At 68.5% G+C, this 57671-nt stretch carries 55 protein-coding genes (1 of these 55 cut by a window edge); 10 read left to right on the top strand and 45 right to left on the bottom strand.

From position 1 onward, the window contains the following. From HMPREF9062_RS03575 to gdhA, 6 genes are all read right to left on the bottom strand, one after another. A protein-coding gene (locus HMPREF9062_RS03575; protein ID WP_009748668.1) for a PTS fructose transporter subunit IIABC crosses the window boundary here: on the bottom strand, positions 1–1452 show its 5' portion. Its footprint begins 663 nt before the window's first position; the window shows 1452 of its 2115 coding nt (coding positions 1–1452); it begins with the start codon at positions 1450–1452; its stop codon lies off the left edge, out of view. A 141-nt stretch (positions 1453–1593) separates the two neighbouring features. Beyond that, on the bottom strand, positions 1594–2604 hold the full coding sequence (locus HMPREF9062_RS03570) for a 1-phosphofructokinase family hexose kinase (RefSeq protein ID WP_009748667.1): 1011 nt from the start codon (positions 2602–2604) through the stop codon (positions 1594–1596). Continuing rightward, positions 2601–3371 carry a DeoR/GlpR family DNA-binding transcription regulator gene (locus HMPREF9062_RS03565; protein WP_009748666.1) on the bottom strand — a complete coding sequence of 257 codons (771 nt, stop codon included), beginning with the start codon at positions 3369–3371 and terminating at the stop codon, positions 2601–2603. Before HMPREF9062_RS03565 ends, HMPREF9062_RS03570 begins: the two co-directional genes overlap by 4 nt. Before the next feature lie 177 nt (positions 3372–3548). Next, entirely contained in the window at positions 3549–3917 is a 369-nt protein-coding gene (locus HMPREF9062_RS03560) for a sterol carrier family protein (RefSeq protein ID WP_034254648.1), read from the bottom strand. An 81-nt stretch (positions 3918–3998) separates the two neighbouring features. Further along, entirely contained in the window at positions 3999–6392 is a 2394-nt protein-coding gene (locus HMPREF9062_RS03555; protein ID WP_009748664.1) for a bifunctional metallophosphatase/5'-nucleotidase, read from the bottom strand. A 209-nt stretch (positions 6393–6601) separates the two neighbouring features. Then, entirely contained in the window at positions 6602–7939 is a 1338-nt protein-coding gene (gene gdhA, locus HMPREF9062_RS03550) for an NADP-specific glutamate dehydrogenase (protein WP_009748663.1), read from the bottom strand. 247 nt (positions 7940–8186) lie between these two features. Here gdhA and HMPREF9062_RS03545 point away from each other — a divergent pair, with 247 nt between their 5' ends. Continuing rightward, the gene (locus HMPREF9062_RS03545) at positions 8187–9011 is read left to right on the top strand and encodes a class I SAM-dependent methyltransferase (RefSeq protein WP_009748662.1); all 825 of its coding nucleotides are present in this window, start codon (positions 8187–8189) and stop codon (positions 9009–9011) included. Positions 9012–9066: 55 nt separating this feature from the next. Here the strand turns inward: HMPREF9062_RS03545 and HMPREF9062_RS03540 are convergent, their stop codons facing one another. Together HMPREF9062_RS03540 and HMPREF9062_RS03535 are read right to left on the bottom strand one after the other, a co-directional pair. After that, positions 9067–9516, bottom strand: a complete 450-nt coding sequence (locus tag HMPREF9062_RS03540; RefSeq protein WP_009748661.1) for a cupin domain-containing protein — start codon at positions 9514–9516, stop codon at positions 9067–9069. Between the two features lie 249 nt (positions 9517–9765). Next, positions 9766–11079 (bottom strand): NAD(P)-binding domain-containing protein, encoded by a 1314-nt coding sequence (locus HMPREF9062_RS03535; RefSeq protein WP_034253690.1) that lies wholly within the window; start codon positions 11077–11079, stop codon positions 9766–9768. Between the two features lie 121 nt (positions 11080–11200). On the opposite strand from HMPREF9062_RS03535, the gene HMPREF9062_RS03530 reads away from it, so the two are divergent. After that, positions 11201–12151 (top strand): hypothetical protein, encoded by a 951-nt coding sequence (locus tag HMPREF9062_RS03530; RefSeq protein WP_253270648.1) that lies wholly within the window; start codon positions 11201–11203, stop codon positions 12149–12151. Here the strand turns inward: HMPREF9062_RS03530 and HMPREF9062_RS03525 are convergent. Continuing rightward, positions 12127–12906, bottom strand: coding sequence for a CDP-alcohol phosphatidyltransferase family protein (locus tag HMPREF9062_RS03525; RefSeq protein WP_009748658.1), 780 nt, complete (start codon positions 12904–12906; stop codon positions 12127–12129). The two genes, HMPREF9062_RS03530 and HMPREF9062_RS03525, sit on opposite strands and share 25 nt — an antisense overlap. A 259-nt stretch (positions 12907–13165) precedes the next feature. Beyond that, positions 13166–15508, bottom strand: a complete 2343-nt coding sequence (locus tag HMPREF9062_RS03520) for an alpha-amylase family glycosyl hydrolase (protein ID WP_156789957.1) — start codon at positions 15506–15508, stop codon at positions 13166–13168. 181 nt (positions 15509–15689) lie between these two features. Here HMPREF9062_RS03520 and HMPREF9062_RS03515 point away from each other — a divergent pair, with 181 nt between their 5' ends. Beyond that, positions 15690–16115 (top strand): META domain-containing protein, encoded by a 426-nt coding sequence (locus HMPREF9062_RS03515; RefSeq protein ID WP_034253684.1) that lies wholly within the window; start codon positions 15690–15692, stop codon positions 16113–16115. Between the two features lie 84 nt (positions 16116–16199). Here the strand turns inward: HMPREF9062_RS03515 and purL are convergent, their stop codons facing one another. Next, on the bottom strand, positions 16200–18608 hold the full coding sequence (gene purL, locus HMPREF9062_RS03510) for a phosphoribosylformylglycinamidine synthase subunit PurL (protein WP_009748655.1): 2409 nt from the start codon (positions 18606–18608) through the stop codon (positions 16200–16202). Positions 18609–18809: 201 nt separating this feature from the next. On the opposite strand from purL, the gene HMPREF9062_RS03505 reads away from it, so the two are divergent. Next, on the top strand, positions 18810–20240 hold the full coding sequence (locus HMPREF9062_RS03505; RefSeq protein WP_009748654.1) for a glycosyltransferase: 1431 nt from the start codon (positions 18810–18812) through the stop codon (positions 20238–20240). Between the two features lie 489 nt (positions 20241–20729). Here HMPREF9062_RS03505 and purQ read toward each other — a convergent pair whose 3' ends face one another. From purQ to HMPREF9062_RS03470, 7 genes are all read right to left on the bottom strand, one after another. Then, positions 20730–21428 (bottom strand): phosphoribosylformylglycinamidine synthase subunit PurQ, encoded by a 699-nt coding sequence (gene purQ / locus HMPREF9062_RS03500; protein ID WP_009748653.1) that lies wholly within the window; start codon positions 21426–21428, stop codon positions 20730–20732. A 4-nt stretch (positions 21429–21432) separates the two neighbouring features. Continuing rightward, the gene (gene purS, locus HMPREF9062_RS03495; protein WP_009748652.1) at positions 21433–21687 is read right to left on the bottom strand and encodes a phosphoribosylformylglycinamidine synthase subunit PurS; all 255 of its coding nucleotides are present in this window, start codon (positions 21685–21687) and stop codon (positions 21433–21435) included. A 169-nt stretch (positions 21688–21856) separates the two neighbouring features. Then, positions 21857–22618 carry a hypothetical protein gene (locus tag HMPREF9062_RS03490; RefSeq protein WP_009748651.1) on the bottom strand — a complete coding sequence of 254 codons (762 nt, stop codon included), beginning with the start codon at positions 22616–22618 and terminating at the stop codon, positions 21857–21859. Then, positions 22615–23277 carry a hypothetical protein gene (locus tag HMPREF9062_RS03485; RefSeq protein ID WP_009748650.1) on the bottom strand — a complete coding sequence of 221 codons (663 nt, stop codon included), beginning with the start codon at positions 23275–23277 and terminating at the stop codon, positions 22615–22617. Before HMPREF9062_RS03485 ends, HMPREF9062_RS03490 begins: the two co-directional genes overlap by 4 nt. A 6-nt stretch (positions 23278–23283) precedes the next feature. Next, positions 23284–24195, bottom strand: coding sequence for a phosphoribosylaminoimidazolesuccinocarboxamide synthase (locus HMPREF9062_RS03480; protein ID WP_009748649.1), 912 nt, complete (start codon positions 24193–24195; stop codon positions 23284–23286). Positions 24196–24432: 237 nt separating this feature from the next. Next, a complete protein-coding gene (gene purD, locus HMPREF9062_RS03475) occupies positions 24433–25686 on the bottom strand; it encodes a phosphoribosylamine--glycine ligase (RefSeq protein WP_009748648.1) in 1254 nt (417 codons plus the stop codon). 525 nt (positions 25687–26211) lie between these two features. Then, entirely contained in the window at positions 26212–28071 is a 1860-nt protein-coding gene (locus tag HMPREF9062_RS03470) for a phosphoenolpyruvate carboxykinase (GTP) (protein WP_034253679.1), read from the bottom strand. A gap of 157 nt (positions 28072–28228) precedes the next feature. Here HMPREF9062_RS03470 and HMPREF9062_RS03465 point away from each other — a divergent pair, with 157 nt between their 5' ends. From HMPREF9062_RS03465 to HMPREF9062_RS12075, 3 genes are all read left to right on the top strand, one after another. Then, a complete protein-coding gene (locus tag HMPREF9062_RS03465) occupies positions 28229–29041 on the top strand; it encodes an LppM family (lipo)protein (RefSeq protein WP_172634825.1) in 813 nt (270 codons plus the stop codon). 73 nt (positions 29042–29114) lie between these two features. Next, positions 29115–29930, top strand: coding sequence for an LppM family (lipo)protein (locus tag HMPREF9062_RS12080; RefSeq protein WP_009748645.1), 816 nt, complete (start codon positions 29115–29117; stop codon positions 29928–29930). A gap of 61 nt (positions 29931–29991) precedes the next feature. Continuing rightward, entirely contained in the window at positions 29992–30843 is an 852-nt protein-coding gene (locus HMPREF9062_RS12075) for an LppM family (lipo)protein (protein ID WP_009748644.1), read from the top strand. A 110-nt stretch (positions 30844–30953) separates the two neighbouring features. On the opposite strand, the gene HMPREF9062_RS03450 is transcribed toward HMPREF9062_RS12075, so the two are convergent. From HMPREF9062_RS03450 to fbaA, 7 genes are all read right to left on the bottom strand, one after another. Beyond that, positions 30954–32240 carry an adenylosuccinate synthase gene (locus HMPREF9062_RS03450; RefSeq protein ID WP_034253677.1) on the bottom strand — a complete coding sequence of 429 codons (1287 nt, stop codon included), beginning with the start codon at positions 32238–32240 and terminating at the stop codon, positions 30954–30956. Between the two features lie 207 nt (positions 32241–32447). Then, positions 32448–33257 (bottom strand): hypothetical protein, encoded by an 810-nt coding sequence (locus tag HMPREF9062_RS12070; protein WP_156789956.1) that lies wholly within the window; start codon positions 33255–33257, stop codon positions 32448–32450. 717 nt (positions 33258–33974) lie between these two features. Further along, positions 33975–34631 (bottom strand): DUF624 domain-containing protein, encoded by a 657-nt coding sequence (locus tag HMPREF9062_RS03440; protein WP_009748641.1) that lies wholly within the window; start codon positions 34629–34631, stop codon positions 33975–33977. Between the two features lie 46 nt (positions 34632–34677). Continuing rightward, positions 34678–35604 (bottom strand): carbohydrate ABC transporter permease, encoded by a 927-nt coding sequence (locus HMPREF9062_RS03435; RefSeq protein WP_009748640.1) that lies wholly within the window; start codon positions 35602–35604, stop codon positions 34678–34680. Continuing rightward, complete coding sequence (locus HMPREF9062_RS03430) at positions 35601–36452, bottom strand: carbohydrate ABC transporter permease (RefSeq protein WP_009748639.1); 852 nt, start codon at positions 36450–36452, stop codon at positions 35601–35603. Before HMPREF9062_RS03430 ends, HMPREF9062_RS03435 begins: the two co-directional genes overlap by 4 nt. Positions 36453–36578: 126 nt before the next feature. After that, on the bottom strand, positions 36579–37928 hold the full coding sequence (locus tag HMPREF9062_RS03425) for an ABC transporter substrate-binding protein (protein WP_009748638.1): 1350 nt from the start codon (positions 37926–37928) through the stop codon (positions 36579–36581). A 294-nt stretch (positions 37929–38222) separates the two neighbouring features. Beyond that, complete coding sequence (gene fbaA / locus HMPREF9062_RS03420) at positions 38223–39272, bottom strand: class II fructose-bisphosphate aldolase (protein ID WP_009748637.1); 1050 nt, start codon at positions 39270–39272, stop codon at positions 38223–38225. 256 nt (positions 39273–39528) lie between these two features. Here fbaA and HMPREF9062_RS03415 point away from each other — a divergent pair, with 256 nt between their 5' ends. Beyond that, on the top strand, positions 39529–39972 hold the full coding sequence (locus tag HMPREF9062_RS03415) for an Hsp20/alpha crystallin family protein (protein ID WP_034254635.1): 444 nt from the start codon (positions 39529–39531) through the stop codon (positions 39970–39972). 82 nt (positions 39973–40054) lie between these two features. Here the strand turns inward: HMPREF9062_RS03415 and HMPREF9062_RS03410 are convergent, their stop codons facing one another. The 20 genes from HMPREF9062_RS03410 to HMPREF9062_RS13480 all read right to left on the bottom strand — a co-directional run bounded on the left by HMPREF9062_RS03410 (position 40055) and on the right by HMPREF9062_RS13480 (position 55797). After that, entirely contained in the window at positions 40055–40777 is a 723-nt protein-coding gene (locus HMPREF9062_RS03410) for a TrmH family RNA methyltransferase (RefSeq protein WP_009748635.1), read from the bottom strand. 183 nt (positions 40778–40960) lie between these two features. Further along, positions 40961–41530, bottom strand: coding sequence for an orotate phosphoribosyltransferase (gene pyrE, locus HMPREF9062_RS03405; RefSeq protein ID WP_009748634.1), 570 nt, complete (start codon positions 41528–41530; stop codon positions 40961–40963). A gap of 155 nt (positions 41531–41685) precedes the next feature. Beyond that, positions 41686–42426, bottom strand: coding sequence for a TlpA family protein disulfide reductase (locus HMPREF9062_RS03400; RefSeq protein ID WP_009748633.1), 741 nt, complete (start codon positions 42424–42426; stop codon positions 41686–41688). Continuing rightward, complete coding sequence (gene ccsB, locus HMPREF9062_RS03395) at positions 42419–43342, bottom strand: c-type cytochrome biogenesis protein CcsB (RefSeq protein WP_009748632.1); 924 nt, start codon at positions 43340–43342, stop codon at positions 42419–42421. Before ccsB ends, HMPREF9062_RS03400 begins: the two co-directional genes overlap by 8 nt. After that, on the bottom strand, positions 43335–44852 hold the full coding sequence (locus HMPREF9062_RS03390) for a cytochrome c biogenesis protein ResB (RefSeq protein ID WP_009748631.1): 1518 nt from the start codon (positions 44850–44852) through the stop codon (positions 43335–43337). The genes ccsB and HMPREF9062_RS03390 overlap by 8 nt, the downstream gene beginning before the upstream one ends. A 10-nt stretch (positions 44853–44862) precedes the next feature. Then, the gene (locus HMPREF9062_RS03385) at positions 44863–45558 is read right to left on the bottom strand and encodes a cytochrome c biogenesis CcdA family protein (protein ID WP_009748630.1); all 696 of its coding nucleotides are present in this window, start codon (positions 45556–45558) and stop codon (positions 44863–44865) included. A gap of 2 nt (positions 45559–45560) precedes the next feature. Beyond that, entirely contained in the window at positions 45561–45719 is a 159-nt protein-coding gene (locus HMPREF9062_RS13485; protein ID WP_009748629.1) for a hypothetical protein, read from the bottom strand. A gap of 63 nt (positions 45720–45782) precedes the next feature. Beyond that, positions 45783–46565, bottom strand: coding sequence for a tetratricopeptide repeat protein (locus HMPREF9062_RS03380; protein ID WP_009748628.1), 783 nt, complete (start codon positions 46563–46565; stop codon positions 45783–45785). Positions 46566–46645: 80 nt separating this feature from the next. Then, positions 46646–48136 (bottom strand): ammonia-forming cytochrome c nitrite reductase subunit c552, encoded by a 1491-nt coding sequence (locus tag HMPREF9062_RS03375; RefSeq protein ID WP_009748627.1) that lies wholly within the window; start codon positions 48134–48136, stop codon positions 46646–46648. A gap of 6 nt (positions 48137–48142) precedes the next feature. Then, positions 48143–48640, bottom strand: coding sequence for a cytochrome c nitrite reductase small subunit (nrfH, locus tag HMPREF9062_RS03370; RefSeq protein ID WP_034253675.1), 498 nt, complete (start codon positions 48638–48640; stop codon positions 48143–48145). Between the two features lie 259 nt (positions 48641–48899). Next, positions 48900–49397: a thiol peroxidase gene (gene tpx, locus HMPREF9062_RS03365; RefSeq protein WP_009748625.1), complete on the bottom strand. Its 498-nt coding sequence runs from the start codon at positions 49395–49397 to the stop codon at positions 48900–48902. A 262-nt stretch (positions 49398–49659) separates the two neighbouring features. Further along, entirely contained in the window at positions 49660–50166 is a 507-nt protein-coding gene (locus HMPREF9062_RS03360) for a DUF6301 family protein (protein WP_301280156.1), read from the bottom strand. A gap of 148 nt (positions 50167–50314) precedes the next feature. Beyond that, the gene (locus tag HMPREF9062_RS03355) at positions 50315–50818 is read right to left on the bottom strand and encodes a DUF6301 family protein (protein ID WP_301280155.1); all 504 of its coding nucleotides are present in this window, start codon (positions 50816–50818) and stop codon (positions 50315–50317) included. Positions 50819–50999: 181 nt separating this feature from the next. Further along, on the bottom strand, positions 51000–51479 hold the full coding sequence (locus HMPREF9062_RS03350) for a DUF6301 family protein (protein ID WP_301280154.1): 480 nt from the start codon (positions 51477–51479) through the stop codon (positions 51000–51002). Positions 51480–51605: 126 nt separating this feature from the next. Then, a complete protein-coding gene (locus HMPREF9062_RS03345) occupies positions 51606–52109 on the bottom strand; it encodes a DUF6301 family protein (RefSeq protein WP_301280153.1) in 504 nt (167 codons plus the stop codon). A gap of 125 nt (positions 52110–52234) precedes the next feature. Beyond that, positions 52235–52747 (bottom strand): DUF6301 family protein, encoded by a 513-nt coding sequence (locus HMPREF9062_RS03340; RefSeq protein ID WP_301280152.1) that lies wholly within the window; start codon positions 52745–52747, stop codon positions 52235–52237. Positions 52748–52928: 181 nt separating this feature from the next. Continuing rightward, a complete protein-coding gene (locus HMPREF9062_RS03335) occupies positions 52929–53417 on the bottom strand; it encodes a DUF6301 family protein (RefSeq protein WP_301280151.1) in 489 nt (162 codons plus the stop codon). A gap of 172 nt (positions 53418–53589) precedes the next feature. Next, positions 53590–54069, bottom strand: a complete 480-nt coding sequence (locus HMPREF9062_RS03330; RefSeq protein ID WP_301280150.1) for a DUF6301 family protein — start codon at positions 54067–54069, stop codon at positions 53590–53592. A 154-nt stretch (positions 54070–54223) separates the two neighbouring features. Next, complete coding sequence (locus HMPREF9062_RS03325) at positions 54224–54817, bottom strand: DUF6301 family protein (RefSeq protein ID WP_009748617.1); 594 nt, start codon at positions 54815–54817, stop codon at positions 54224–54226. Between the two features lie 32 nt (positions 54818–54849). Further along, on the bottom strand, positions 54850–55797 hold the full coding sequence (locus HMPREF9062_RS13480) for a hypothetical protein (protein WP_253270647.1): 948 nt from the start codon (positions 55795–55797) through the stop codon (positions 54850–54852). A gap of 315 nt (positions 55798–56112) precedes the next feature. On the opposite strand from HMPREF9062_RS13480, the gene HMPREF9062_RS13475 reads away from it, so the two are divergent. Both HMPREF9062_RS13475 and HMPREF9062_RS13470 read left to right on the top strand, forming a co-directional pair. Beyond that, positions 56113–56946 carry a hypothetical protein gene (locus HMPREF9062_RS13475; RefSeq protein WP_253270646.1) on the top strand — a complete coding sequence of 278 codons (834 nt, stop codon included), beginning with the start codon at positions 56113–56115 and terminating at the stop codon, positions 56944–56946. Positions 56947–57015: 69 nt separating this feature from the next. Then, on the top strand, positions 57016–57588 hold the full coding sequence (locus HMPREF9062_RS13470; RefSeq protein WP_253270645.1) for a hypothetical protein: 573 nt from the start codon (positions 57016–57018) through the stop codon (positions 57586–57588). The last annotated feature ends 83 nt before the right edge of the window (positions 57589–57671 follow it).

Genomic DNA, 57671 nt, shown 5'->3' with positions numbered 1-57671 from the left:
CACGGGCATGAGGCTGCGCAGCCAGCGCGGCGCGCTGAGACCGGCCAGCCAGGCCGCGAGGAAGCCGGAGAGGATACCTCCGATCAGGCCGCCGATGAAGCCCGAGTTCGTCGCGACGGCCACCATGCCCATGATGAAGCCGGGCGCGATGCCCGGACGTCCAGCCAGGCCGAAGGAGATGTAGCCGGCCAGCGCCGGGACGAGCAGATCCATGCCCGTGCGACCCAGCAGGAACAGCACGGCGCCGACGTAGGCCGCAAGCGGGGATCCGAACAGGGCGTGGTCGGCGGCGTAGTTCGCGTTGGACAGATCAGGCAGGTTCCACAGGCTGGTCGCGAGGATGTTCTTATCGGGGTCGGAATTGCCGACCACGATGTTCTTGGCGGTATCGGTGATGTCGTAGCCGCCGAACAGGAAGCCGAGAGCGATGAGCAGACCGCCCGCGGCGACGAAGGGGATCATGTAGGACACGCCGGTCATGACCGAGCGCTGAATGCGGCGGGCCCAGTGGACCTCCTCCGCGCCGGCCTCGGTCTCGTCCCCGCCGCCGGCGGGAACCTTGGGGGCCTTGGGGTCGGAGGCGGCGGCGAGAGCGCGATCGACGAGCGAGCCCGCGTCGTTGACGGCGGCCTTGACGCCGACGTCGATGACGGGTTTACCGGCGAAGCGGTCGCGATTCTTCACCGGCAGATCGTGAGCGAAGACGACGGCGTCGGCGCGTTCGATGAGATCGGGGTCGAGCCAGTCGATCCTGCCCGAGCCCTGCCCCTCGACGCGCACTGTGACGCCGCGCTCCCGGCCCGCCCGCTCCAGGGCCTCGGCGGCCATGAACGTGTGCGCGATACCGGTGGGGCACGAGGAGACGCCGACGATCACCTTCCCGCCCTCCGAAGGCTCGGGGGTCGTGCGCCCGGAGGCCGGCCCGGCAGTCGCCGACGCGGACTCGGACGGCCCGCCGCCCGTGGTATCGGGCTGGACCTGCTCGGTGACGATGCGGGCGATGTCCTCCGGAGTCGTGGCGGCGCGCAGGGTGTCGGTGAACTCGCTCTTCATCAGGCCACGGGCGAGCTTGGCCAGCAGCTTGAGGTGGACGTCGTCGGCGCCGGAGGGCGCTGCGATCATGAAGACCAGGTCCGCCAGGCCGCCGTCGGCCGCGCCGAAATCGACGGGCTGGGCCAGCCTGGCGAAACCGAGGGAGGGCGCCAGCACGTGGGGACTGCGGCAGTGCGGAATGGCGACGCCTCCGGGGATCCCGGTCGACGCGGTCTCCTCCCGGGCGATGGCGTCACCGGCCAGGCCCTCGGCTGTGTCGGCGCGTCCCGCGGAGGCGATGACCTGCGCCAGGTAGTCAATGACCGCCTTCTTGTCGTCCCCGGGAAGGGCGTCGAGTCGCACGAGCTCGGGGACGATCAGCGGTGTGGACGCCCCGGAGGGCGCTGCGGTTGGGGACATGATGCTTCCTCACTGTGTCCGATGAATAGTCCGATGAATAGTCCGATGGATGGGCGGCGCGGTCCGACGGTCGGAGGCCGCCGACCCGGCGCATGGCGGGCCGCGGTGAGCACGAGGCTCGTGCCGGGCGGACGCAGCGGTTCAGGCGAGCCGGGTGATGACGGCGGCCCGGGCGGGCAGGTCGCCGGGGGCGGGCAGGGTCGTACCGGGCAAGGACGCCGCCGCCGACCCGTAGGCCATGGCGCTCGCCAGACGACCCGCCGGTCCTTCGCCGCGCACGTCGGCCAGCACATAGCCGGCGACCGAGGAGTCGCCCGCCCCCACCGTGGAAACGACGGGAACGTCGGGCGCCGTGGCGTGCCAGCTGCCATCCCCGGTCGCCAGCACCGCCCCGGCGGGGCCGAGCGTGGCCAGGACGGCGCCGACACCGCGGTCGACCAGAACCCCGGCGGCGTCGATGACAGGCTCCAGCTCACCGCGACGAGCGCCCTCCTCCAGGGTCATGGCGCGCCCGGCGGGCAGCCCCACGAGTTGGCCGAGCTCCTCGCCGTTGGGCTTGATGAGGTCGGGGGCGACGTCCGGCAGGGCGGCGGCGAGCGCCGCCAGGGGCGCGTCCGAGGTGTCGACGGCGACCTGCAGGCCGGGCGCGGCCCCGCGCAGGACTCGCACGAGGTCGACGTACCAGTCGGTGGGGGCGCCCGGCGGCAGGGAGCCGGAGAGGACGGCCCAGCGCCGGGCCCCCGCGTCCTTGGACGGGCGCGCGGTCGCGGCGGCCTCGAGAAGCGCCGCCCTGACGGCATCGACCTCCTGATCCTCAAGCCCGGCGCCGGGCTCATTGAGTTTGGTGGTGGTCCCGTCGGGCTCGGTGACCGCGGTGTTGATGCGAGCGGGCGAGCTCACGGTCACGGCGCGCGTGCTCAGGCCGGGGACGGCCACCGCGTCCAGGGCGCGCAGAAGCGGGTCATGGACGGCGGCGGGCAGCACCGTGGTGACCGTCTCCCCCGCCGCGACGAGAACCCGGGCGACGTTGACCCCCTTGCCGCCGGGCTCGATGGTGACGGTGCTCAAGCGATTGACGCCGCCGCGCACGAGAGCGCCCGGCAGGGTGACGGTGCGGTCCAGGGACGGATTGGGGGTGAGGGTGACGATCATGGCGTGACGACCTCGGTTTCTGCAGTGGCGAGCAGGGATGCGATCGGGGCCGGCAGCGGCGAGTCGGTCACCAGGAGGTCGACGTCGTCGAGGTCGGCGAAGGAGATGAGGTGCTCCTGGCCGATCTTGGCGGCGTCGGTGAGCACGGCGACGTGTCCGGCGGCGTGGATCATGGAGCGCTTGACGGCGGCCTCGTCCGGGTCGGGCGTGGACAGCCCGTGCTCGGCGGTCAGGCCGTTGGTGCCCATGACGGCGACGTCGACGCGGATGGATGCGAGCGTCGCCAGAGCCTCGGGTCCGACGGCGGCCTGGGTGAGACCGCGGACCTGGCCCCCCAGAATGCGCACGGTCAGATCGTCTCGCCCGGCCAGGTGCGCTGCGGTGAGGACCGAATCGGTCAGGACCGTCAGGTCGAGCCCGCGAGGCAGGTGCCTGGCGAGAGCGCCGACGGTAGTGCCCGCGTCGAGCAGAAGGGTTGAGCCCCGGCGCAGGGGCAGACGGGGCAGCGCCGCCAGCGCGATGGCCCGCTTGGCGGCGGAGCCGACGAGCTCGCGTTCGGCGACGTCGGTCTCCGGCGTGGCGCGGACCGTGGCCGCAACGGCGCCGCCGTGCACTTTGCGCAGGGCGCCGCGGCGGTCGAGAGCGGTCAGGTCTCGTCGGACGGTCTCGACGGTGACCTCGAAGTCGACGGCGAGGTCGGAGACGGTGACGCGACCGTCTCGGGCGACGGCGTCGACGATCGCCTGCTGGCGCTCTTCGGCATTCATGCGCGTCCTCCTCGACCTCGCTCGACTCCGCTGTCCGTACGGGCACCGGAATGCCCGTACGGACATTACCGTACGCCCGATCGGGCATGGAGGGGAAGCGGCTCGCGGACCCGTCCGACGGATCGGTCGGCCGCGGCCGGTCGCGGCCCGGGCGGCCGACGAGGCGCAGACCGGGGATCAGACGCGCAGCAGGGGCAGGTACGCGGACAGGTCGCAGCGCTCCCCGGAGGCGTGCAGCGCACCGTCGTTCACGGCGTCGGCCCAGGCCAGTCGTCCGGTGACGAGCCGCAGCCAGGTGTCGGCATCGGTCTCGACCACCGACGGCGGAGTACCACGCCGGTGGACAGCGCCGGACACCGCCTGGGTGACGCCGTACGGCGGCACGCGCACCTCGACGGCGCGGCCGGGCGCGCAGGCGGTCAGCTCCTCCAGCGCGAATCGAACGGCGGTGGCCAGCGCCCGCCGCTCGAGCGCCGGTCCGCCGGCGGCCCACCGGCGGACCGCCCGAGCTCCTGCGGCGGGATCGATCCGACGTCTGGCTGGCACGAGGCGAGAGTACGCCATCGCGGTCCTGCGGACGGAGCGCGGCCGCCGGCAGGATGCGAAGAGCATGCGCAGCTCACCGCGTCAGTCGCCGGGGTCATCGAAGCGGTCATCGTCATCAAGGCCCCCGTCGGTCCTGCGGCGGCGGATGAGGAGGATGACGCCTCCGGCGACGAGTACCACGGCCAGGACGCCGACGCCGATCGACGCCCCGGTGCGGGCCAGATCCCGACCGCGATCCGGCCGGGCGTCCGTCGTCGGGGCGACAATGACGTCCTCCCCGCGCTCAGAGGCGATGGGGGCCGTGCTCGCACCGGCGGACGGGGCGGCTGCGGGGGCGTCCATGCCGGTCGTGCCGTCCGTGGTCAGCTCGTAGTCGTAGCTGTCGACCACGGTGCCCGCGGCGTCGAGTAGATCGATGGAGGCCAGGAAGCAGGTTCGAGGCCGGCCGCTGTCGGTGAACGTGCAGCTCCGGGTAGCGGCGTCCTGGCCGAAGACGACCTCCAGGGTCGCCCGGCCGGTCTCGGGCAGGTCCGCGACGGTGGCGGTGTCCACCGCGACCGGATCGGAGGTCACCGTGGCCCCGGCGGTGTTCTGGTAGGAGTAGCGCACCCGTGCGACGCCCCCGGGCTTCTCGGAGTCGTTGGAGTAGGTCAGCCCGGTCAGACGCAGAGTCACCGCGCGCGGGTTCGTCGTGGAGACCGTGTCGCCCAGACCGATCTGATGCTTGACGTAGGAGGCGCTCGCCGGCCGGTCCGCGAAACTGTTGAGGTAGTCGGCGGTCGCGTCGCGGTCGAGTGTGCCGGTGCTGATCGACGGAACCTGGGACAGAGCGGTGTAGCCGTCCCCGCCGGTGATGAGGAAGGAGTTGGAGGCCACGAGGACGGAATCGTCATCGGCCACGGCGGTGCCGTCGACGACGACCGAGCCGATGACCCGGCTGCGCGCGTCGGCGATGCGGTTCGCGGCTCCGTCCGCGGTGGTGGTGCCGGCCGAGATCTCGGCCTGAATGGCGTACAGCTCGTCGGCGGCGTCCTGGTCGATGAGGACCGAGACGTTGGAGGAGGTGCCCAGGGACAGGACGGAGCGGGCGGCGCCGGGCTGCCACTGCTGGGCGAGGACGGCTTTGAGCTGGGCGCCGGTGATGGTGGCGTAGCCCATCTCATTGCCGAAGGGCTGGACGGAGCGCGACTCTCCCTCGGTGACGATGCCGTCATCCGCCTCGCCCCCGGCGGCGTTCCTGGCGTAGAGGTAGTCGGCGCGCACGCCTCCGGCGTTCATCAGGCCGATGACGTGCTCGGCGTCGCCCCGGGGCACGTTCCCCGACGCCCAAGAGGCGAAGGAGTCGGCGATGAGGTTGGAGGCGGTGGACTCGGTGCCGCGGTTGGTCCCGGGCGTGGTGCCGTCGGACGAACCGCGCAGGAAGTCCGAGCCAATCGCGGCGGCCCTCTCATTGCCGACCTCGGCGGCCCTGGTGGAGGCGTTCGAGACGATCGACTCGACGCCGTAGGCATCGGTGGTGCAGTCAGAGGTCCTCAGATCCTTGTTGTCGGCGCTGACCACGGAGACGGCCCTGGTCGCGGGGTCGTAGGACAGCGAGAGCTCGGCGAGCCTCCAGCCGTAGTGGTCGGCCTGGAGGACGGCGATGTCCTGCCCGTCGGTCGACTTCACGACGGCCGACCCGCCGTCGGCCGGATAGGGCACGTGGGTGTGCCCGCCCAGGACGGCATCGACGTCGCCGGTCAAATGGGGGGCCAGCTCGGCGGCATCGGCATGGGCGAGTACGACGACGACGTCGGCGGCCCCGGAGTTCTTGAGTGCGGCGGCTTTGGCGTTGGCGGTGGCGGCGGCCGGTGCGAGGGTCAGCGCGTTCGCCGTCGCCGGGGCGAGGAGCGTGGGCAGCTCGTCGGTCATGATGCCGACGAAGCCGATCTTGACTCCGTCGACCTCCTTGACGAAGGCGCCGCCGCCGTCGCCCTCGGCGTCCAGAGGGGCCGAGCCGGTGACGTTGGCCGACAGGTACGGAAAGTCCGCGGCGGGCAGAATGCGGCCCGTGAAATCGTCCAGGCCGCCGTCGAACTCGTGGTTGCCCACGGCGGAGACGTCGGTGCCCACGGCGTTGAGAACGTCCAGGGTGGGCTGGTCATCGAGCAGGGCCGAGGTGAAGGCGGAGGCGCCGACGTTGTCCCCCGAGGAGACGAGAAGGGAATTCGGGTCCGACTGACGCGCTCTGGAGACCTCGCAGGCCAGGGTCACGGCGCCGGGGTCGGTGACGGCCCCGGTGCCGGGGTCGGTCGTCGTCTCTATATGGCCGTGCAGATCGGTGATGCCGAGAACATTGATGGTTCTCGTGCCGTCCTCGGTTCCGACCGCAGCCGCGGCGGGGGTGGCGGGAGCGAGGGCAGGGACAGGGACGAACGCACCGAAGGCCAGGGCCGCGAGCGCGGCGACCGCCTTCACGCCGGGACGGAGTCGCATGGGTGGTCCTCATCGGGAGGGAACGGGAAGTAGAAAGCAAGTTTAGTGCGTCACGGAGCCGTATTCCATGCACGATTCGTTGCGGTTCGATGCTCGGCGCGCCCCGCGTCCGCCGCTCGCACGGCGGCGGACGGCGCGAAACGACGCCCGGCCCGCCCCGCTCAGGAGCCGACCGGACGCCGGTCGTCGGAGGCGTCCGAGCGTCGGGGTCAGACGATGCCGTGGGCGATCATGACGTCCGCGACGCGGGTGAAACCGGCGACGTTGGCGCCCAGCACGTAGTCGCCGGGGCGGCCGTACTCGTCGGCGGCGGTCACGCAGGAGTCGTGGATGTCGGACATGATGGCGGCGAGCTTGGACTCCGCGGTGTCGAAGTCCCAGCGCGTCCGGCCGGCGTTCTGCTCCATCTCCAGGGCGGAGGTCGCCACGCCGCCGGCGTTGGAGGCCTTGCCGGGGGCGTAGAGGATGCCCGCGGACTGGAAGGCCGCGACGGCCTCGGGGGTGGAGGGCATGTTGGCGCCCTCGGCGACGACGGCGCAGCCCCCGCGCAGCAGGGTGGCGGCGGCGGCGCCGTCGAGCTCATTCTGGGTGGCGCAGGGCAGGGCGACGTCGACCGGCACGTCCCAGACGGAGCCGTCGACGACCAGGCGGGCGCCGGGCCTGCGATCGACGTAGTCCTTGACGCGGCCGCGCTCCACCTCCTTGACCTGCTTGAGCAGGTCGAGGTCGACTCCGGCCTCGTCGACGACGTAGCCGGAGGAGTCGGAGAAGGTGATCGGGGCGGCGCCCAGCTGCTGGGCCTTCTCAATGGCGTAGATGGCGACGTTGCCGGCTCCGGAGACCGCGACCCTCTTGCCCTCCAGGCTCTGCCCCTTGGTGGCGAGCATGGACTGGGCGAACAGGACGGTGCCGTACCCGGTGGCCTCGGTGCGCACGAGCGAGCCGCCCCAGGTCAGGCCCTTGCCGGTCAGGACGCCGGCGTCGTAGGCGTTGCGCAGGCGCTTGTACTGGCCGAACAGGTAGCCGATCTCGCGGCCGCCCACGCCGATGTCGCCGGCGGGGACGTCGGTGGACGGGCCGATGTGCCGGGCCAGCTCGGTCATGAAGGATTGGCAGAAGCGCATGACCTCGGCGTCGGACCTCCCGTGCGGGTCGAAGTCGCTCCCGCCCTTGCCGCCGCCGATGCCCTGGGCGGTCAGAGCGTTCTTGAAGATCTGCTCGAAGCCGAGGAACTTGATGATGCCGGCGTTGACGCTCGGGTGGAAGCGCAGACCGCCCTTGTAGGGTCCCAGAGCCGAGTTGAACTCGATCCTGAAGCCGCGCTGGACGTGGACCTCACCCGCGTCATCGACCCACGGGACGCGGAAGATGATCTGGCGCTCCGGCTCGACGAGGCGCTCGAGGAGCGCTCCCTCGGCGTAGGAGGGGTGCTTGGTGATGACAGGCTCCAGGGACTCCAGAACCTCGCGGACCGCCTGGTGGAACTCGGCCTCGCCGCGGTTGCGGTCGACGACCCGCTCGTAGACCTTCTCGACAACGCCCTGCATGGGAACTCCTTCACTCCATATCGTGCGAGGCGCACGGTCGCATCTGCGAGGCGCGCGTCCCCCTCACCGGGCAACCCTGTCACTGCACCGGAAACTGAGACGAAACATCTCATCCTCTGACGGCTCATCGTCACCCGCCGCCGGCCGCGCCGGCCCCGCGAACGGCCCCGAACGCATCACCCGACCAACGTTCTCGCCCCGCGAGACGAGGCCGTCTCCGCCGACCCGCCGGCCTAGCGTCAGCGGCATGTCCGACGACCTCGGCCCGGCCTCGCTCCCGCACTACACCCATGGGCACGCAGCCGCCGTGCTGGCCGCCCATGCCCGCCGCACCGCGGCGGACTGCGCCCCCCGCCTTCTGCCCGTCCTGCGCCCGGGCCTCGACCTGCTCGACGTCGGCTGCGGGCCGGCGACCATCACCGCCGACCTGGCCGAGGCGGTCCTCCCCGGGCGGGTGGTCGCGCTCGACGGCGCGCCCGCCGCTCTCGACGCGGCGCGGGCGACCCTGCGGGAACGGGGCCTGGACGACCGCGTCGAACTGGTCGGCGCGGATGCGCAGGCCCTCCCCTTCGCCGACGGCTCCTTCGACGTCGTCCACGCCCACCAGGTCCTCCAGCACGTCGCCGATCCCGTGGGGGCCCTGCGCGAGATGCGCCGGGTGACCCGCCCGGGCGGAGTCGTGGCGGCTCGGGACGCCGTCTACTCCGCGATGGCGTGGTTCCCCCGACCTCCCGCGCTGGAGGACTGGCGCCGGGTCTACACCGCCACGGCACGCGCCAACGGGGGCGAGCCGGATGCCGGCGCCCGACTGCTCTCCTGGTGCCGCACGGCCGGCCTGACGGAGGCCGCCCCCTCCGCCTCGACGTGGTGCTACGCGACGCCCGAGCTGCGCTCATGGTGGGGCGGGACCTGGGCGGAGCGCGTCCTGACCTCCTTCGGCCCGCAGGCGGTGGACGCCGGCCTGGCCACGAGCGCCGATCTGACGCAGATGGCCCGCGCATGGCGACGGTGGGCCGAGGCCGACGACGGCTGGTTCGTCGTCGTCCACGGCGAGGTCCTGGCCCGCCGGTAGCGGCCGCGACGAGTCAGCGGGTCCGGCGTCCCTCCAGCCGTCGCAGCCGTCACGTTTATGGCAGCTGCGACAATGCGGCGTAATGGGCGTCGTCGACCGGGTCGAACCACTCGTTGGAGGCGCCCTCCCCGGGGATCGCGAGCGCGATGTGGGAGAACCAGGAGTCGGCCTTCGCGCCGTGCCAGTGCTTAACGCCGGCGCGAGTGTAGACGACCGAGCCGGGCTCGAGCGAGACGGCGTCCCGGCCCTCCTCCTGATACCAGCCGGAACCCGCCGTGCAGATGAGCACCTGCCCCCCGCCGGAGGAGGCGTGGTGGATGTGCCAGTTGTTGCGGCACCCCGGCGCAAAGGTGACGTTGTGCACCCCGACGACGCACTCGGGGTCGGCGACCAGATTGTTCAGGAAGCTCTCCCCGGTGAAGTACTGGGCGAAAGCGGTATTGGGCTCGCCCCTGCCGAAGATGTTCTCGGCCGCGAAGACGGACTCGTCGGTGGCGGATGTCATGGCTGCTCCTGAAGTGAATTCCTGAATCGGGTGATCGGTGGGTGAGCCGGGGCCGGCGGCAGCGAGCCGACGCAAAGTCGGCCGGCGCCGGCGGGCCCCTCTCAGACTAGAGACGGTCCCCTCGTGCGAGCCAGGCCCCCCGGACCCCGTACCGCCTCCCTCCGCGGGGCCGCACCTGACGAAGAGGTGTCTGAGTCCTTCCGCCTCCCGCGGGGCCGCACCCGCGTCCGGCGCCGCCGACGGGTGCGCTCAACCGTGCAGCCGACGCCAGATCCTGCGCGCGGCCTCGGCGCCGGCGCGCGCGGCCCCGCGGGTCGAAGCGCTCGGGCCGTAGCCGACCAGCAGCACACGCGAATCCCGAGCCGCACCGGTGCGCCCCGTCATGCGGATACCCACCTCGCACCGGGGGGCGCCGTCGGTCGGATCGCCAGCCGGGGCCTCGCCCTCGTGCAGGTGCAGCGGTCTCAGATGCGTCAACGCTGGCCGGAAGCCCGTGTTCCAGAAAATGGCATCGATCCCGACCCAGACGGGGTCGGGGCAGGGCTTCCAGGAGTCGGGGACGACCAATCCCCCGCCCACGACCGCGGCGGCCCCCAGCCCGTCGGGACGCGCTCCGGTGGCCGTCGGGGAGAAACGAACGGCACGCTCGTCGATGAGATCGATCATCCCTCTGGAGACGAGCATCCCCCGTTCGACGGCGGCGACGTACTCCGTCGGATCCGGGACGATCGCCCCACGCCCGGTGCGGGCCGCCGCAGAGCCTCCGGCGGCCCGCACGCCGTCGACCTGCTCGAGGGCCGCGGCCCACAGGTCGCCGGAGCCGGCGGAGACGAAGTTAGGTGGGCGACGCGTGGCCCAAACCACCGAGGCCGCGTGGGGTTCGACGTCGAGGAGCATCTGCACCGCGGTGAGCCCGCCGCCGACGACGAGGACACGTCGACCGGCCAGGTCCTCGGCCCGGCGGTAGGTGGCGGTGTGGAGCTGGAGACCGGTGAAACGGTCCGCCCCCGCCACGTGCGGGACGCGGGGGCCGGTCCACGTGCCGGTCGCCGAGACGACCATGCGGGCGAGCCAGCTGCGTCGCCCCGTCCCCGTCCGGGCCTCGACGGCCAGGAGCGTGTCGCGACGCACCGGATCCCGCCTGCGGCTCATGCGGGTCGGGGCGGCGCCGCCGGCCGCGTGCGCGCCGCCTGCGCTCAGGCGGGGGGCGGGCACGTCGGTGGAGCGCACGGAGGTGACGCGCGCGGGGCGCACGACCCGAAGGCCCAGCGCCCGCTCGTAACGTCGGTGATAGGCGGGGACGACGATGTTGCTGGGAGCGGCCTCATCCGGTTCGCCCGCCGGCATCCCGGGCAGGTCGGCGATCCGCGTCCGACCGATCGTCAAGGAGTCCCAGCGGTGGCGCCAGGCGCCGCCGGGGCCCTCCTCCGCGTCGAGCAGGAGGAGCTCGCGGCCCGGCGTCAGTCCGCGGCGCACGAGCTCGCCGGCCGTGGCCAGCCCCGCCTGCCCCGCTCCGATGATGACGACGTCGTGGACGTACTGGTCGGGCTCCGCGGCGTTCACGTCACCATCATGCGTCATGAGCCCGGGCCCGATCTCCCCGGGCGAGCGGGGCGCTCGGCTCGCCCGGGGATGGGGGTCCACCGGCTCGCCCGGGGCGCCACCGTCTGGCACGCTGCCGTCCGTGTTCTCATCTTCTGCCGCCATGATGCACATCCTCACCGCGCGATCGGTGCTCAACAATCCGCTGGCCCGCCGCCGGCGGCTCGACGCGGACCGTGTCCGCGCGCTCGCGGGGGTGAACCGGTGCGGGGACCTGGGGGCGCGGCATGTGATCGAGCTGCCGGTGCTCGCCGATCTCGCCGAGACGACCGCCTCCCGGCTGCGTCTGCCCGACGGCCCCGGGTGGAGGCTCGGCCAGGCGCTCGGGCACGCCCTGGAGCAGGGGGTGCGATTGTGGTTGTGCGACGTGTCGGCCGAGGCCGTCCCGTGGATCGTCCGCACGGCCGGCGAGGGGCTCGTCCACGTCGTCTCACTGCCGGGGCCGGCGACGGACGACGCCGGCGGCGGTACCGTCGTCATCGCCGTCAGCCCGCTCGCGCTGATCCTCGCCCTGGCTGACGGCGGGGACGCCTCGCGCCGCTATCTGCGCACCGTGCTCGCCGGCGTGGACACCCTGCGATGCTCGCGCCACGCGGTGCGGGCGCTGCGACGCAGCGGCGTCGAGGCGGTCCAGCATCCGCACGCGCGGCGCCTGCTGCGCAACCCCGTGGCTCTGGCCTACCTCGCCGTCTTCATCTACTCGTCCCTGAGGGCCGTCCCCGTGGCCTTCGTCCCCGGTTTCCACGGCCGGGTGTGGATCCTGTGGCTGATCGACATGGTCACCGCCGTGCCCTACACCTGGGGCATCGTCGAGATGGTGGCGGGACGCGCGATTCGCCGTCGACTGCTCGGGTTAGCGACCACCGTGATCACTTTCATCGCCCCCTACGTGTACTTCTGGATCAAGGGGCGCGGCTATCCGCCGACCGTGGTCGTGGTCGTCGCGGCGATGATCGTGGGCAGCGCCGGAATCGAGGTGGTGCGTTGGCTGCGGAGCACGGCGATCGTTCAGGGCCTGGGGGCTGGCGCATGAGGCGCCCGCAGCGGGTCGTTCTCCCCGCGGGCGGAGCGCAGCGCACCGACGAGAAGGAGCCAGAGCCCGCCCCCGACGGACAGGACCAGGCCCGCCATCGGACGCGCCGGGTGGACGACGAGGAGCCAGGCGGTCCCGCCGATCCACGCGAGGGCCGTAGCGATGTTGACCGGGCGGAAGCGCCTGACGCGGACCGGGTGGACGTAGTGGGTCGGCACCAGCGTCAGAACGGCCAGGACGATCGTCACTGCGATATTGAGCCAGCCCGGGGTGGCGAGCACCCACAGCATGACGGCGGCGATGTTCCATGCCGCGGGGAACCCGACGAAGTAGTTGTCGGTCGACTTCTCGCCCTCGTTGGCGTAGCAGAACATCGAGGTGGTCAGAATGACTGCGAGCAGAGCGCTGGCCACCGGCCGGGGCCCCATCGGCAGCCGCAGGTACATGAAGAGCGCCGGGACGAAGGTCCACGTAAGATAGTCGACAACGATGTCGAGCACATCGCCGTCGAACCAGGGAACGACCTCCTTGACGCGGGCGTGGCGGGCAAAGGTGCCGTCGACTCCGTCGACGACGAGGGCAACGGCGAGCCACGCCCACATCCAGCCGATCTCGCCGTGGATGAGGGAGAGCATTGCCAGGCAGGCGAAGACCAGCCCCGACATGGTGAGCGTGTGCACGCCCCAGGCGGACAGATGCGTCGTCGGGGCTGCGGGTAGAGCGGGAGAAGCGGGCTGTGCGGACGTGGCGGACACTATGAGCCTTCTAAGAGTGCGATGTGAGGGTTCTCGGCAGGTGACGGCGTTCGTGGCGTCGGCGTCTCCCCGCCGCGCGGGGGGACCGCCCCGCGGGCGGCCGGCGAACGGCCTCCCGCACTGCTTCCGAACCTATCGCACCGAGTGCCGACTGCAAGACCGGGAGAGCCCGCTCACCCCGCGCTCATTCCGCCAGCCCGAGGCCTCCGACGAGGCGACGGGCCGCCCCCCCCATCGTGCTCGCGCCGGGCGCGGGACATCATCCGGCATCGGGCTGCGCGGCCTCGTGCCACACGAGGACCGACCACGGCTGAACGGCGGCGCCGTCGGCGACCGCCGCGCCCTCCCCCTCGGCCCAGCAGTTGCTCTCCCTCTCCGCACTCACGGCGGTGTCGACCAGACGCCGCCACACGCGCCCCTCGCGAGCAGCGGGCACGCGAAAGTCGACAGGAGTATCAGCCATGTTGATCATGAGCCGGAAGCCGTCGTCGGGCGCGTCGATGTGGACGGCGAGCGCCCGGTCACCCTCGCGCGGCGCCCCGTCGGCGGCGGGCGTGAGGAACAGGTAGGAGACGTCGTCACCCCCGGCCGCCAGGTCCCCCCAGGCCGCCCGGTGCAGGCAGGCGTGCCGGCCGCGCAACCGCATGAGGAAGGTGCTGAAGCGGAACAGGGGGTTGACCCGCTCGCCGGGGGAATCGAAGACGCCGAGGTTGTCATGGTAGACGGCGCCGGTGCCGTCCTCGACCGCCACTCGCTGCGGGGCGTTGGTGGCGATCATCGCGTAGTTGTTGCGCATGGCCGTGGAGTCCAGCGCCCACGGGTTGTTATTGCCGTTCTGAGTGCGGCCGAATTCATCGCCGGCCACCACCATCGGGACGCCGCGCGAGAACATGAGGATGGTCCACAGGTTGCGCAGTCGCTGGCGGCGCAGCCCCTGGTCGCCCCCGGAATCCCAGGACAGGTTGTCGTCGCTGCCGCCGTCGGAGGGGCCGAAGGGGTAGGGCTGGTCGTTGACCTTGGTCTGGTAGCTCACGAGGTCGGCCAGGTTGAAGCCGTCATGGGCGACGACGAAGTTGATGGACTTCTGCGGGCCGCCGTTGTCCTCGAAGTGGTGGTAGTCGCCGTTGACCATGTTGAGGAAGTCCGCGGTGTTCGCGTCGCCCTTGGTGAAGCGGCGCACGGCATCGCGATAGCGGCCGTTCCACTCGCCCCAGCCGCGGGGGAAGTTGCCCACCTCATAGCCCCACAGGTCCCAGGCCTCGGCGATGACCTCGATGTTCTCGGCCTCGGCCAGCGCCGCGATGCCGGTCAGCAGGGGGTGCTCGTTGAAGAAGCGCTTGAGGGCGCCCCAATCGTCGGGCGCGGCGTCGGCGGGCAGTCGCCCCAGCACGGTGGCCAGATCGAAGCGGAAGCCGTCGACCCCCATGACGGCGCTCCAGTAGTGCAGCGAGTCCAGCACGAGTCGGCGGGCCGCCGGGGAGGAGTAGCTCATCTGGTTGGAGGTGCCGGTGGCGCCGTCGACCAGACGCTTGTCGCCGGTCATCTGGTAGTACTCGGCGGTGGCGAATCCGCCCAGGGAGGTGAAACCGGTGGTGGCGACGTCGCCGTTCCAGTTGCCGCCCTCGGCCGTGTGGTTGTAGACGACGTCGAGGTAGACCTCCATGCCGGCGGCGTGGAAGGCGGAGACCATCTCCTTGAACTCGCGGGTGGGTCCACCCGGGCTTCTGTCTGCCGCGTACTGGCGGTTGGGCGCGAAGAAGTCCAGGGTCATGTAGCCCCACGCGTTGGTCGCGCCCGGGCGGGCCGACTCGGAGGCGTTGGTCTCGTGGACGGGCAGGAACTCGATGGTAGTGACCCCGGCCGCCCTGAGATAGGGGGCCAGGAGCCCCGCGCCCCTGTAGGTGCCCTGATATTCGGCCGGAATGTCGGGTACGTCTTCGAAACCAGGCTCGCCGGCGAGCAGGTCCGTCAGACGGGCCGTCGACGGGTGACCGGTGAACTGTCTGACGCCCGTCTCGTAGATGATGGCCCGTTCGGGCGGCAGCTGCGGTTTGTCGGCCGCTGCGGCCTCCTCGTCGACGACGACGCCCTTGGGGGCGTAGGGGGCGGTGTCGATCTGACGGCGGGGCACGCCGTCGACGAGGTCGCCGCCGGTGCCGAAGACGCCGACGTCGACGCCGAGCCCCGCCAGGGCGTCGGTGTCGACGTTGTGGGTGATCTCGCGGGAGTAGGGATCGAAGAGGACCTTGTTGGGGTTGAAGCGGTTGCCCTGCTCGTCGAGGTCGGCGATGAAGCCGGCCGCGGAGCCGGGGGCCCAGGCCTCGTCATAGGGCCAGTTCTGGCCCCATGCGCGAAAGCCGACGAGGGCGCCGGCCTCCAGCCTGCCCAGTCGGGCGCGCCAGACGCCGTCGGTTCCACGGGCGGGCAGGAAGGCGGCAGAGGCCGTCGCGCCGAGCGCCTCGGGGTAGATCTCCAGCTGGAGGCGAGTGGCGGCGGGGGCGTGGACGGCGAAGGTGACGCCGCCGTCGGAGTCGACGTGAGTGCCGAGCGGCCAGGTCGCGTCGGCCCATGCGGTCTTGTCGAGTGCGGTGAGCTCAGACATGGTCGTCACCGTGTCACGCGAGCCTGAACATCCGCTGAGCGCGGGACTCTCCGGGCGGATGCGGACAAGCGGGCCCTCCTTCCCTTCCACGACGGCGGGGACCCTCATAGACTGAGGCGCTCGGTGAGGGCGGGTCGCTGTAACCACCGTCTTGCACTGACGACGCGTTCGGGAGGCCATGATGACGGCGAAGACGGTGTTCAGCAGGTCGACGGCACGACCGGGACTGCTCGCTCTTCTGACAGGAGTGCTGCTCGCGAGCGCTGCGGGCTGCGCGGGCAACGGCCTGCCGGAGGGCACGTGGGCCGTCACGGCCGTGGAAGGCCGCGACCTCGTGGACGGGTCGGAGCCGTCCGTGACCTTCGACGGCGGCGATGTCCTCATCCGGACGGGCTGCAACCCGATCAACGGGACCGCGCACTACTCCCACGACATACTGTCCGTGCCCGACGGCGCAACGACCCTCGTAGGGTGCGATGCGGCCCTGAGCGCCCAGGAGCAGTGGCTGGGCGAACTCTTCGCCACGGGGGTGAGGCTCTCCCTCGACGGCGAGACGATGACGCTGTCCCAGGACGACGTCACGCTGACCCTCGAGCGGCAGCGATGAGCACGAGGTCGACATTCTTGTACGAGATCGACGGCGGCGTCGTCAACCTCAGCCCGCAATGTCGATCTCGGCGATAGCTCCGGTTCAGAACAGCGCCGGCAGCGTCCCCTCGACGCCGCGCCGCAGCTCGGCCAGGTCGAGGACGAGCGGGCCGCCCGCCGAGCTCCCGGCCTCGGCGCCCTCGGCGAGCAGGTCGGTGCCGGAGACCACGAGCATGTCGCCACCCGTCGTCCCCAGACGCGCCCAGGCGACATCCTCCGCCTCGGCGGCGGCCGCCACGGCCGCCACGGCCCACTCGGGCACCGCCACGAGCGCCCGCGCCCCGGACTCGGACAGCAACGCGGCGAAGTCGTCGACGCCGTCACGGCTCTGCAGCTGGGCCAGGTCGACGCTCGCCCCCACCCCGTGGCGCAGCACGGAGTCGACGAGGCTCTGAATGAGCCCGCCGGTCGACATGTCGTGGGCGGCGCGCATGAGTCGCTCGCCGTCGGGGCCGTCCACCTCGCTCAGAGCGAGCAGTACCCGCCCGAGCGCCGCCTCCGCCTCGAGGTCGACCCTCGGAGGCAGGCCGCCGAGGTGGTCGTGGATGGTGCGGGTCCAGGCCGAACCGTCCAGCTCATCGCGAGTCGTCCCCAGCGCGAGGATCGCCAGCCCTTCCTCGAACCAGCCCGAGGGGTTGGCGCGGCGCACGTCGTCCATGACGCCGAGGACCCCGACGACCGGCGTCGGGTTGATGGAGGAGTCGGGCAGCCCCTTGGCCCTGCCGTGGGAGTTGTACAGCGAGACGTTGCCCCCGGTGACGGGCACGCCCATGACCCGGCAGGCGTCGGCCAGGCCGGTGATGATCTCCACGAGCTGCCACATGGCGTCCGGGTCCTCCGGAGAGCCGACGTTGAGGCAGTCGGTGACCGCCACAGGACGCGCCCCCACGGTGCATACATTGCGGTAGGACTCGGCCAGGGCCGCGGCGGCGCCGGCCGCCGGGTCGAGCTTGGTGAAACGTCCATTGGCATCGGTGGCGATCGCGATCCCGCGGCCGGTGGCCTCGTCGACGCGGACGACGCCGGCGTCGTCGGGCTGAGCCAGGGCGGTGTTTCCGCGCACGAAGCGGTCGTACTGGTCGGTGATCCAGGCCGGCGAGGCCTGGTTGGGACTGGTGACGACGGCGAGCACCTGCTCGGCGAGCTCGGCGGCGGTGGCCGGACGGTCCAGGCGCGCCGAGGAGTCGGCGTTGAGCTCGTCCTGCCAGGAGGGGCGGGCGTAGGGGCGCTCGTAGGCGGGCCCCTCGTGGGCGACGGTGCGCGGGTCGACGTCGACGATCCGCTGCCCGAAGTGGTCGATCGTCAACCGCCCCGAGTCGTTAACCTCCCCGATGACGGCGGCCTCGACGTCCCAGGTGTCGATGACGGCCATGAAGTCGTCGAGCCTGTCGGGGGCGACGACGGCCATCATGCGCTCCTGGGACTCGCTCATGAGGATCTCACCAGCGGTCAGGGTGGGGTCGCGCAGGAGGACCCTCTCCAGATCCACGTGCATGCCGCCGTCGCCGTTGGAGGCCAGCTCGCTCGTGGCGCAGGAGATGCCCGCGGCCCCCAGGTCCTGGACGCCGAGCACGAGGCCGCCGGCGAACAGGTCGAGGCAGCACTCGATGAGGACCTTCTCCATGAAGGGGTCGCCGACCTGGACGCTCGGCCGCTTGGCGGGCATGCCGTCCTCGAAGGATTCACTGGCCAGGATGGAGGCGCCACCGATGCCGTCCCCGCCGGTGCGCGCGCCGAAGAGAACGACCTTGTTACCGGCCCCGGAGGCGCTGGCCAGGTGGATGTCGTCGTGGCGCAGCACGCCCACGCACAGGGCGTTGACGAGCGGGTTCTCCTGGTAGGAGGGGTCGAATTCGGTCTCACCGCCGATGTTGGGCAGGCCCAGGCAGTTCCCGTAACCGCCGACGCCTGCCACGACGCCGTGGACGACGCGGGCCGTGTCGGGGTGATCCGTCGCTCCGAAGCGCAACTGGTCCATGACGGCGACGGGTCGCGCACCCATGGAGATGATGTCGCGCACGATCCCGCCCACGCCGGTGGCCGCCCCCTGGTAGGGCTCGACGAAGCTGGGATGGTTATGGGACTCGACCTTGTAGGTGACGGCCCAGCCGTCCCCGATGTCGACGACGCCGGCGTTCTGGCCCATGCCGACCAGCAGATGCTCCTTCATCTCGGGCGTGACCTTGGCGCCGAACTGCGCGAGGTGCACCTTCGAGCTCTTGTAGGAGCAGTGCTCCGACCACATGACCGAATACATGGCCAGCTCGGCGCTGGTGGGCCGGCGTCCGAGCAGCTCCTTGATGGAGGCGTACTCCTCATCCTTGAGGCCGAGCTCTCGGTAGGGCATCTGCCTGTCGGGGGTGGCGGCAGCGTCCCCGGTGGTGTCGGGATGCTCGACGGATCCGCCCTGATCGCTCGTGCGGACGGACTCGGAGGAGGACTCAACGGCCATGGGTGCTCCCGGGTGAGACGGAGTGGGACCGCATGCGAGGATACCCGGGGCTCGGCCCGCACCGCCCGTCGGCCCGCCCGCGCCGCTGCAGAGCCGGCGTCGCCGCGCAGGCCGTGGACGCCGATCCCCCAGCCTCCCCTCCCACGACACACCGCGCCCGAAGGCGCCTCGCATCACACGCAGTTGGGGCAGGATCAAGCCATGAGAACCATCGACGTCGCCCCCCTGCCCTTGTCGGAGCTCGAGAGCCACCTGGATGAGGTCGCCTCCCACCGACTGAACGGCGGAATCGAGGCCGCTCGGGTTCTGCTCGAGGGACGCACCGTGTGGACGGTGACGCCTTCGGCCGCAGCGGGATCGGGCCCCGCCGAGACGGTCGCGCCTCTGGTCGGCTACGCGCTCGGCCTGGGCATTGACGTGCGATGGCTCGCATTGGACGCACCCGCCGACTTCGTGCGCGTGGCCGCGCGCCTCCACGCCGGCATCCACGGCGATCGTGGAGACGGCGGCAAGCTCGGCGAGAAGCAGCGCGACCTCTACGAGCATGTTCTGGCCTCGAACGCGGAGAACGTCACCGAGGACGTCCGCGAGGGCGACGTCGTCATCCTCCACGACCCACCCACCGCCGGCCTGGCGCGTTCCCTCAAGCGCGCCGGCCTCACCGTCATCTGGCGCTGCCACCTGGGCGGCGGTCCGTCCGGAGTGGCGGCCGAACGCGCCTGGGCCTTCCTCGACAGGTACTTGGAGGACGTCGACCTCGTCATCGTCTCGCGTGAGGAGTACCGTCCCGCCTTCATCGAACCGGAGCGGTGCGTCGTGGTGGCGCCATCGGTCAACCCGGACTCCCCCAAGAACCGGGTCCTCGACCTGGATGAGGCCTGGTCGGTGGCCCGCCTGGCGGGGATCTACGACGGAGAGCCGCCTTTCGAGGCGGTGCCCTTCGTGCACGAGGACGGCCGCCCGGACGCCATCCGTTCGATGCCCTCCCTCGCCGGGGCCGGGCTGCCGGTGCCGACCGGAGTGCGCACGATCGCCCAGGTGGGCCGCTGGGACCGTCTCAAGGGCGCCGAGGAGCTCATCGAGGCCTTCGCCACGAATCTCACCGCCCTCCCCGGGGACGCGCACCTGCTGATCGTGGGTCCGGAGCCGGACCCGAACCGCGACGAGGCGGCCGCCGCGTACCTCGGCGAGGTGCTCGACCGGTGGGACCTCCTGCCGGAATCGGTCTCGCGCCGAGTGCATATCGCCGCGGTGCCGACCTACGACCGGGAGGTCAACGCGACGGTGGTCAACGCCGTCCAGCGCGTGGCCGACGTCGTCACCCAGCGCTCGCTGGTCGAGGCCTTCGGTCTGCCAGTGGCCGAGGCGATGTGGAAGAAGGCACCCGTCGTGGCCTCCGCGGTCGGGGGCATCCAGGACCAGATCGTCAACGGCATCGACGGGGTCCTGGTCGACCCGGCCGACGCGAGCACGTGGGCGCAGGCCGTCGCCGATCTGCTGCGTCTGCCGCAGAGAGCACGGGAGATGGGGCTGGCGGCGCACGAATCGGTGCGTCGGGAGTTCCTCCCCGACCGCCACCTGCGCGAGACGGCCGGCGCCATCGACCGGGCGCTGGAGCTCCACGCGGACTGATGACCGGGCCCGGCCGGCTACCGCTCCCCGCTTCACGGCGTTCGACGCCCGCCGCCCGTGCCCATCGGCCGGCCGCTTCGCCTCCGCATTCCCGGCACGGCACAGCGCACGAGTTATCCACAAGAAGCATCCACAGGCTTGTGCACGCGGTGGTGGAGGGGCGCGGTCGCGCGGCTGCCGCTGTGGCTACCTCTCCGCCCTCGCCCGCATGAGCGGTCCCCGGGCGACGGCCCGCTCACCCCCTTCTCGCGGGGCCCTCGGCCGGCCGGGGCGCATCAGAACCATCAACCGTTGAGATCACGCGAATATCACGCCGACCGGAGGCCCGCCGCGACGCCCCCCGGTTCGCGGCGGACCCACCCGGATCCGCCAGCGGCACGAGATCGGCCGGGACGTGCTCGCACCGCCGTCGACGATCAGTGGAGCCGGTGTATCCTCCACCGCCGTCCACAGTTATCCACAGCGCCGGCGAGTTGCCCACAGGCCCGGTCAGGCTCCCACCAGCGAGCTGATCGCCGACTGGAAGATTCGCAGACCGTCCACTCCGGTGCGCGAGCCCGCCGCGGAGTCGGGGCCGAAGCCGGGCTCGACGGCGTGCTCGGGGTGGGGCATGAGGCCGATGACGTTGCCGCGCGCGTTACGCACTCCGGCGATCTCGTGAGCCGAGCCGTTGGGGTTGCCTCCGACGTAGCGGAAGACGACCAGGCCCTCGCCCTCGAGGCGGTCGAGCTCGCCGGCGGAGACGACGAAGTTGCCCTCCCCGTTCTTGAGCGGAATCGTGATCTCATCACCGATCTCGAACAGGCTCGTCCACGCCGTGGAGGTCGACTCGACGCGCACGCGCTGCTCGCGGCAGAGGAACGTCTGATGATCGTTGCGGATGAGGGCGCCGGGCAGCAGGTGCGCCTCGGTGAGGATCTGGAATCCGTTGCAGATGCCCAGGACGGGCATGCCCCTGCCGGCGGCCTCCACGACCCGCCCCATGACCGGGGAGAAACGGGCGATGGCGCCGCAGCGCAGGTAGTCGCCGTAGGAGAACCCGCCGGGGACGACGACGGCGTCGACGCCCCTGAGGTCGACGTCCTTGTGCCACAGGCCGACGGGCTCGGCGCCGGCCAGACGCACGGCGCGGGAGGCGTCGACGTCGTCGAGAGTGCCGGGGAAGGTGATGACGCCAATGCGAGTCATCAGCTCAGGCCTCCTCGTCGGCGCGCACGCAGATGACGTCCTCGATGATCGGGTTGGACAGCAGTCTCGAGGCGGCCTCGCTCGCGGCGGCGAGGTCGGCGTCGGTGACCGGGCCGTTCACGGTCAGCTCGAAGCGACGCCCCTGACGCACCGCGGTGAACTGGTCGTACCCCAGGCGCGGGAGGCTCCCCACGACCGCCTTGCCCTGAGGGTCGAGAATCTCCGGCTTGGGCATGACCTCGACGACGATGCGTCCCATCGATCCTCCTGAGTACGGGTGCGGGGAGAGGGTCCGGTAGCAGCGTACCCGCTGCACCGGTGGAGCACCCGCCGCGCCCCGCCCGCTCGGGCCGCCGCCTCCGGCCGAGCACCTTCGGACGCGCTCGCAGCCGCGCAGACGCAACCGGCGCAGGCGCATCGAGCGGGCATCAGATACGGCCGAGCCAGTCCCCCGCCAGGTGGATGGCGGTCACTCCCCCGGTCCCCAGGAACACGGTCCCCAGCAGCCATGCGGGCCCGAGTGCGAGAGCGAGAATGGCGCACACCACAGCCGAGGCCAGCATGAAACCGCCGACGGCTCCGGCCACGCCCGCCGGTGCATGGACGCTCTGGTCGAGGGTCGAGCTCCCCATGATCGGGATCGGCCCCGAGTCCAGTGCGACGCGCGGCGGCGCCGACCCCGCCCGCCCGACGCCTCCCCGGGCCCGTGCCCCGGCCTGCGGGGCACCGGGCAGCTCCTGTCGCGCATCGGCGTCCCCGCCGCCGGTCAGGAGGCGCTGAGTGTCGACGACGTCGACCGCGCCCACGGTCAGGCCCGCGGCGGCGTCCAGGACGGTCGGCTCCCAGCGCTCGCCCTCGCCGCGCACCGCGGTGCCCCCGGCCCAGGCCAGGTAACCGGCGGCCGACACGAGCCCGGCGCCGGCCAGGACGACGACGAGCCACGGCGGGATCCACAGGCGCCCGGCCTCCGCGTTGGTCGCCAGGTTCATCGCCGACCAGGTCGCCAGGCCCAGCCCCACCAGGGCGAAGGCGATCCCCGCCAGACGCTGACGCCGCACGGCCACCGGCCAAGGCGTGCGCGCCCTCTGTCCCGGCGTCGGCCCGCCCAGCGCCGCGCCGCGCCCCACGCCCCAGTCGACCGGGCCGCGCTCGGACTCGGGCCGCCGGTCCCGGCTCGGCGGGGGCGTCATGCGAGCGCCTGCCGCAGGATCGAGGCCAGGCCGAGAGCCACCAGGAGGAAGCCGACGGAGCCGGCCAGAAGCTGGGCCACCCGAGCCAGCCCCTCCCCCGCCGTCGTCCCGGCGAGACGCTCGTCCGCGGCCCGCCCGGCGGCGGTGGCCGCCAGCGCGGTCGTCACGGGACCGGAGACGACATCGAGGGCCGTCAACTCGCGCCGTCCGGCCGACTCCGGAATCGCGATATCGGTGCCCGGAACGGTCAGGGGGACGGCGAGGTCGCGTCCGGGTGCGGACGAGGGGCCACCGGGGTGGGCCGCCCGCCCGGCCTGATGGATCGCGCTGGCCTCACGGGCGCGGCGTCGGGCAGCACGGGCTCGATTGCGGTCCAGCCGCAGCCTCGGGGCGTTGACGACGAGCGAACGGGCCGGGACGCGCAGCACCGCGAGCAGGCCGACGCCCACGATGATCAGAGCGGCACCGCCCAGGACGGAGGAGACTGCGCGGACTCCGAGCGCCGCGGTGACGGCAGCCGCGAGCGCAAGCACGACGATCAAGATCGCCGTGACGACCAGGACGATGAAACCCGATCCGGGGCGGAAAGTGCGCGTCGTCGGCCCCGAGACGGGGCGGCCCGACTGATCGGAGGGGCTCGGGTGGCCGGGAGCGGTCATGACGTCCTACACCTCCAGCGGAGAGCCGGTGAGGCGCTCGTAGGCCTCGAGGTAGCGTCCGCGGGTGCGGCCGACGACGTCGGCCGGCAGAGCGGGAGGCTCGGCTCCGCCGGCCCGGTCCCAGCCGGAGGCGGACGAGGCGAGCCAGTCGCGAACGTACTGCTTGTCGAAGGAGGGCGTGACCCGGCCCGGGATCCACTGGTCGGCCGGCCAGAAGCGCGAGGAGTCGGGGGTGAGGACCTCGTCGCCGAGCACCAGCCCGCCCGCCGGGCCAGCACCGAATTCAAACTTCGTATCGGCCAGGATGATGCCGCGTTCGAGGGCGATCTCGGCGGCGCGGGCGTACAGGGCGAGGGAGATTCCGCGCAGCGCGGCGGCCGGCTCCTCGCCGACCATTGCGACTACGCGGGAGAAGGGGATGTTCTCATCGTGGCCGCCGAGTTCGGCTTTGGCGGCGGGGGTGAAGATGGGCTCGGGCAGCCGGGAGGCCTCGGCGAGCCCCTCGGGCAGGGCGATGCCGCACACGGTCCGGCTCCGGCGGTACTCGACCAGGCCGGAGCCGGTGAGGTAACCGCGGACCACGCACTCGACGGGATGCATCGTCAGACGGCGGCAGATCATGGCGCGGCCGGCGACGGCGTCGGGCACGTCCAGGGACAGGATATGACTCGGAACGATGTCGTCCAGCTGCTCGAACCACCAGGCGGACAGCGCCGTGAGGACCTTCCCCTTGTCCGGCACCGGTGTCGGCAGAACGTGGTCGTAGGCGCTGATGCGGTCCGAGGCGACGATGAGCAGGACGTCCCGTCCGGCCCAGGGCGAGGCGGCGGCGGGGGTGTAGACGTCGCGGACCTTGCCGCTGGACAGATGCGTCCAGCCGGGGAGCTCGGGGGCGACGGGCAGGGTGGAGGCGCTCATGGCACCATCCTGCCACCGCAGCGGCAGTGCCTCCTTTTCAAGAGCAGGGCAAGAGCGGAGCAAGACCACAGTCCAGGGTTGACGCGGACCGACGGTAGCATGACTCGGAACTAGATTATTTGTACTTTCATTCTGCGATTACTTACGGGTCTTCGATCGTCCTCCTTGAACCCCTGGATGGTGCAGCTATCGCCACCGACCGGACCATCCGCGGCGCGCCCCGGTAGCACAACGCTGTCAACGACCAGCGGCAATATCCGTGCGGTACTGGCCGCCGTCGAGGTGAATGCGTGAGACGGCCTCATAGGCACGGTCCCGGGCCGAGCCGACCGTATCCGCGAGCGCCACCACGGACAGTACGCGCCCGCCGGCGGCAACCAGACGGCCGTCGTCGTCGAAGCCGGTGCCGGCGTGCAGGACATGAACCCCGGGGAGGGCCTCGGCCTCCTCAACACCGGTGACGGCACCGCCTGCGGCGACGGTGCCGGGGTAGCCGGGGGCGGCCAGAACCACGTCGACCGCGGCCTGCTCCGACCAGGTGGGGGCGGGGGCGTCGGCGAGGCGGCCGCTCGCGGCGGCGAGAAGCAGGTCGGGTAGGGAGGAGGTCAGGCGGGCCAGGACGGCCTGAGTCTCGGGGTCGCCGAAACGCACGTTGAACTCGACCACGCGCAGCCCGTCGGAGGTCAGCGCCAGTCCGCAGTAGAGCAGGCCGATGAAGGCGGTGCCGCGTCGGGCCATCTCGTCGACGACGGGTTGAGCAATCTCGCGGACGACCCGCTCAGTGAGGTCGTCCGGCGCCCAGGTCAGGGGGCTGTAGGCGCCCATGCCGCCGGTGTTGGGGCCGGCGCCACCGTCGCCGAGGCGTTTGAAATCCTGGGCGGGGGCGAGCGGGCGGACGGTGGCGCCGTCGCACACGCAGAACAGGGAGATCTCCGGGCCGTCGAGGTAATGCTCGACGAGAACGCGGCCGCCCTCCCTCGACAGGCACGCCAGGCCGTGGTCCCTAGCGGCGGCACGCTCAGAGGTGACGACGACGCCCTTGCCGGCGGCCAGGCCATCGTCTTTGACGACGTGGGGCGTCCCGAGACGGTCGAGGGCCGCGGCCAGCTCGGCCTCGGTGGAGCAGACGGCGGCCTCGGCCGTGGGCACGCCGGCGGCCCTCATCACCTCCTTGGCGAAGGCCTTGGAGCTTTCCAGACGGGCGGCCTTCGCGCCGGGGCCGAAGACGGGGATACCGGCCTCGCGGACGTCGTCGGCCACTCCCGCCACAAGCGGCGCCTCGGGGCCGACGACGACGAGGTCGGCTCCCATCCGGGTGGCGAGTTCGACGACCTCCCCGGGCGCGGCGGGGTTGATGTTGAGGTTGGTGGCGATCGCGGCGGTTCCCGGGTTCCCGGGGGCGACGACAAGGTCGCTCGTGGCTGGATCGGAAGCGAGAGAGCGGGCCAGGGCGTGCTCTCGCGCGCCGGAACCGAGAAGCAGGATCTTCACGCGCTCAGGGTAGCGGGACGACAGCCCGTGGTCGCGGCGGCCGAGCCCGTGTCACGGCGATATCACGATGTTCCTCCTGGTTCCTCCTGGCCGCTCGCGCGGGAGTCGCTGAGCCCACCGTCACCGACCGACTACCTGTCGCTCCTGTCGTGCTAGCGCTCGCGCGATACCTGCGCTGCGATCGCACTACCGGGGTGCCACTCATGGCCTGCGACGCGGCGCTCCACGAGGGGCACACCACAGTCGCCGCCATCAACGCCCACTTGCGCGGCCCCGGGTCCCGGTTGGCGCAGAGCCGCCTCGCTCCGCCGGCCTCAATGTTCGTGAGGGATCGTGACACGTCGAATCATCAAAACCGGCTGAAAGTCGAGCACGCACCAGGCCGGGAAGCCGGAAGCGCCCCCGACCGGTCTCCCGGTCGGGGGCGCCGTAGCGGGTGGTCACCCGTCTCAGCCAGCAGCGAGCTTCACGCCGGCCCGGTGCGCCGTGCCCGCCTCGAGCCGCGCCTGCCTTGCCGCGCTCCGCTCAGGCCTTCTCGGCCTTGGCCTTAGCCTCGGCGATACGCTCGCGGAAATCGGCCAGCTGAGCCCTGATGGCGTCGGGGAGCCTGTCGCCGAACTGCTTGAAGTACTCCTCGGTGTCGTCCATCTCGGCGGCCCAGGCGTCGGGGTCGATGTCGTACATCTTGTCCCAGGCGACCCTGTCGACATCCACACCCTCGAGATTGAAGTCCTCGAACTTCGGATACAGACCGGTCACGCCCTTCTCGGCCCCGACCTCACCGCCGGCGCGGCGGACGATCCAGTCGAGCACACGGGAGTTGTCGCCGTAGCCCGGCCACAGGAAGGCGCCGTCCTCGTCCTTGCGGAACCAGTTGACCTGGTAGACCTTGGGGAACTTGTCGCCCAGCTTCTCCTGCATCTGAAGCCAGTGACCCCAGTAGTCGGCCATGTTGTAGCCGCAGAAGGGCAGCATAGCGAAGGGGTCGTGGCGCAGTGCCCCGACCTTGGCATCCAGCGCCGCGGCGGTGACCTCAGAAGCCACGGAGGCGCCGATGAACACGCCGTGGGCCGGCTCGTACTGCTCGGCGACCAGCGGCACATTGCTCGCACGACGTCCGCCGAACAGGACGGCGTCGACCGGAACGCCCTCGGGGGCCTCCCAATCGGGGCAGATGATCGGACACTGCGAAGCGGGGGTGGTGAAGCGCGAGTTCGGGTGCGCGGCCTTCTTGCCGGCCTCGGCGTCGGCGGGGGTGTAGTCGTTGCCCTGCCAGTCGATGAGGTGGTCCGGCAGCGGGGCGTCGATGCCCTCCCACCACACGTCGCCGTCGTCGGTCAGAGCGACGTTGGTGAAGATGGTGTTGGCCCTCATGGTGTCCATGGCCATCGGGTTCGTCTTGTAGGACGTGCCCGGGGCGACGCCGAAGAAGCCCGCCTCCGGGTTGATGGCGCGCAGGCTGCCATCAGGGCCGGGACGCATCCAGGCGATGTCGTCGCCGACGGTTTCGACCTTGTAACCGGAGATGGTCGGCCGGAGCATGGCGAGGTTCGTCTTGCCGCAGGCGCTCGGGAATGCGGCGGTGACGTGGTACTGCTTGCCGGTGCTCTCCTCGGTCAGACGCAAAATGAGCATGTGCTCGGCCATCCAGCCGTCGCGTCGAGCCATGGTCGAGGCGATGCGCAGCGCGTAGCACTTCTTCCCCAGCAGCGCGTTGCCACCGTATCCGGAGCCGTAGGACCAGATCTCGTTGGTCTCCGGGAACTGAGTGATGTACTTCTCATCGTTGCAGGGCCAGGGAACGTCCTGCTCATGCTCGGCCAGCGGCGCGCCCACGGAGTGCGCACAGGGGACCCAGGTGCGGCCCTCATTGATGAGGTCCATGGCCTTGGCCCCCATGCGCGTCATAATGCGCATATTGACGACGACGTAGGGAGAGTCGGTGATCTCAATACCCAGCTGGGAGATCGGACCGCCGAGAGGACCCATGGAGAAGGGAATCACGTACATCGTGCGACCGGCATAAGTGCCGTCGAACTTCTCATTGAGGATCTTCTTCATCTCGACCGGGTCGCACCAGTTGTTGGTCGGGCCCGCGTCCTCCTCCTTCTCCGAGCAGATGAAGGTGCGGGACTCGACGCGGGCGACATCGCTCGGCAGCGAACGAGCGAGGAAGGAGTTGGGTCGCTTCTCGGGGTTGAGGCGGGTGAACATGCCCGACTCGACCATCTCGGTGGTCAGACGGTCCCACTCCTCGTCGGAACCGTCGCAGAAGTAGACGCTCTCCGGCTTGCCGAGCTCGGCGAGGCGGACGGCGAACGCGATGACGTCCTCAGGAGCGTTGGCGGGCGCGGCAGCGCGAACATCCTGCTCAGACACAGTCATATGAGTCCCTTCCTTGAATTCTTGCGACTCTTGCTGTCGGGGCAATCCTCCCTCATCAGCCCAGATCGATCACGCCCACTTAGGTCCCAACGTGGCCTTCTCCGTCACATCCCTCCCGTGTTCCCGGACACACCGGCGTCCGTGTAACGTCGCGGGCGTGAGTACTCGTCGTCGCACCGCACCGATCCTCGTCGTCGCGAGCGCCGCCGCAGCGCTCGCCCTGTCCGCCTGCACAGCGCACATGGACCTGACCATCTCCGAGTCCGACACCTACGACGCCACCATCGTCATGCGCGACACGACCGGCTCGGTCCTGACCGCCGACACCGACTGCCAGTCCTACGCCGACCCGTCCGTCCTGGGCTCCGTCGCCGACGCGTCCGTCTCCGCCGTCCCCGTCGGCTCGGCCAACGACGACGCGGGCGTGGGCTGCGAGGTGACGGCCACGGGAGTCAAGGTCCCCGACGCCGCGGACGCCGCGGACGCCGATCCGCTCGTCGAGCGCGACGGCGACCTCTACGTCTTCACCCTCGGCGCGCTCGCTCCGGGCGGCCTCGGCGGCCCCGACTCCGACGCGACGGCCGACCCGGAGCAGCAGGGCGCAGATCCGACGTCCGGATCCTCCTCGGACGACTCGCTCAACTCCGCCATCGACACCCATCTGTCGGTCACCTTCCCGGGCGCCGTCGTCGACGGAGGCGGCGGGACCGTCTCGGGGCGGACCGTCACCTGGGACGACGCCGACGTCCTGGCCGACGGCGTGAGCGCCTCGGGCTACGCAACTCCGGACGAGGGCGTGAGCACCCTGGACCGCTTCGGGCCGTGGATCATCACGGGGATTGTCGTGGCCGGCATCGCCGTGGGCGCGGCCGCGATCATGCGCCGACGCCGGTCGACCGCGCGAGCCGACTCGGGCGCTCGACGGTCCGGCCAGACGCCGTCGGGCCGCAAAGGGAGCGCGACGCGCTGAGATGCGCGAACGCCGGCGAGGGCTCCCCGCGTCGCCGTTCTATCGGATGCCCATCGCTCGTAAACTGCCGACTATGAATGTTCGAACTCCCTCGCGCCGCCTGGCGGCGGCCGTCGCCATACCCGTCCTGGCTCTTGTCGGAATCGCGGGCCCCTCCCCCGACGCCTCAGCCGCGTTGGGCGACACAACCGGCGATATCACGATGACTGTCCACGACAATGACACGGCCGATACGACCATGACGGTCAAAGTCGAGGGCGCTTCCCCTTCCGCATACTGCGACAAGGACCTGCTGAGCGACTTCAACGACTTGAACAGCGGCACGGCCAATGTGACCACCAACGGCGATCAGTGCGTCCTATCCGTCACCGGCACGCCTCTCAGCGGAGCCGGAGGCGGTGATCCGATGATCAGGCACGAGAACGACAGGTACATCTTCGAGACCTCCGACCTGGACGAATTCCGAAGCACTACCGTCAACATGAAAGTCAATATGTCGGTGACTTTCCCGTACAAGGTCGTCGACGCCGACGAGCACGCGACGGTCGACGGCGAGACCGCCTCCTGGGCCAACATCGGCTCGCTCAGCTCGATGAGAGCCGAGTCCAAGGATTCCGCCGATCCGCCCTGGTTGTGGATCATCGTAGGAGCCGTGGCCGTCCTGGCGGTGGCGATCGCCGCCGCCGTCGCCATCCTCCTCAGCCGCAGGAAAATGCGTCCCAGTGCGGGCTACGCGCCGGTCGATGCCTACGGCCAGCCCCAGCAGCCCGGCCAACCGGGCTACACCCAACCGGGCTACGGCCAGCCTCAGCAGCCCGGCCAACCGGGCGCGCAACCGGGCTACAGCCAACCGGGCCAGCAGACGTACAACCCCAACAACCCGTACTGAAGGCTTAAAGGTCGGTGTCTGCGGCGGTCCGTCGCGGAGCAGCGCGCCATATACTGCGGCAATGAGGTTCACCACCAGATCACTCCGCGGCTGCCTGAGCGGATGCCTAGCGGCGGCGCTGTGCGCCTTCGCCCTGGCCGGCGTCGCACCCACCTCCGCAGCCGATATCGCCGGCACCCAGGCGACCGGGAGCTACGAGATCACGATCCATGAGGACGAGACGGTCGACAACGTCATGACGCTGACCGTCGACAACATGCCGGAGGAGCAGTTCTCCGCATTCTGCACCCAGACGTCTTTCCTCTCCTCGGGAGGCTACCCGACTGACGTCGAGCAGATCGAGAAGGACGGGAAGCCCGCATGCAAGGTGTCGAACACGGGCGTCCCCCTCGACGAGGTTTCGCAGTTGAGCATGACGATCACCCACTCGGGCGGCCAGTTCGACTTCTCCACAATGGTGTCCGGCGAGGTCCGCGTCGCTACTGTGACCGTGACCTTCCCCGGCAGGGTCACCAACGCGAACGAGAGCGGAGTGACCGACGGGAACTCCGTCACATGGACCGAACTCAAAGACAGTACGCGGATCGAGGCGACAGGGAAGGACTCCCCGGGCTCGCCCTGGCCGTGGATCATCGCGGGAGTCGCCGCCGTCGTGGTGGTGGTCGCCGTCGCCGTCACCGCCGTCATCATTCTCACCCGCAGGAGACGGCGGCCGAGCGCCGGAGGTCCTGACGGCATCTACGGGCAGCCGGGGGCGCCGCTGAGCGGCCAGCAGCCGAATCAGCCAGGCCCACCCCAGCAGCCCGGCTACAACCAGCCGGGCCCACCCCAGCAACCGGGCAGGCCTGACGGAGGCTACGGCGGGCCCCAGCCGCCGGATCAGCAGCCGTACGGCGCCAACGGTCAGTACTGAGCGACCGGACGGCTTCCCGGTCCGGGGTCCGACACCCGAACGGTGCCGGGCCCCGACGTCTCTCCTGTTGGACGGGGCACGAGGAGGTCCACGCAGACGCGGCCTCCCGGTCAGCCGAGCAGCCTGTGACGCGTGATCGTGGCCTCCCGCCCGGGACCGACGCCGATCGCGGACACGCGCGTGCGGGCAAGCTCCTCGATGCGCGTCACATAGGTCCGGGCTTCGGCGGGCAGATCGGAGAACTCGCGCACGCCGGTGATGTCCTCCCTCCAACCGGGCAGCTCCTCGTAGACCGGCACGGCATGGTGAACATCGGACTGAGTGAGCGGCATCTCCTCGGTGCGCACGCCGTCGACGTCGTAGGCCACGCAAACGGGGATGGTCTCATAGCCGGTGAGGACGTCGAGCTTGGTCATGACCAGATCGGTCAGGCCGTTGACGCGCGCGGCGTAGCGGGTGACGACGGCGTCATGCCAACCGCAGCGGCGCGGGCGGCCCGTGGTCACCCCGTACTCGCCGCCCTCGGAGCGCAATCGCTCGCCCTCGACGCCGGTCACCTCGGTGGGGAAGGGCCCCTCCCCCACGCGGGTGGCGTAAGCCTTGACGACACCGACGACGGAGTCGATGCGGGTCGGTCCCACGCCCGTCCCGGTGCAGGCGCCGCCGGCGGTCGGGCTGGAGGATGTGACGAAGGGGTAGGTGCCGTGGTCGATGTCGAGCATAGTGGCCTGTCCGGCCTCGAACAGGACCGTCTTGCCGTTATCGAGAGCGTCGTTGAGGACCAGGGAGCAGTCGATGACCATGGGCCGTACGCGGTCGGTGTAGGACAGCAGTTCGTCGGCAACCTCGTCGGGGTCGATGGCGGGACGGTTGAAGATCTTCAGGAAGAGTCCGTTCTTCTGGTCGAGGGCGGAGCGGACCTTCTGGCGCAGAATCGACTCGTCGAACAAGTCTTGGACGCGCAGGCCCACACGATTCATCTTGTCCGCGTAGGTGGGGCCGATGCCCCGCCCCGTGGTGCCGAGCCGACGTTCCCCCAGAAAGCGCTCGGTCGTACGGTCCAGCACCCGGTTGTAGGAGGGGATGAGGTGAGCATTGGCCGAGATCCGCAGGGATGAGGCGTCCCGGCCGCGGGAAGCGATCTCGGCGATCTCGGCGAAGAGCACCTCCAGGTCCACCACGACGCCGTTGCCGATGACGGGCGTGACGCCGGGCGTGAGCACGCCGGCAGGCAGGAGGTGGAAGGCGAAGGTCTCCCCGTCGATGACGACGGTGTGCCCGGCGTTGTTCCCGCCGTTGAACTTGACGACGTAGTCGACGTCCTGACCGAGCTGGTCGGTCGCCTTGCCCTTCCCCTCGTCTCCCCACTGTGTCCCGACGACGACGACGGCTGGCATGGGCATCTCTCCTATTGCGACGGCGGCATGACGGTGGCCACGCCGCCGCCCAGACTACCGGAGACCCGCGCCGAACAGGTCGCGGTTCCAGGGCGGTCGACGCCGAAGAGGCGGATGCCGAGGGCACTGCCGGCGCCGAAGCAGGCGCGATGAGTCCGCGTGCGCCCGGCGCGCGCCCGTCTCGATACGCGCGGCTGCGCACCCGGATCAGCGGTCGAACACCAGACCGGCGCGCCGTTCGAAGACCTCGCGCTCGCGCTGCTGCTCACCGTTCCGCAGGGGAATGTAGTGACCGGTCTCGCCGGTGGCGCCGACGGCCACGCCCCAGCTCCAGATCTCCTCGCACTGCGCAGCGGCCGTTTTCTCGCGACGGGCGAACCCACCGGATGCGCCGCCTGTCCCGAGCAGAGGAACGGGTATTCCTTCACGATCGACCATGACGACCCGATCTCCGGCCACGTACAGGTTCAAGCGGGAATCGGGCCACCCATATTCCTTTCCACCTGCACGAATCGCTCCACGATCCACGACGGTCTTCCGGAAGCACATGCTCATTTTGACCAGAGGAAACACCACTGCAGCCGCCCCGAGAACCAGGCCGAGGAGTCCCACGGCAGTATTCACGTTGTTGCGAGCGGGCTGACTCAGCATCAGGCCCGCGACCGCGACGAAGACCGCCCCCGTACAGATGAGGGTCGCCCCGCCGTCCAAAACGGACTCCAGGAGCCGGCCCCAGGCGGGAGCATCGTAGACCAGCGGTTCGTCGTCCACCGCGCTTCGTGCGGTCCGGACGTCCTGCGAACCCTGATCCGAGCACGCCTGCGCGAGCGCGGGATCGACCGCGACGAGGGCCGGATCGGAAACGATCCAGCCCTGGGCGACCGCGAATGCCCAGATCCTCTCCAGGGCGAAACGGGCTCTGGTCTCGCAGTTCTCGCCGAATATCCGGAGCGTTCCGCCGAAGACGCATCCCGGCATTCTCCTGACATCATCGAGGGCGCCATTGACGAGAATCAATCGGCACCGTTGGATATAAAAAGAGTGAAAGCCATCCGAATCCCGTACATCAGCCCTGACTCCCGAGACGGCGAAGCCCGAGCGCGTCGCCGGCCATGGCCGTCTCTCCGTGCGGAGCAGACGACGCATGTCAATACCGCAAGCGCTCATAACCGTTCGGCACCGCAACACATTCATACTCCACAGCAGCACCGGGAGATTCACGAAGACGATGAAAAAGAAACCGACCCCCGGGGCGCCCCTCCCCAGAAGCTGGCCGATCAACCATGGGGCGGAGAGCACTTGCTGAGCAGCGGCGGGGATCGCGATGATCCCGGCGATGGCTCTCGCAACGATCGATCGGCGCAGGATGAGCCGGGGGCCTGCCGGGCCGCCTGTCTTCACACTCGCCCGACCTCTCAGGAAGGGCTCGAGCGTTAACGGGTCGACGCGGGCGGAGGGCCGTTCCGCGTCGGCCGCAGAAGGGTCGCCGTCCTGTCCCATGCTCCTCTTCCACGAGTGGTCGTGCACCGGTCGGCGGGTCGCCCGAGCGGAGGCGGACCAGGCCCTGCTCCCCATCCGGCCGCACCGGCATCCGACGGTCATGAGTCACTGCCAATTCCTGCCACTTCACTGTAATCCGCCATGCGGCTGACAGGGCGGCGCGAAGGCGGGCACTCCTCCCCATGCACCCAGTGGCCCCGGCGATGCCCGACGACATCGGCTCAGCCGTCGGGCTCAGCCGGAGGCGCGGCGCAAACGGTCGATAACACTGCGCTGGATGAGAGCCATGAGGTATCCCTGGAAGGCGAGCCCCAGCAACACCATGAACCATGTCACGGCCGCCCTGGACTGCGGCACTGCGCAGGCCAGGATCGCAGGGGCGGACGTCACGACCAGACATGTCGCGGTCCGCCCGAGACAGCCGACCGCCAGTCTCACCGCGTTGGCCGCGTGCGCCGCCGTCGTATTCTCGAAACGCGCCGTCAGGGGCACGAGCCAGACGAGCACGCCGACCACGATGGCGCCGCCGGCCAGCAGGAGGCCCGAGAGCGCGCCGAGCCCAGCGGGATTCGCGCCGATCGCCCCGCTCTCGGCGCCCGCTGCGACCGTCCGGTTCTCCCATACGGCCAGCGCAAGCACCCCAACCGTCGGAAGCCACCAGGCCAACGACCGGATCAGTTCACCGCGGAAAATCCGCCACCACGTGCGAACGATGTAGCCGTCCTCGTCGCGCACCATGTCCATGGTGATACGAGCGCATGCGGTCAAAGCGGCTCCGGCCGTCACCACCGGCAGGCAGCCGATGAGGGTGAGGGCATTAATGATGACAAGATCGGCGGCGCCGGTCCAGGCCCGATAGAAGGGCGAGTCGATCCGGAGGAACCCGGGCACGTGGAACTCCTTGTGTCCGCGAGGGACGGGACCCGCGGATGCCCGCTCAGCCCTTGACGGCGCCAGCGGCGACGCCCTCGATGATGTGCCTCTGCCCGAAGAGGTAGAAAGCGACGATCGGAATGATCGCCAGCACGAGCATGGCCATCTGAGCGCCCATATCGCGGTTGCCGTTGGATCCGATGAGCGACTGAATGACGATCGGGATCGTCTTGTAACGCTCGTCCTGACCGATCACCAGGTTCGGCAGGAGGAAGTCGTTCCACACCCACATGGCGTTGAGGATCGCCACCGTCACCGCCGTGGGCCTCAGCAACGGCATGACCACCTGGAAGTAGCTCTGCAGCGGCGAGCAGCCGTCCATGAAGGCGGCCTCCTCGATATCCACCGGGATAGACTTCACGAAGCCGGCGAAGAGGAACACGGACAGTCCGCCGCCGAACCCGAGGTAAAGCACGATCATCCCCCACGGCGTGGCCAGGCCCAGGGCATCAGCGACCTTGACGGTGGGGAACATGACGAGCTGGAAGGGCGCGACCATGGAGAAAGCGAACAGGTAGTAGAGCAGAGTCGTCCACCATGTCTTGACGCGAGTGATGTAGTACGCCGTCATCGCCGTGAGCATGACGATGACCGCCACCGATCCCACGGTGACGAACAGCGACCAGCCAATGGCACGGAGGAATCCCGACAGCCCCAACCCAGTGGCGTAGTTGGTCAGCCCCGCGAAGGCCTTCCCGGTAGGTATGGAGAAGGGGGAGTCCGAGATGTAGAACTTGCCCTTGAATGAGTTGATGAGGATGAATAGCAGCGGGATGATCCAGATGAGGGACAGGACGGTCAGCATCGTCACCAGCACGTGCTGGCCCGTCCCCCGCTCCGGTGATGAAGTCGGGGACGAGGGTGCCTCGTTCCCATCGACGGATGCGACGGATGCGGATGATTCGGTTTGCGATACAGTGTCGGCGCTCACGCGTCGATCTCCTTCGAACGGGTCGCGCGCAGCTGCAGCACGGCGATGATGGACACGAGGATGAAGAAGACGACGGCCTCGGCCTGAGCCACTCCGTGCCATGCCTTACCGGGTTTGTCATACATGAGAGACACGATATTGAGGGCCGCCATCTGCGTATGCTTCAACGGGTTCCCGTCGGTCAGCGCGAGGTTCTGATCGTACATCTTGAATGTATTCGCCAGTGTGAGGAACAGGCAGATCGTGATCGAGGGCATGACTATCGGGATTGTCACGTTGCGCAGCGTCTGCCACTTACTCGCACCGTCGATCTGCGAGGCCTCGACGAGTTCGGGCGGCACGTTCTGCAGGCCGGCGATGTAGATGATCATCATGTAGCCCATGAGCTGCCAGTTGACCAGCATGATCAAACCTGCGAGCCCCATGCGCCAGTCGTTGATGATGGTCTGGTCCCAACGCTGGAGGACGGCATCGAGCATGACCTGCCACGTGTAGCCCAGCACGATTCCCCCGATGAGATTGGGCATGAAGAACACCGAGCGGAAGAAATTCGTACCGCGCAACTTGCGTGTCAGCAGGTAGGCCAGGCAGAAAGCGCCCAGGTTGACGGTCACGACCGAGATCGCGCAGACGAGCACCGTGAACCACAGGGCGTGCACGAATCCGGACTCGCCCCCGAAGGCGTTCGCGTAGTTCTTAGTGCCCACCCACGTCGCATCGGTGAGTGTCGAGAACTTGGTGAAGGACAGGTACAGACCCATGAAGAACGGCACGATGAACGCGATGAGGAAGGCGATCAGCGTGGGACCCGCGAAGATCGGGAAGTATTTCTTGAGTGATTTTTCCATTTGTTCCCCTAGTCGGCTCCGTGCAATTCGGGTATCACGATGGCCTGAGACCCGCGGAGGGAGTTCATCGGCTGACGCCCGACGCACCGCCGCCTCAATGCACGAGGACGGAGCTCTTGTTTCAGATCAGGCCGTCTTCTGGGCCCTCCATTCGCTGACGAAGTAGTCCTTGACCGCGTTCCAGTCCTCCTTCCCGGAGGCGTACTGAGCGAGATACGAACCGAGCTGGTCCTTGAAGTCCGGACTCGGGAACGTCTGGAAGACCCAGTTGATCGGGTAGAGTTCCTTGTCATTGAGGAATTTTGAGATCTCCTGCCCCAGCGGATCCGCGGGCACCAGATCCGAGAAGACCGAGTAGGGACTGACGGAGACGATCGAGCCGTCCACGAGCATTCCGGCCCCCTCGGCGTCGTTGAACAACCAGCTGAGGAAGTCGATCGACGCCTGCTGCGCCTCCTGGGAGGCCTTGGAGTTGATGGACAGGTAGTTCTCGGTGCCGAGTGCGATGCCTGATCGTTCCTCGCCGCTGACGCCGACGTAGATCGGCATGAAGTGGATATCCTCCTCCTTGACCGTGTTCCCCTCGACCTCGGAGATCTGAGACCAGGCCCAGTTGCCGTTCTGAACGAAGACGCACTTTCCGAGGGCGAAGTCCGCCATGGAGTCGGTCACGCTCTTCGCCGCGGCGGCGGAGGGCTTGACCGTCGAGTTGTTGAGGTAGAGATCGAAGATCTGCTTGTAGTCGTCCGAGTAGGTCAGCTCCAGGTCCGGGGTGTCCGTGACCCCCTTGTCTCGGAACTCGTAGAAGACGGGGTAGTTGGCCAGATGAGTATGCCACCGCCAGTCCTCGCCGGACGCCAGGGAGGTGCAGGCGAAAGCCCCCTCGACACCGAGCTCGGCCTTCCTCTCCTGGATGTCCTCGGCAACCTCCTTGAGCGTGGCGAAGCTCTTGATCTCCTCAACGGAGGAGGCCTTGGCCCCCTCCATGGCGAAATACTTATCGAGAATCGCGGCGTTATAGATGATGCCGTACCCCTCGGTCGCCAGCGGCGTCCCGTAAACGACGCCCTCATCATCGGTCAGGGCCATCGACTTGTCGGTGAGAGCCTTGACGAAGTCCGTATCGGACAGATCGAGAGCGTAGTCCTTCCATGTGGCGAGCCCGACCGGGCCGTTAATATTGAAAATGGTCGGCGGGTTGGACTTGGCAACCTCGCTCTGAAGCGTCTGCTGGTAGTTCCCGGAGGCGGCGGTGACGACCTTGACCGCAACGCCGGTCATGTTCGTGTAGGTGGCGGCGATGGTCTTGAAGGCCTCTTCGGCCTCCGGTTTGAAATTGAGCAGGTAGACGCCTCCGGCGGGTCCCGAGTCGCCGGAGGAGCCGCCGGAGCAGGCGGTCAGCGTGGCGGCGACGGCGAGTGCGGCGGAACCGCCGAGCATCGAACGGCGAGATAATAGTCGGGATAGCATTGCCATGAGGTTCTCCTAGCAGGGAGTGAGGGTGCCCGAGCGCCTCCCTGCATCCAGGGGGCGGGCACCCGACCAGCACTGCAGCCGAACCGGCATGAAGACCTGCCCCGCTGCAGCGCCAACGAGGCCATGATGCCATATTTTGCACGGCGCCGCCCACCCGTCCGCGGGAGAGCGCACGCCCGGCCCGTCGTCCGATCGCCGGCCAGTCGGCCCGGAGCACGGCGGCCCCGACACCACGCGAGGGCGCCGGGGCCGCCGGTCGAAGTCACCGGTCGCGCCCGCTCGGGGCGCGTCGACTCATCTGCTGATGGAGCCGACGGAGCCGAGGCGCTCGCACGCCTCGACGACGCGAGCGGCCATGCCCTTCTCGGCGGCCTTGCCCCATGAACGGGGGTCGTAGACCTTCTTGGAGCCGACCTCGCCGTCGACCTTGAGGACGCCGTCGTAGTTGACGAACATGTGGTTGGCGACCGGGCGGGTGAAGGCGTACTGGGTGTCGGTGTCGACGTTCATCTTGATGACGCCGTTGCGCACCGCGGTGGCGATCTCCTCGGCGGTGGAGCCGGAACCGCCGTGCATGACCAGGTCGAAGGGGGACGACGTGTCCCCGACCTTGGTGGCCAGTCGGTCGCCGAGGCGCTTCGCGACGTCGTCCTGGATCTCGCCGAGCAGCTCGGGGCGGAGCTTGACGTGGCCGGGCTTGTAGGAGCCGTGCACGTTGCCGAAGGTCAGGGCCGTGGTGTAGCGGCCGTTCTCGCCCAGGCCGAGGGCCTCGACGGCGGCCCATGCATCGTCGGCCGTGGTGTAGAGGCTGGCGTTCTCCTCGCCCTTGACGCCGTCCTCCTCGCCGCCGACGGCGCCGATCTCGATCTCGAGGATGGTGTTCGCCTTCTTGCTCATGGCGAGCAGCTCGACGGCGATCTCAATGTTGTCCTTGAGGTTCTCGGCGGAGCCGTCCCACATGTGGGACTGGAAAGCGGTGGGCTCGCCGCGTTCAGCCTGCTCGATCTCGATCTCGAGTAGCGGCTTGAGCCAGGTGTCGACCAGCTTGCGCGGGCAGTGGTCGGTGTGGAGGGCGACGACGCCCGGGTAGAGGTCGGCGACCGTGTAGGCGTAGGCGGACAGGGCGAGGGAGCCCTTGACGCGGTCGGCGCGTGAGGAACCGGACCAGTAGGCGGCACCACCGTTCGAGACCTGGATGATGCCGTCGGACTCGGCGTCGGCAAAACCCTGAAGTGCGGCGGAGAGAGTCTGCGATGAGGTGACGTTGATCGCGGGGATGGCGTACTTGCCGGCCTTCGCGCGGTCGATCATGTCGGCGTAGGTCTCCGGGGTTGCAATGGCCACTGGATGCCTCCTGAGTGTCAGTTAAATGGGCAGCGGTGCACGAGTGATTCTCCCACGGATCGGGGAGGTCGGGTACCGGCTGATGGTCCCGAATCGGTCCGAGCGCCCCCCAGTCGCTCCACTCTGAGCGATATCGTTTAGCACTCTCGAGCCTGGAGTGCCAGACTGGGGTCGTCCGGGAGGGGCGCGGAGAACGCTCCTTCCCTACTGCACCGGACAGTCCGGTGCAGTAACCACATGATGGGAGATGGTTGACATGGCGACGACATCTTTCGACCCGTTCCGCGACCTGGACCGCTGGCTGTCCAACGGCATGGTTCGCACACCCGCCTCCGTGGGCATGCCGCTGGACCTGTACCGCAAAGGCGAGTCCTTCATCGCCCGTATCGATCTGCCGGGGGTCGACCCCTCGACGATCGACGTCGACGTCGAGGACCGCACCCTCACGGTCCGCGCCGAGCGTCCGGCCCACGACGCCGAGGACGTCCAGTGGCTCGCTCACGAGCGTCCGTCCGGCACCTTCGCCCGCCAGCTGACCCTCGGCTACGGGCTCGCACTGGACAGGATCTCAGCCCAGTACACCGACGGGGTCCTTACGCTGACGATCCCCGTTGCCGAGGAGGCCAAGCCGCGCAAGATCGAGGTCACGCACGCCTCGTCCTCGCACCCGGTGATCGAGAACGAGAAGGGGCAGGCCTGAGGCCGGCCCACCCCGCACCGCTGATCGCCGCCGCCGCTGCCCACGGGTGGCGGCGGCCGCGTCTACCGCTGGTCATTGCGACTCAGTCGGGCGCGGAGCCGCCGTGCTGGAGAACCCAGGCGTGCATGGCGATCGCGGCGGCGGCGGCCACGTTGATCGAGCGTGTCGATCCGTACTGCCCGATGCGCAGCGTGCGCGAGCAGTCGGCCAGCAGCCCGGCGCTGATTCCCGCTCCTTCACTGCCGAAGACGAGCAGGCAGCGCGGGGGCAGGACGGAGGTCTCGAGCGGCTCCGAGGTCGGCCCGTTGTCGATGGCGACCGCCTCGTATCCCGCCCCAGCGGCCCAGGCGAGCAGTTCGGCGGGCTCGGGATGGTGGCGCACGTCGAGGTAGCGGTTGGTGACCATGGCACCGCGCTTATTCCAGCGGCGCCGACCCAGGATATGAACGGCGCCGACGTTGAATGCGTTGGCCGTGCGCACGATGGAACCGATATTGAGGTCCTGGCTCACATTCTCGATGGCGACGTGCAGCGGGTGCGCGCGGGCGGCGAGGTCGGTGCGGATCGCTTCGACGCTCCAGTAACGGTAGCGGTCCACGACGTTGCGCCGGTCGCCTTCGGCGAGCAGCTCGCGGTCGTAACGGGGGTCGTCGGGCCAGGAGGCCTCTCCGCCGGGCCATGGTCCGACGCCGACCTCGCGGCGGTCCGCCGGGGCGTCCTCCTCCGCCGGCGGGAGCGCCAGGTGGTCACCTGGCGGCACGATCCGTTCGCTCACGAGGATGTTCTTCGTCGAGCCCTCTCCCATTCCCAATAGCTCCTATGCGCATCGGCGATCACGTCGTATCCAACGGAGTCCGCCGAGCGTACGTGTTCGCCGTGCTCGGCGCCGATTCCCCCGACCTGCGGATGCTCGACCAGCGGGTCGATATCCTCACGCTCGTCAGGACCCGGCTGAAGCTGCAGTGCCGCAGACTGCGCGCCCGGCCTCTCAGCCGAGTCCGAGGTCGGCCGGGCCCAACGCGGCGTAGTAGGGCAGCCCCTTCGACTCGATGCGTTCGCGCGCACCGGTGTCGCGATCGACGACAACGGCCACGGCCAGCACGTTCGCCCCATCCTCCCGCAGCGCCTCGACCGCCTCCAGGGGGGAGCCGCCGGTCGTGGAGGTGTCCTCCAGGACGACCACTCTGCGGCCCGAGACCTCCGGCCCCTCGATGCGACGCCTCATGCCGTGGTCCTTGGCGGCCTTGCGCACAACGAAGGCATCGAGGTCCAGGCCGCGCGAGGCGGCGGCGTGAAGCATGGCCGTGGCGACCGGGTCGGCCCCCATGGTCAGGCCGCCGACGGCGTCGACGTCGTCCACGCTCAGACCGACCTCCTCAAGCATGTCGAGCATGACGTGGCCGATGAGGGGGGCGGCATCGTGGTGCAGGGTCGCCCGGCGCATATCGACGTAGAAGTCGGACTCGGCACCGGAGGCAAGGACGACCCGGCCGCGCACAACGGCGAGATCGGTGACGAGCCGGGCGAGACGGGCGCGCTGGGAGTCGTTGGTACTCACGGGCTCAGGCTAGGCGACTCGGCCGTCGGGATCATATCGGTCCCCGTATCGGTATGGTGCGCGTTGGAACGGCAGTCGCAGGCACTCACCAGCCCGGCGGCCCGATCACCACGGCCACGACCACGAGGATCCCGCGACATGACGCGGGATCAGGATCAGGAGGTCCTCAGCGCCTCGATCGACCGGGTCATCTGCTCGGGGCTGAGCAGTCCGACGTGCACCTCACGGACGACGCCGTCGCCGTCGATGAAGAAGTGCGAGGGCACGCCCATGACCCCGTACGCGGCGGAGATCTCCTGGCTCTGATCGGCCACCTCGGCGAGGCCACTACCACTGCTGCCACCATGATCACCGCCGCGATTGCCGACGCGATCGGAGTAGGAGCGCACCGCGGACGCGCTCTCCCCCACGTAGACCACGACGACTTGGACGTCGTCGCCGTAAGCGGTGACGGCGTCCCGCACATCGGGCATCTCGGTGCGGCATCCCGTGCACCAGGTGGCGGCGAATATCAGCCACACCGGCCTGCCCCGCAGCTCCGTCAACGACACCTGCCGGGAGTCGATGTCGGTACCGGCGAAGGCCGGGGCGGTGTCTCCCTGCGTCGGGGCCCTCTGCGCGCCCTCGACATCCACCTGGGTGACGACGGCCGTCTTGGCCTGCGGGTCCTCAGAATCGCTCGGCTTGACCGCCCACCAGGCCGCGATGGCGATGGCGAAGGAGGCCGTCAGGAGGACGGCGACCTGGCCGAACCCGGAGCGGCGGATTCTGGCTCGCCAGTCCGCCTTCACCGTGGACGCCGGCTCCTCCCCCGCGGGCGCCGGCTCTCCGGACCCGGGAAGCTCGAGCGAATCCTCCACCAGCTCCTCGCCCGGCTCCTCGTCGTGATCAGGCATAGGAGTGCAGGCCTCCGAAGAACAGGTTACCCAGGTAGGTGAAGATGACCGCGACGAAACCGAGGATGAGCAACCACGCCGACCTGGAGCCCCGCCAACTGCGGGTCACCCGCGCGTGCAGGTAGGCGCCGTAGATCAGCCAGGTGACCAGGGCCGCGGTCTCCTTCGGGTCCCAGCCCCAGTAGCGGCCCCATGCGACGTTGGCCCAGAGCGCGCCCAGAATGAGCATGAGTGTCAGCATCGGGAACGTGACGACCGTGGCCTTGTAGCCGAGATCGTCGAGCACCTCCGGCCTGGGCCAGCCCTTCCACTTCACATATGGCGAGAGCAGGTACATGACCGCGGCAGCGAAGGAGACCACTGCCGCTCCGTAGCCGATGGAGGCGGTGAGCACGTGCAGGGTGAGCAGTGGGGAGTTCTGCAGAGCCGGCATGAGCGGGCTGGGCTGGTAGGACAGTGTGGAGGCGTAGATGAGCATCGCCAGAATCACCGGCAGCACGATGATCGACACGGTGCGCACGCGGTAACGCCACTCGAAGTACACCTGCGCGAGGATCATGCCCCAGGCGAAGGAGATGGCGAACTCGTAGTGGTTCGAGAAGGGGGCATGACCGGTGGCGATCATTCGGATGATCAGCGATCCGGTCAGCAGCACCAGGCTCAGCTGCGTGGACTTGGCGGCCCACCAGGTGACGGTGAACCGCTTGACGGGGGCGTGACGGATGCCCCCGGTGACCGCCACGGTACGGTCGCCGTCGCCGGCGTTGATGACCACCGTGCCGGCCGATTCGGTGGCGGCCGTCGCCACCGGCGCCCGGGACATCCGGACGGCGAAGAAGGCTCCCAGATAAGCGATGGTGGATACGACGACGAGCGTCGTGGTGATGAGCAGGATGGCTTGGGAGTACTCAATCATCGGCGCGGGTCCTCTCATTGGCTCGGGTCATGTCGCTGCTGACGCGCACGGTCATGTCCGTGAAGAATCTGGTGAACCCGAAGTCCTGCCGGTCCGGTGAGGCCATCTGGACGAGGGCCTCGTCGTCGTCGGTCTCGGTGACCCGTACCCACATCCGCTGGTGCCGGAAGAACATCGTCATGCAAGTGCCGACTATGAGCAGGACGAACCCGAACCATACGATTCCGATCCCGGGATCCTTCTTGACGATCATCCCGGTGAACTGCTGCTCTCGCTCGAAATCGAAGGTGTAGGCTCCCACGGTCGCAGGGACTCCTGTGTCGAGCACGGCCTCGCCGACCGGGGTGTTGGTCTCGCCCTCGTACACCTCGATCTTCATCTGGCCGGGCTCGATGCCGGTACCGGACTGGCCGGAGGCCGCCCCGATGACGAAGACGGTGTTGCCGTCGGGCAGAGTGGTGCGGCCGTAGGTGAGCTTCTTGTCCCGGGTGGTCCGGTCCAGGGCGACACCGTCGTGGAAGACCTCGGCGCCGGAGTCGTCGGTGATCGTCAGGACGGCGGCCACACCGAAGTAGGCCTGGTGGAACACGACGCCGTCGTAGCTCAACGGGGAGTTGATGCGCACCTCCCGGTCGGCCACCTCCTCGTCGCCGTCGTAGATCGCTAGATCGGCGACGTAGTCCTTGGGGGATCCGTCCTCGTAGTAGGTGTCCTGGAAACTCCTCGCCTCGGCCACAAGGGTGGTGCCGTGGCCGACGTCCTTGGGATATCCGATGGTCAGCGTGAACTCCTGGTCGTTGAAGCCGGTGACCGACGAGACGACGAAGCCGGCCATGATGATGACGAAGGCGGTGTGGGCGAATACGGTGCCGAAAGGTCCCCAGCGGTTGCGGTCGATATAGGCGTTGCGCCCCGGCCCCCCGTCGTCGACAATGAACCGCATGCGGTGCTTGCGGGCATCGGCGCGAATGACCTGAAACGCCTTCTCGGCCCTGACCGGGGCGGTGAAGCGGGAGCGTAGCCGGGCCCGGTCGAAGAAGCGGGCGGTCACCCTGGTGCGCGGGTAGCGGGCGGCGTTCCAGATGACCGGCAGCCGGTGCACGGTGCACGCGATGATCGACAGGGCCAGCAGCGCCATAACGGCGAGGAACGGGATCGAGGAGAACATCGCGAAGATGCCGACTGCGTGCAGGACGTCGGTCCAGCCGCCGAAGGTCTGCCGGGCCGACTCCACCCATCGGGCGGCGGCCTCCGGGTCGCCCCTGACGGAGGAGGGCATCTGCGGGAAGAGCACGCCGAGCAGGGAAAGCGTCCCGGCCAGCAGGAGGAGGACCAGACCAACGGCCTTCTTGTAGAAGAAGGCGTAAATCTGCATGAGAACCTGGCCCGGGGACAGGGCGGTCTGGTCGTCAAGGCCGTCCATCGGGCCGGAGCTGTCCGTCCGGTCCGGCTCGGGGGACCGCTCCGGTTCGGGGGACCGCTCGGGCTCGGGGGTGGTGTCGTCGCTCATCCGTGTCTCCTCAGAGCCCGAACTGCGGGATCAGTCCGGCCAGTTTCGCGAACAGGTTGGTGATCATGAGAAAGCCGACGACTACCAGCAGGCCCCCGCTGAGCAGCGAGACGCCCGCGTGGTGGCGTCGGAACCAGTCGAAGCGCCTGGTGACCCCCGCCGACCCGAGGGCGACCGCGACGATGGGGACGCCGAGCCCCAGGCAGTACGCGCCCATGAGGGAGATGCCCGACCAGGCGGTAGCGCTCATCGTCGCCAGGGCCAGGATGCCGCTGAGGATCGGCCCGATGCACGGGGTCCAGCCCGCGCCGAAGATGACGCCCATGAGGCCTGCGCGCAGCGCCGATGCGTCTCTGCCTCCGGATGGCAGGGCGCCCCTGACCGGAGTGTCGAGCAGGCCGATGCTCAGGACTCCCGCCAGGTGCAGCCCCATGAGCACCAGGACGGCGCCGCCGACGATTCGGGCGTGCACCGCGTAAGGGCCGAGCGACCGCCCGATGAGTCCTATCGAGGCCCATACGGCGATGAAAACGGCGGAGAACCCCGCCACGAAGCACAGTGCATTGATCAGGGCCGCGCGCCCGCTCACCCGTCGGACGCCCGTCCCCACAAGCTGGCCGACGAAGGCCGGGACAATGGGGAGGAAGCAAGGCGAGGCGAAGGAGACGAGTCCCGCGAGCAGAGCCACCGGAAGCGTGATCTCCACGGCTAGCCCTCGGCTGCCGTCGTCGGGGCCGCCGCTGAGGCCGAGCCCATCGAGCCCTGGTGGGCGCGGACGGACGCGGCCATGTCCGAGTCGGGGGCGATTGTGAGCACCTTGTCCCAGCACTCCGTCGCCCGCTCGGCGTCCGGCGGGGTGCGTGCCATGTAGAGGAGCCCCAGGTTGTACCAGGGCTCGGCGACGTCGGGGGCCAGCTCGGTCGCGTGGAGTCAGTGGTTCTCCGCGGCCTCGTACTGATTCGACTGGTACTCCGCGACGCCGATGGTCAGAAGCGCGTCCAGGTTGTCGGGATCGACGTCGAGGATCTGCTGCAGGTAGGTGACCGCGTCCTGGTACAAGGCCGCCTTGAGGTACATCTCGCCCAGCTGCTGACGGGCCGAGACGTTCGCGGAGTCCGCCTCGGCCTCGGTCTTCAGCCTGGTCTCCTCCTCGGTGTCGACCGGTTCGGCCTCGTCCATCTGGGCGATGGCGGAGGGGTCCGCGCTGGAGGTGACCGCCGGATGGTCGGAGGGCATCGTCATCTCGGAGGCGGACTCACCGCCCCTCGTCTGCCCCATCTGCCGGACGATGATGACGGCGGCGGCGGCGAGGAGAACGACCAGCACCAGGTTCACGCGGGAGACGCCGGTCCTCCGTTGCAGCTTCGACGGAGTGCGGGGGTGGTCTCCGCCGGCTCTACCAACCGTCCGAGCGGTTCTCGAATCGGGTTCCGGTCCCTCATCGTCCGCAAGCAGGTCCTCGACGTCCGCCGCCCCGCCGGACTCATCATCGTCGCCGGCGCTAGTACCGGCACCGTCATCCGGGGACTCATCGCCATCCTGGCGCGCCCGCTCATCGGAGAACTCGGGCTCAGCGGCCGATTCACCCGGGCCGTCGTCACCAGTGGACAGCTCGGCCAGCTGCTCGTCGGCCCAGGGCTTCAGGTGCTCCGGAGCGGTGGCGAGGAAGGCCGCGAGCTCCTCCCGATGCGCCCCGTCGTCCTCAGATTTCATCGTCCGCGTCCTTGCATCATTCCTCTTCGCCGCTCCTCTCTGCGCGACTGCGCTCGCTCACGGCCCCTTCCGAGGCCCCGTCACTTGCTCCCACTCGGCATGTGCTGCTCCGGCACCGCCGGACCGACGTCGTTGCTCACCTCGACGCCGCGCAGCGCCAGCTGGCCCGAGCGCGCCCAGTCGGTCGCCTGGTTGAGGATGGAGATCGAGTAGGCGGGAGCGTGGAAGCCGCGTCCGTTCTCGGAGAACGAGTAGTCGACGACGAACTGGGCTTTGCGCTGGTAGTCGCGCGCCGCCGTCAGCTGCTCCTCGGTGGCCGTGCCGTCATCGGCAGCCGCGGTGATGTCGGTGATGAGCGCGTCCAGGGCGGTGAAGCTCACGTCCAGTGAACTCTGCCAGCGGTTCTGGATGCCTTCGACTCGTTCTCGCATCTCGTCGGCGGTCGAGTGGTGGCAGGTGAGGCAGGACGAGTTGATCGTGTCGTCGTTGGCCATCGGACTCATGATCTGATGGTTCGAGACCTTGGCCGCCCCCTCGCGGTTGTACGACATGTGACAGTCGGCGCAGGTGACGCCGTTGGCCGCGTGAATGCCCTGCGACCAGGTCTCGAAGTCGGGGTGCTGCGCCTTGAGTACGGGGGCGCCGGATTCCTCGTGGGTGAAGTCGGTCCAGCCGACCTCGTCGTAGTAGTTCATCTCGTCGTAGACGGTCAGGCCGTTCTTCCAGGGGAACGTGAGGGTTTTGCCCTCACCGGCGAAGTAGTACTCGACGTGGCACTGGGCGCACACATAGGTGCGCATCTCCTGGTTGGTGGCATCCCGGTTGACGTCGTAGTCGGCGATGCCCTCGGCGGCCTTGGCCTGTCTGATGCCCTCCATGAATGCCGGGCGGGTGATCTTCAGCTCCATGGTCTGCGGGTCGTGGCAGTCGATACAGGCGATGGATGAGGAGGCGTGCTCGTAGGCGTCGTCGTAGCTCATCGCGTTCAAGGCGTCGAACCCGGCCTGGCGGTCGCCGTCGCCCAGCTCGTCGTAGACCTGGGGCATCGACGCGTGGCAGTTCAGGCAGGTGCCGGGCTGCTTGAAGCGCGCAGCGGTGCGCTCGGTGTACCGCTGGTCCTGCAGCGCCCACTCGTGGCCGCGAGGCTCGTCGTAGTCCACGGCGAAAGCGTATCCGCGCCACATCTTCTGAGCCCGGGTCTCGGAGTCGATACGGGAGATCGTGTGGTACTCGCGCGGGTCATCGGCGGTGGGATCGACTTTGACGAAGTCTCCGTCGGTGTCCTCGGCGGTCTTCTTGTACTGCTCGTACTCGATGGGGAAGTTCTCTCCCCACACGGCCGGGTCGTAGGTCGTGTCGGTCAGCTGGACCGTCTGAGCGAAGGGGGACTTCGCCTCCTGCTTGTGCTCGAAGATGGTGATCAGCAGCCAGGTGAGGGCGGCCGATGCCATGGCGACGACGATCAGGACGGCGATTGGTACCCACCTCCTGCGCGGCCCGGTCCGGGCGGTGGGCTCTTCGGGGCCCTCCGCCTCCGTCTCGCCGGTCGTCTCTGTTGCCTCGGTGCTCATGCTGCATCACCTCTTGTGCCCGACGCCGTCGTGGCAGCGGATGCACGACACCGTCTCGCCCTTGCGAGTCGAACTGTTGGTGGCCTGATCGACGAAGTCGCTATGGCAGTAGAGGCAGGCCGCCTCGGTGATCTCACGATTGTGCTCGCGGATCTGGATATTCTCCGGATAGTTCTGAAAGGTGAACTTCAGCGAGTGCCAGAAGCCGTTGTCCGCCTTGTTGATGTACTTGTAGACGATATTGTCGTGCGGCGTGTGACAGGAGTTGCAGGTGGCCACATCATGGTGGCTGCCCCTCTGCCAGGCCTCGTACTCTTCCTGCATGGCGTGGCAGTTCGCGCAGGTGGCCGGATTATCGCCGAAGTAGCTGGTGACGCCCGAGTACTGGAGGGTGAAGACGCCTACCCCCAGGAGGACGCCCATCAGCCCCGCGAGGGCGATCCTCGACCATCCGACGAAGGCACGCGTGAAGCCGCGCCACAACGACGTGATGAGGCGTACCACGCGGCCTCTCCTCGCACTCCGTGACGACCGTGTCTCGATCTCGCCGCGCATCGCCATCGAGGGTGACGCCCGCCGAGCATGACAAGGATAACACAGCGTGTCGTAAAAGTCGGGTGGAGGGCGTCTCGCGGGTTCGGCGCGGACGACCCCGCCCGCGCCGGGCCTCGCACGTGGACGCTGGGGTCGATCGGGTGAGCGGGGCGCCCCCGCCTACCCTGAGCTCCGAGGAGACGACCGGCGATTCAAGCCAGGGGCGGCCTCAGGCCAGGGCCGCGACGGCCGCCTCGTAGTCGGGCTCCTCGCCGACCTCGGGCACCTGCTGGGTGTAGAGGACCGTGGCGTCGCCGTCGAGTACGACGACCGCCCGCGAGAGCAGTCCGGCGAGCGGGCTGTCGGTCAGGGTCACTCCGTAGTCCTCGCCGAAGGTGGAGCGGAAGGCGGAGGCGGTGACGACGTCGTCGAGACCCTCAGCTCCGCAGAAGCGGGCCTGTGCGAAGGGCAGGTCCTTCGAGACGCAGACGACGGTCGTGTTCGTCAGGCCGGAGGCGCGCTTGTTGAACTCGCGCACGCTCGTGGCGCACACACCGGTGTCGACCGACGGGAAGATGTTGAGCACGACGCGTCTACCGGCCAGGGACGCCGAGGTGAGGGAGCCGAGGTCAGCGCCGACGAGTTCGAAGGCGGGGGCCTTGGAGCCGACGGTGGGCAGTTCGCCAATGGTGTGAGCGGGAGAGCCGTGGAACGTCACAGAAGTCATGGGCTCATGGTCCCACGGGCTTGGACCGGGGAGCCAGAGCGGGTATTGCGCCGAGACCGAACAGCAGCGGACAGGACGCGCCTCGGGGTACCGTCCTGGCGTCAGAGGCGGTCGGTGGTGTCCTGCCCGGTGGTGGTGTTGTACCAGCATCGGCGAGAGATCTGCTCGGTAAGCCTGTCACGTCAAGACCGTCTCACTCTCACTCACTCAGTCGCAGGCCTCGAAAGGATCTTGTAGCGGGCGGATCCGTCGCGCTCGCCGGTCAGCGGCCAGAGTCGGCACCGTCCGGCGGGTAGGGCACGTCGTTCTCGTCGGCGATCTCATCGAAGTACTGGGCCTCACCCCTAGCCGCCTCATTGCCCGCCGGGGAATCGACGTCGACGGATACGACGCGGCCGATGGTACCAATGTTCACCAATGTGTCGCTGGGCAGAGTCCATTTCACCGACAGGACACCACGACTACGTGAACGAGCGCCCTGGCCGTAGATGGCGGTGAGCGCCTCAACATAGGCATCAAACGCCCTCTCCGCAGTAGGAACAGCCTCCGCCCTGACCGGCTTGGGAATACGGGACGTCAAAGACATGTTGAAGCTGCCGACCGTCTGCCCCCTCTTGATGGTGGTAAAGGAGGCGTCCTTCTCCTCCAGATCATGGTCGGTCGTGAACATCCGCTCATTAGTGGGTGAGGAGGTCCAGCCGAGCCTGTCACGCAAAGCCAGGGCCTGAGCCGGACTCATAGGCCACGGATACTCGGCCCAGACACGGATCGCCCGCACACCAGCCTCAACCGGCACTACCCGGTACACGGACCCATCCGACAAAACCGTCTCGGCCGGGAAAACAGCACCAGTAGTCACAGGGTGTCCTCCTCATCAGAATGCTGCTGCCCGTGAGAGACCGTAGCACAGCTGATGGTCAGCTGTCCGGGTTATCGATATCGATGTAGGGCACGTCGTTCTCGTCGGCGATCTCAGCGAAGTACTGGGCCTCACCCCTAGCCGCCTCATTGCTCGCCGGGGAATCGACATCAGCACCAATGACCCAGCCGACGGTGCCGATTCTCACCGATGCGTCGCTGGGCAGAGTCCACGTCACTGAGGCATGCTGCTTGCGCTTTCCGCGCGTGCCCTGACCGTAGACGGCGGTGAGCGCCTCAACATAGGCATCGAAAGCCCTCTCCGTAATAGGGACGGCCTCATCCATCACATCCTTGGGAATACGGGACGTCAAAGACAAGTCAAAGCTGGCGACCGTCTGCTCTCTCTTGATGATGGTAAAGGAGGCGTCTTTCTCCTCCAGATCATGGTCGGTCGTGAACATCCACTCCTTGGTGGGTGAGGAGGTCCAGCCGAGCCGGTCACGCAGAGCCAGGGCCTGAGCCGGACTCATAGGCCACGGATGCTCGGCCCAGGCACGGATCGCCCTCACACCAACGCCGACCGGCACCACACGGAACACGGACCCGTCCGACAGGACCGTCTCGGTCGGGAAGACCGCATCAGCTGTACTAGCAGTCACGAGACATCCTCCTCATCAGAATGCTGCTGCCCGTGAGAGACCGTAGCACAGCTGGTGGTCAGATGTCCGGGTTGTCGATGGGTCAGCGGGCGGGGTCGTTCTCGTCGGCGATCTCATCGAAGTACTGAGCTTCACCCCTAGCAGCCTCATTGCCCGCCGGGGAATCGACGTCGGCGGATACGACGCGGCCGATGGTACCAATGTTCACCAATGTGTCGCTGGGCAAAGTCCACTTCACCGACAGGACACCACGATTGCGTGAGCGCTTGCCCTGACCGTAGACAGCGGTGAACGCCTCAACATAGGCATCAAACGCCCTCTCCGCAATAGGAACAGCCTCCGCCCTGACCGGCTTGGGAATACGGGACGTCAAAGACAGATGGAGGCTGGCGACCGTCTGTCCCCTCTTGATGGTGGCGAAGGAGGCATCCTTCTCACCGATACCATGATCGGTCGTGAACATCCATTCCTTGGTGGGCGAGGAGGTCCAGCCGAGCCGGTCACGCAAAGCCAGAGCCTGAGCCGGACTCATAGGCCACGGATACTCGGCCCAGGCACGGATCGCCCTCACACCAGCACCGACCGGCACTACCCGGTACACGGACCCATCCGACAAAACCGTCCGGCACGGGAAAACAGTACCAGCTGTATCGTCAGTCACGGAGTAGCTCCTTTCTGATGGTGGTGGTCAGGTGTCCGGGTTATCGATATCGATGTAGGGCACATCGTTCTCATCGGCGATCTCAGCGAAGTACTGAGCCTCACCCCTAGCCGCCTCATTGCCCGCCGGAGAATCGACATCAGCACCAATGACCCAGCCGACGGTGCCGATTCTTACCGATGCATCACTGGGCAGAGTCCACGTCACTGAGGCATGCTGCTTGCGCTTGCCACGCTTGCCCTGACCGTAGACAGCGGTGAGCGCCTCAACATAGGCATCAAACGCCCTCTTCGTAATAGGGACGGCCTCATCCATCACATCCTTGGGAATACGGGACGTCAAAGACATGTTGAAGCTGGCGACCGTCTGCTCTCTCTTGATGGTGGTAAAGGAGGCGTCTTTCTCCTCCAGATCATGGTCGGTCGTGAACATCCACTCCTTGGTGGGTGAGGAGGTCCAGCCGAGCCTGTCACGCAGAGCCAGGGCCTGAGCCGGACTCATAGGCCACGGATGCTCGGCCCAGGCACGGATCGCCCTCACACCAACGCCGACCGGCACCACCCGGAACACGGACCCGTCCGACAGGACCGTCTCGGTCGGGAAGACCGCATCAGCTGTACTAGCGGTCACAGGATGCCCTCCTGCATTGGTGGTGGTCAGGTGTCCGGGTTGTCGATATCGATGTAGGGCACATCGTTCTCATCGGCGATCTCAGCGAAGTACTGAGCCTCACCCCTAGCGATCTCATTGAGCTCCGGGGAGTTGACACCGACATCAATGACCCAGCCGACGGTGCCGATTCTTACCGATGCATCGCTGGGCAGAACCCATGTCATCGAAGCGTGCTGTTTGCGCTTTCCGCGCGTGCCCCGACCGTAGACAGCGGTGAGCGCCTCAACATAGGCATCAAAAGCCCGTCCCGTAATAGGGACGGCCTCGTCCATCACATCCTTGGGCACACGGGACGTCAAAGACAGGTGGAAGCTGGAGACGGTTCTGGTGTCCCCGCCAGCCTCGACGGTAGTGAAGGAGGCGTCTTTCTCCTCCAGATCATGGTCGGTCGTGAACATCCACTCCTTGGTGGGTGAGGAGGTCCAGCCGAGCCTGTCACGCAGAGCCAGGGCCTGAGCCGGACTCATAGGCCACGGATGCTCGGCCCAGGCACGGATCGCTCTCACACCAGCCTCAACCGGCACCACCCGGAACACGGACCCGTCCGACAGGACCGTCTCAGTCGGGAAAACAGCATCGACTGTATCAGCGGGCACAGGGCGTCCTCCTCGTCAGAATGCTGCTGCCCGTGAGAGACCGTAGCACAGCTGGTGGTCAGGTGTCCGGGTTGTCGATGGGTCAGCGGGCGGGGTCGTTTTCGTCTGCGATCTCATCGAAGTACTGGGCCTCACCCCTAGCAGCCTCATTGAGTGCTGGGGAGTTGACGTCAACACCAATAACCCAGCCGACGGTACCGATTCTTACCGATGCATCGCTGGGCAGGGTCCACTTCATTGAGGCATGCTGCTTGCGCTTTCCGCGCGTGCCCCGACCGTAGACAGCGGTGAGCGCCTCAACATAGGCATCAAAAGCCCGTCCCGTAATAGGGACGGCCTCGTCCATCACATCCTTGGGCACACGGGACGTCAAAGACAGGTGGAAGCTGGAGACGGTTCTGGTGTCCCCGCCAGCCTCAATGGTGTTGAAAGAGGCGTCCTTCTCCTCCAGATCGTGGTCGGTCGTGAACATCCGCTCATTGGTGGGTGAGGAGGTCCAGCCGAGCCGGTCACGCAAAGCCAGAGCCTGAGCCGGACTCATAGGCCACGGATGCTCAACCCAGGCACGGATCGCTCTCACACCGGTACCGACCGGCACTACCCGGTACACGGACCCATCCGACAGGACCGTCCGGCACGGGAAAACAGCACCAGTAGTCACGGGGTGTCCTCCTCATCAAAATGCTGCTGCCCGTGAGAGACCGTAACACAGCTGATGGTCAGCTGTCCGAATTGTCGATAGGTCAGCGGGCGGGGTCGTTCTCGTCAGCGATCTCAGCGAAGTACTGAGCCTCACCCCTAGCAGCCTCATTACCCGCCGGCGAGGTGACGTCGATACTGATGAGCCAGCCGACGGTACCAATGTCCACCGATGCGTCGCTGGGCAGAGCCCAGGTCACCGTGGTGTGCTGCTTGCGTTTGCTACGCGTGCCTTGACCGTAGATGGCGGTGAGCGCCTCAACATAGGCATCAAACGCCTTCCCCGCAATAGGAACAGCCTCCGCCCTGACCGGCTTGGGAATACGGGACGTCAAAGACATGTTGAAGCTGCCGACCGTCTGCCCCCTCTTGATGGTGGCGAAGAAGGCATCCTTCTCACCGATACCATGATCGGTCGTGAACATCTCCTCATCGGTGGGTGAGGAGGTCCAGCCGAGCCGGTCACGCAAAGCCAGAGCCTGAGCCGGACTCATAGGCCACGGATGCTCGGCCCAGGCACGGATCGCCCTCACACCAGCACCGACCGGCACCACACGGTACACGGACCCATCCGACAAAACCGTCCGGTGCTGAAAAGCATCGGCTGCATCGTCAGTCACGAAGTTCCCTCCTCGTCAGAATGCTGCTGCCCGTGAGAGACCGTAACACAGCTGATGGTCAACTGTCTGGGTTATCGATGTCGATGTAGGGCACGTCGTTCTCGTCGGCGATCTCAGCGAAGTACTGGGCCTCACCCCTAGCCGCCTCATTGCTCGCCGGGGAATCGATGTCGACGGATACGACGCGGCCGACGGTACCGATGTCCACCGATGTGTCGCTGGGCAGAGCCCAGGTCACCGACAGGACACCACGACTACGCGAACGATCGCCCTGACCGTAGACGGCGGTGAGCGCCTCAACATAGGCTTCAAACGCCCTCTCCGCAATAGGAACAGCCTCCGCCCTGACCGGCTTGGGGATGCGGGACGTCAAAGACAGGTGGAAGTCGGCGACCGTCTGCTCTCTCTTGATGGTGGTAAAGGAGGCATCCTTCTCACCGATACCATGGTCGGTCGTGAACATCCACTCCTTAGTGGGTGAGGAGGTCCAGCCGAGCCGGTCACGCAAAGCCAGAGCCTGAGCCGGACTCATAGGCCACGGATACTCGGCCCAAGCACGGATCGCCCGCACACCAGCCTCAACCGGCACCACCCGGTACACGGACCCATCCGACAAAACCGTCTCGGTCGGGAAGTCGTTGTTGTCAGTCATCAAGGACTCCTCTCATCATGTCACCGGCCAGTCTAACCCTGACCGCCGTCATCATCACCAGCGGCCCGCCGACCACTCGCACCATCATCCGCCTCACCATCACCATCGGACGCAATGTCACATGACCCTGCGAGGCCCTCGGGTATGTTCGAATGGGGTGGTGCGGAAGCGCCGTCGAGAGCGTCGATCCTGGCCTGGAGCGCATCACGAACCTCCGAACCACCACTGTTCGTGGTCAAATCGAAGGGGAAATCACGCACGAGAGGCGGCCCATCCGGAGTACGGGTGAAAATCGCCTTGAAGTTCAACCGGGTGTCACCCCGCTTAATACTCTCCCATAGGTCAGGATGATCATGGAAATACTGAGCGAAACGCGGATCAGTCAACAGGTGATTACGAGAATAGGCCGGATCCCCCTGACGCGCAGGCCCCTCGAACTCGGTTCTCACCGGCCTCCGGTCGAGCTTCGCACCACCACCCTTGAACTCGGAAATATCGAACTCCGACCCATCGATCTTGACAGCCGCACCATCCGACCAGCCCCCCTGCGGCGTCTCCCCCGGCCTCGTGCGGAACTCCGGACCAGCAACCTCATAATCCGGATGCTCATCCAAATACTGTTCCCCACCGACCTCACCAATACGCGCCGTCGTCTGATTCACATCACGCCGCGCATCAGTCGCATCCCTAGCCGCGTTCCGGAGCTCTTTGACCTCGTCCGGGTCGTAACCAGAAAGGCGGAGGTCCTTCAGAGTTGTTTTCCTGTTGGTGGCGTTGAAGTCGCTCCTGGAGTGGTCTTCGGGCATATGCGCATCGAGCCTGCTCAGTGCCTCATCACGTGCCTCCATGTAGCGGGAGCGGTCTTCGAACAGCTCGGGAACGGTCTTGTCATGGTCGGGCGACCCGCCATCACCGGAGCCCGACTGGTCATGATCGGAATGGTCATGGTCCCCACTGTCTCGGTGATCGTGGTCGTGCACCGAGTCATCGTCAGGCCCGTGCCTGTCGGCATCAGTGGCAGCATTGGAATCACGAGCAGCACCAGTATCAGGCGTGTCGTTCTTCTTAGGCGCATCCGAAGTCCCGGACTCATCGGGCCCCGCGCCCTTGGGACGGGTGTCCTGCGGCTGACTGCCCTCGGGGCGGCCGTTGTCGCCGGCCCGTCGAGACGAGTGACCGCTACCAGGGCCATCCGGGCCCTGGTAGGACCGGGCCCCCGCACCATGAGCCCCACCGGTATGCGTATGCGGGGTCGCGCCACCCAACCCGTGGGCATGCGTTCCACCACTGAGAGCATGAGCAGCACCAGCCCCCGCAACACCCAGCCCGGCCGTACCAGCCACAGCAGCACCAGCCTCATGAGCCGACGCCGAACCCCCACCATGAGACCCACCGGCCTCATCAGCAGACGAACCGCCCGCACGCCCACCGGCATGACCGGCTCCATCGGCGGCAGCATCGGCATGCGAAGCCCCAGAACCACCACCATGACCGCCACCGGCATCCGCATGCGAGGCCTCAGAACCACCGACATGACCGCTACCAGCATCCGCATGCACCGGCGCCGGCGAGGCGCCCGCATGACCCGCAACAGGCGAACCAGACCCCGAACCACCACCATGACCAGACCCACCGCTGGCGGCATCGGCATGCGAAGCCCCAGAACCACCACCAGTGTGACTGCTACCGGCATCCGCATGGACCGGCGCCGGCGAGGCGCCCGCATGCGAGGCAGACGCCCCCGCCGCCGAGTGCGAGGCAGCAGCCCCATCGCCAGCACGACCGGACCCACCCTCGCCAGCATGACCGGACCCGCTGGCGTCGGTGCGACCGGCGCCGGAGTCGGCATGACCGGTTCCACCGCTGGCGTCGGCGTGCGAGGCTTCAGAACCACCGGCATGACTGCTACCGGCATCCGCATGCGATGCAGACGCCCCCGCTGCCGGGTGCGAGGCAGCAGGCCCATCGCCGGCATGGCCGGCTTCACTGGCGCCCTCGCCAGCATGACCGGTCCCGTTGGTGTCGGTGTGACCGGCGCCGGAGTCGCCGTGGCCGGTTCCACCGCTGCCGGCGTCCGCGTGCGAGGCCTCGGAACCACCGGCATGACTGCTACCGGCATCCGCATGTGAGGCAGCAGACCCATCGCCGGCACGACCGGACCCACCGGCGCCGCTGGTGTGGCCGGCGCCGGTGTCGGCATGGCCGGTTCCGCTGCTGGCATCGGTGTGCGGGGTTTCGGAACCGCCGCCCGTGTGGCCGCTGCTCCCGCTGGTGTCGGTGTGGCCGGTCCCGCCGGCGCTGGTGTGGCCGGCGCTGCTGGTGTGGGTGCTGGTGGGGGTGTCGGTGGTTGTTGCGGTGGCGTGGGCGGTCTGGGGGGCTTGGGCGTGGGTATGGCCGGTAACGGGATCGAGACCGTGATAAGTAGTCACGCCCGTGCTAGCACTGGCCGTCGCGGTGTGGGCCGGTGCTCCCGCCATTGCTGGAACGGGGCCCGTGAGCGGATCCAGACCATGATAAGTCCCCGAACCCGACCGGGCCGTCGCGTTCTCGCCACCACCGCTACTGGTGGACGAGCCCGGCTCGGCTTCCCGGCTTTGGGCGCCGATCCCACGATCACGGCCAGCGCCCGAGCCCGCCCCAGCCGACTCACCACCGTGACCGCCGCTGGCCGACTCACCACCGGGCCCGGCGCTGGCGTCCGCATGACCGCTGCTGGTATGCCCACCAGCGCCGTGCCCGGCGCTGGCGTCCGCATGACCCGTCCGGGCTGATTCACCGCCGGTCGATTCACCGCCGTGCCCGGTGCTGGTGTCCGCATGACTGGTGCTGGTGTGCCCGCCGGTGTCGTGACTGG

The sequence above is a fragment of the Actinomyces sp. oral taxon 448 str. F0400 genome (assembly GCF_000220835.1).
Taxonomy (GTDB): Bacteria; Actinomycetota; Actinomycetes; order Actinomycetales; family Actinomycetaceae; genus Actinomyces.
This window is presented reverse-complemented; position numbering and strand designations above follow the sequence as displayed.

Excerpts from the sequence above, each read along its gene's own strand:
- HMPREF9062_RS03415 (WP_034254635.1), top strand. The coding sequence starts at position 39,529 with ATGGCGACGACATCTTTCGACCCGTTCCGCGACCTGGACCGCTGGCTG.
- HMPREF9062_RS03570 (WP_009748667.1), bottom strand. The coding sequence starts at position 2,604 with ATGATCGTCACCCTCACCCCCAATCCGTCCCTGGACCGCACCGTCACC.
- HMPREF9062_RS03390 (WP_009748631.1), bottom strand. The coding sequence starts at position 44,852 with ATGAGCGACGACACCACCCCCGAGCCCGAGCGGTCCCCCGAACCGGAG.
- HMPREF9062_RS03430 (WP_009748639.1), bottom strand. The coding sequence starts at position 36,452 with ATGGAAAAATCACTCAAGAAATACTTCCCGATCTTCGCGGGTCCCACG.
- HMPREF9062_RS03490 (WP_009748651.1), bottom strand. The coding sequence starts at position 22,618 with ATGACGCCCCCGCCGAGCCGGGACCGGCGGCCCGAGTCCGAGCGCGGC.
- gdhA (WP_009748663.1), bottom strand. The coding sequence starts at position 7,939 with ATGCAGGGCGTTGTCGAGAAGGTCTACGAGCGGGTCGTCGACCGCAAC.
- HMPREF9062_RS03540 (WP_009748661.1), bottom strand. The coding sequence starts at position 9,516 with ATGACATCCGCCACCGACGAGTCCGTCTTCGCGGCCGAGAACATCTTC.
- purL (WP_009748655.1), bottom strand. The coding sequence starts at position 18,608 with ATGGCCGTTGAGTCCTCCTCCGAGTCCGTCCGCACGAGCGATCAGGGC.
- purQ (WP_009748653.1), bottom strand. The coding sequence starts at position 21,428 with ATGACTCGCATTGGCGTCATCACCTTCCCCGGCACTCTCGACGACGTC.
- HMPREF9062_RS12075 (WP_009748644.1), top strand. The coding sequence starts at position 29,992 with ATGAGGTTCACCACCAGATCACTCCGCGGCTGCCTGAGCGGATGCCTA.
- HMPREF9062_RS03400 (WP_009748633.1), bottom strand. The coding sequence starts at position 42,426 with ATGCCTGATCACGACGAGGAGCCGGGCGAGGAGCTGGTGGAGGATTCG.
- HMPREF9062_RS03470 (WP_034253679.1), bottom strand. The coding sequence starts at position 28,071 with ATGACTGTGTCTGAGCAGGATGTTCGCGCTGCCGCGCCCGCCAACGCT.
- HMPREF9062_RS03450 (WP_034253677.1), bottom strand. The coding sequence starts at position 32,240 with ATGCCAGCCGTCGTCGTCGTCGGGACACAGTGGGGAGACGAGGGGAAG.
- ccsB (WP_009748632.1), bottom strand. The coding sequence starts at position 43,342 with ATGATTGAGTACTCCCAAGCCATCCTGCTCATCACCACGACGCTCGTC.
- HMPREF9062_RS03545 (WP_009748662.1), top strand. The coding sequence starts at position 8,187 with ATGTCCGACGACCTCGGCCCGGCCTCGCTCCCGCACTACACCCATGGG.
- purS (WP_009748652.1), bottom strand. The coding sequence starts at position 21,687 with ATGGGACGCATCGTCGTCGAGGTCATGCCCAAGCCGGAGATTCTCGAC.
- HMPREF9062_RS13470 (WP_253270645.1), top strand. The coding sequence starts at position 57,016 with ATGGCCGGTTCCGCTGCTGGCATCGGTGTGCGGGGTTTCGGAACCGCC.
- HMPREF9062_RS13485 (WP_009748629.1), bottom strand. The coding sequence starts at position 45,719 with ATGGCACGCACCCCGCCGGACGCCGAGCGGGCGACGGAGTGCTGGGAC.
- tpx (WP_009748625.1), bottom strand. The coding sequence starts at position 49,397 with ATGACTTCTGTGACGTTCCACGGCTCTCCCGCTCACACCATTGGCGAA.
- HMPREF9062_RS03485 (WP_009748650.1), bottom strand. The coding sequence starts at position 23,277 with ATGACCGCTCCCGGCCACCCGAGCCCCTCCGATCAGTCGGGCCGCCCC.
- HMPREF9062_RS03325 (WP_009748617.1), bottom strand. The coding sequence starts at position 54,817 with ATGACTGACAACAACGACTTCCCGACCGAGACGGTTTTGTCGGATGGG.
- HMPREF9062_RS03505 (WP_009748654.1), top strand. The coding sequence starts at position 18,810 with ATGAGAACCATCGACGTCGCCCCCCTGCCCTTGTCGGAGCTCGAGAGC.
- HMPREF9062_RS03565 (WP_009748666.1), bottom strand. The coding sequence starts at position 3,371 with ATGAATGCCGAAGAGCGCCAGCAGGCGATCGTCGACGCCGTCGCCCGA.
- HMPREF9062_RS12080 (WP_009748645.1), top strand. The coding sequence starts at position 29,115 with ATGAATGTTCGAACTCCCTCGCGCCGCCTGGCGGCGGCCGTCGCCATA.
- HMPREF9062_RS03380 (WP_009748628.1), bottom strand. The coding sequence starts at position 46,565 with ATGAAATCTGAGGACGACGGGGCGCATCGGGAGGAGCTCGCGGCCTTC.
- HMPREF9062_RS03375 (WP_009748627.1), bottom strand. The coding sequence starts at position 48,136 with ATGAGCACCGAGGCAACAGAGACGACCGGCGAGACGGAGGCGGAGGGC.
- HMPREF9062_RS03480 (WP_009748649.1), bottom strand. The coding sequence starts at position 24,195 with ATGAGCGCCTCCACCCTGCCCGTCGCCCCCGAGCTCCCCGGCTGGACG.
- HMPREF9062_RS03555 (WP_009748664.1), bottom strand. The coding sequence starts at position 6,392 with ATGCGACTCCGTCCCGGCGTGAAGGCGGTCGCCGCGCTCGCGGCCCTG.
- HMPREF9062_RS13475 (WP_253270646.1), top strand. The coding sequence starts at position 56,113 with ATGAGCAGCACCAGCCCCCGCAACACCCAGCCCGGCCGTACCAGCCAC.
- HMPREF9062_RS03520 (WP_156789957.1), bottom strand. The coding sequence starts at position 15,508 with ATGTCTGAGCTCACCGCACTCGACAAGACCGCATGGGCCGACGCGACC.
- HMPREF9062_RS03425 (WP_009748638.1), bottom strand. The coding sequence starts at position 37,928 with ATGGCAATGCTATCCCGACTATTATCTCGCCGTTCGATGCTCGGCGGT.
- HMPREF9062_RS03410 (WP_009748635.1), bottom strand. The coding sequence starts at position 40,777 with ATGGGAGAGGGCTCGACGAAGAACATCCTCGTGAGCGAACGGATCGTG.
- HMPREF9062_RS03515 (WP_034253684.1), top strand. The coding sequence starts at position 15,690 with ATGACGGCGAAGACGGTGTTCAGCAGGTCGACGGCACGACCGGGACTG.